This is a genomic window from Streptomyces sp. NPDC002276 (assembly GCF_053891435.1).
Genome location: NZ_JBSFCQ010000009.1, coordinates 56,539 through 114,209, shown reverse-complemented (window position 1 = coordinate 114,209; position 57,671 = coordinate 56,539). Strand labels below are relative to the sequence as shown.

The following is a 57,671-nucleotide window of genomic DNA, read 5'->3' as shown; positions in this document are numbered from 1 at the left end:
AGGCCACCGGCGGCCTGATGGCGTCGAGCGACCGCCTGCTGTCGCTCGACCAGTGGGGCGTGGCGACAACTCGCCGCCTGCTGACAGGAGTTGCACGATGACCATTGCCTACGGCGGCGACTACAACCCCGAGCAGTGGCCCGAGGAGGTCTGGGCCGAGGACATGCGCCTGATGCAAGAGGCCGGGGTGACCATGGTCAGCGTCGGCATCTTCTCGTGGGCGCTGCTGGAACCGGCCGAGGGCGTCTACGACTTCACCCTCCTGGACAAGGTCCTGGACCTGCTCCAACAGCACGGCATCCAGGCCGACTTGGCGACCCCGACGGCGGCACCCCCGGCCTGGTTCTTCCGCGCCCACCCGGAGGCACTGCCGGTGGACCGCGACGGCCGGAGACTGTCGTACGGCAGCCGCCAGACGTTCTGCCCATCGAGCCCCGCGTACCGCACGGCGGCCCTGCGCATCGCGGGCGAACTGGCGCGCCGCTACGCCGATCACCCCGCGGTCGCGATGTGGCACATCCACAACGAGTACGGCTGCCACAACCCGGCCTGCTACTGCGACGAGAGCGCCGAGGCGTTCCGGGTGTGGCTGCGCGCGAAGTACGGCGACAGCCTGCCGGCGCTCAACGACGCCTGGGGCACGGCCTTTTGGAGCCAGTGGTACTACGACTGGGCGGAGATCCTGCCGCCGCGCGCGACGGGCGCGGTCCCCAACCCCACCCACCAGCTGGACTGGCGCCGCTTCTGCAGCGACGCGCTGCTGGCCCTGTACAAGGCGGAGCGGGACGTACTGCGAGAGTCGGCCCCTTCGCTGCCCGCCACCACCAACTTCATGGTGATGTTCAACTTCGACGCGCTGGACTACTGGCGCTGGGCCCCGGAGTTGGACGTCGTCTCGAACGACCACTACCTCCGCTCCACGGACCCCGAGTCGGAGATCGACATCGCGATGAGCGGCGACCTGGTCCGCTCGCTCGCGGGCGGCCGCCCGTGGCTGCTGATGGAACACTCCACGGGCGCGGTGAACTGGCAGCCGGTCAACAGGGCGAAGTCGGCGGGGGAGTTGAGGCGCAACGCGCTCGCCCACGTCGCGCACGGCGCCGACGGCATCGCCTACTTCCAGTGGCGGGCGGCGAAGGCGGGCGCCGAACAGTGGCACTCGGCGATGCTGCCGCACGCGGGCACGGACAGCCAGATCTGGCAGGACGTGGTCCAACTGGGCGCGGACCTGCGGGCGTTGGCGGAGGTGCAGGGCAGCACGAGCACGGCGTCGGTCGCGGTAGTCTGGGACTGGAACGCCCGCTGGGCCCTGGAACTCCCGTCCCAGCCCAGCGAGAAGGTCCGCTACCTGGACCAAGTCCGCTCCTGGTACGAGCCGTTGTGGCGGTCGGGCATCGCGGTGGACTTCGTCCGCCCCGACGCGGACCTGTCGCCGTACCGCCTGGTCCTGGCCCCCAGCCTGTACCTGGTGGACGACACCGGCGCGGCCAACCTCTCCGACTTCGCGTCGTCCGGCGGCACGCTGGCGGTGGGCTTCCACAGCGGGGCGGTGGACGAGAACTGCCATGTACGGCTGGGGGGTTACCCCGGAGCGTTCCGCGAAGTGCTCGGCGTCCGCACGGACGAACTGTTCCCGTTGCTGCCCGGGGAGTCGCTCGCGCTGAGCAGCGGCGGCGGTACGGCGTCCCTGTGGTCGGAGCGGGTCGCCCTGGCGGGCGCCGAGGCGATCACGTCGTACGCGGAGGGCCCGCTGACCGGAATCCCGGCGGTGACGCGGAACGCCTACGGCGAGGGCACGGCCTGGTACGTGGCCACCCGCCCCGACCCGACGACCCTCGCGGGACTCCTGGACCTCATCCGCAGGGAGGCGGGCGTGCAGCCGGTACGGGTGACACCGGAGGGCGTGGAGGCGGTGTCGCGGCGCGGGCCGGACGCGGACTATCTGTTCCTCATCGATCACGCGGGGCAGGGAGCCGAGATCCCGGTCGCGACCGACGCGGTCGAACTCCTCTCCGGGGAGCGGGTGTTGGGAGGTTCGGTGAGTGTTCCGCCGGGTGGCGTGGTGGTGGTCCGGGAGTAGAATCGACGGTCGCTCGCCCGACCTGGAACCCGAGTGAGAGGTTCAGATGCTCTACCGGAGCCCTGCCGACTTTTGCGCCGAGTACGCCAAAGCGAACAACGCCGGGAAAACCGATGCGTTCGGCGCGGAGTCCACGCTGGAGGAGGTGACCGTCGTCAGCGAGACCCCGGACACGGCACGGGTGGAGGCGCTCTGGTTCACCTGCGGCCACGACCCGGATTCCGGGTACTACGACGCTTTTGAGCGCACGGCCTTCGCACTGGTCAAGCGGCCCGACGGGTGGCGCCTGCACGCCGAGGAAAATCTCGGCTACGAGTGACAACTGGTCAGAATCCCCCGGGCCCGGGCCCGGGCCCGCCAAAGCCGCCGAACATCCCTCCGCCCGGCCCGTGATGGTGGAAACCGTCGAAGAGCGCGTCCGCGAGCAGCATGCCGCCGACTCCCGCGGCGCCCGCGACAAGGGCGGTCTTCCACCATGGGGTGGTGTACCAACCCCCGGGCATGGAACGGCCGTTGACGACCCCGCCGGGGTAGTAGTACGGCGTATGGGCGCCGGGTTGGGGCGAGGCGGTGTACGTCTGCCCGCCGACCGTGACCTGACCGCCGGCACTCTGCGCGGGCAACTCGGGTCCCGGGTCGAGTCCCAGCGCGCTACGGGCGGTGCGGATGTGGTGCAGCCCCTCGATGGCGGTCTGGGTCACCAGCCCGTACTGCATCGGTGAGTAGGCGACGGCGAGTTGCCCCTCGGCGGCACGGTGCCGCTCGGCCGCGTCGGCGAGGGCCTGCCGGGCGGTGCTGTTCCCACCCGCGTCCAGCGTGGACAGACTCCCGCCCAGCCGCTCCACCCAGCGGGTGGCCTCGGCGCCGGCATCAGCGTCGTAGACCTGCTGCGAACTCCCGGCCCCGTAGCCCGAACTCCCGCCGCCCGCCTGCCGTTTGCCGTAGGCGACCGCGCCGCCGACGATCAGGGCCAGCAGCACCAACACGATGAAAAACATGACATCCTCCCGTCCGCGCCGGGATCGAATCACCCCGTATGGACTGATCAGACGCCTCGGGGCTGAGAGGTCGCTGCGGGGGGTCTGAGGGGTGGCTGTGAATGAGGTGGGTTGGCGGGCGACGTGATTCCTACTCCTTTGATAATCTAGCCGCATGAGTGAGACTCCGTACGGCGTCGGCGAAGGGCCCGCCACCAGGGTCAGCCTGTCCCTCCCGGAAGGGACGGCCGAGGCGATCCGGCAGCGCGTCGGTAAGCGGGAGTTCTCCGCGTTCATCACCGAGGCGGTGGAACGCGAGTTGCGTGGTCGGATCCTGGATGAATACCTGGCCGACTACGAGCAGCGCCACGGGCCGGTCTCAGAGCAGGAGCAGGAGCAGGCACGCCGTGTCTTCGACGAGGTGTTCGCCGAGGAGGGGCAGTGGCCCCCAGCAGGCTGAGCCACGAGGGAACCCTGGTCCTGGACTGCGAAGGGCTGTCCAAGTTCGTCGGTGATCACGAACCCGTCGTCGCTCTTGTCGCCGAGGCGCGCAAGCGGGGCATGGAAGTCGCCATCAGTGCCCTCACCATCGTCGAGTCGGTTCACCGGCGGACGGACCGGGCGCGGCTTGCCTGGGTGTTGTCGGGCATGCGTATCGTGCCGGTCGGTGACGAGGGGGCAAAGGCCGCGTCAGCCCTGCTGGTCGATGCCGGTCTGCACGGTCACAAGTACGCGATCGACGCCGTGGTGGCCGAGATGGCGCTTCGACAGCACCGCCCGGTGGTCATACTCACCTCGGACATCGACGACATGGCGAAGCTGTGCGGGGATCGGGTGCGGCTCGTCGCGGTGTAGTTGGTGCCGGGCACCTGCTTACGGGCGCCGTGACCCATATCCGGCCTCAGCGGTGCAGCGCCCCCACCACACCCTCGACCACCCGCAACGCCTCCCCGTTCCGCACGAGTTCGGCGATGTGCTCGATGTCGGTGTGGAAGACCCGGTCCTCGTCGACGGTGGGTACGGCCTCCCGGATCTTCGCCCGCAGGGCCTCCGCAGCGGGGGAGGGGGTGAGTGGTGCGAGGAGGTCGAGGGCCTGGGTCGCGCACATCAGCTCGATGGCGATGACGTAGGCGAGTTTGTGGGCCGCGCGGTAGGCCTTCAGGGTTGCCAAGTAGGCGTTGCTGACGGCGTCTTCCTGGTTGGCGGAGGTGGTGATGGTGTCGGCCGATGCCGGGACCGCCATGCCGCGCAGTTCCATGGTCAGGGCGGCGGCCGTGTACTGGGCGATCATGTAGCCGCTGTTGAGGCCGGGTTGAGGGGCCAGGAAGGCGGGCAGTTCGCTGAAGTTGCTGTTGACCATGCGGTCGGTGCGGCGTTCGGAGACCTTGGCGAGGACTGTCATCGCGTTGACCATGGTGTCGGCCTGGATGCCGACGTAGGTGCTGTCGCAGTTCGCGCCGCTCAACGCCACCCCGTCCTCGCCCTCGGGGTGGATGACCGGGTTGTCGCCCACGGAGTGCAGTTCCTCGACGATGACTTCCCGCGCCTGTGCGAGTGCCCGCTTCGCGCCGCCGTGGATCTGCGGGACGGCGCGTAGGGAGAGGCTGTCCTGGAGGCGGTGGTCGAGGAACTCGGTGCTTATCGCGCTGGATGCGGTGAGCCGCCGTAGGTTCTCCGCGACCGCGGCCTGCTCGGGGTGGCGTTTGCGCTGCTGCAACCGGGCGTCGTAGGCGCGGACCGTGCCCTTGAGCGCCTGTACCGACAGGCTCGCGGCGATGTCGGCGGTGGTTGCCGCGAGGGCGGCGTCGTGGGCGGCCAGCACGGCTATCGCGGTGACCGAGTGTGTGCCGTTCGTCAGTGAGAGGCCCTCCTTGCAGGCGAGCCGGGTGGGTTCGGCGCCGATACGGGCCAACGCCTCTGCGCCGGGGAGGAGTTGGCCGTCGTACGTCGCCCTGCCCTCGCCCAGGAGTACGAGGGCCATGTGGGCCTCGGGGGCGAGGTAACCGACCGAGCCCTCGCCGGGGACGTGCGGGGTGACGCCGGCGTTGAGCATGCGGCGGATCAGTTCGAGGGTCTCGAAGCGGATGCCGGAGTAGCCCTCGCCGAGGCCGATCAGTTCCATGAGGGCGATGGCTCGGACTATCTCGGTGGGCAGGGGTTCGCCCACGGAGACGGCGTGCGAGCGGACTATGTTGCGCTGCAACTGCTCGGCGTCGGCCGGGTCGATGACCTCGGTGACGTTGTCGCCGAAGCCGGTGGTGACGCCGTAGACGAGGCGGTTCTCGGCGAGGAAGCGTTCGACCAGGGCGCGGGACTTGCGCACGCGGTCGACGTAGGTCGCGTCGAACTCGACTCGCGCGCCGTGGCGGGCGACCGCGACGAACTGTTCGACGGTGATCGGTTCCTCGCCCAAGGTGACAGCGGTCACGGACATCTCCCCGCGCTTGATGTGCATCCATTCACTTGCGTGGCTAATGAATCACTTCATGTAGGACCTGGCAAGGGAGGTGATGGTTCCGGGTTCCCGAGTTGGCCTTGAGATGAACGAACGGATGCTTTGCCCAAGTGCGGGTGGCACATTGCCCGAACTTGGAAGATTCCTTGTACATCGATCGGAACCGCCCTGCCAGGCTTCTCGATCGCCAAGTGTTTGTGATGGATGTGTCAAAACCACGGGGGTGGGTTGTGAGGGAGTCCGGGGACAGACGTGTGCGGACGGCACGCACGGCGTGGCTGGCCGCAGTTGTTCTATTGATTCAACCGGTTGTGGCGGCTGCCATGAATCCGGCGATGGCCGACGCGCGGGCCGCGGGTTCCAGCGCCACGAAGCCGCTTTCGGCTCTCTCCGCCGAGGCGGCTGCCTCGCAGAAGGCCGCGGCGGCCGGTGCTCCGGTGGAGGTCACCGACGACCGCACCGAGTACGAGACGACGTACGCCAATCCGGACGGCACGACGTTCACCAAGGACCAGTCGACCGTGCCCGTGCGGGCGCGGCGGAGCGACGGGTCGTGGACGGCTCCCGACCCGACGCTCGTGGTACGGGCCGACGGGACGGTCGGTCCGAAGGCCGCGGTGGTCGGTCTGGCGTTCTCCGGTGGCGGTGACGGCTCGGGGCTGGTGGACATCACCCGGAGCGGCAAGTCGTTGCGGCTGGGGTGGCCGGGCACGCTGCCCGAGCCCACGCTGGACGGTGCGAGCGCGGTCTACGCCGACGTACTCCCGGGTGTCGACCTGCGGATGACGGCGACGACCGAGGGCTTCCGCGAACTGCTGATCGTGAAGACCCCCGCGGCGGCCGCCGACCCCGCGCTGAAGAAGGTCGCCTTCTCCCTGCGGTCGGACGGGCTGACGGTCGCGCCGACGAGCGGCGGCGGGTTGACCGCCGTGGACGGCGACGCGCGCCCGGTGTTCACGGCTCCGCCCGCGCTGATGTGGGACTCGCGGGGTGCGGACGCCACCGAGGGCACGGGCACCCAGCTGGAGCGGACGGCCGCGGTCACGACGGCCGCCACCTCGTCCTCGTCGGACATCACTTCGGACTCGGCTTCGTCGGGCACCAGCCCGTCTTCGTCGGCCGCCACCTCGTCTTCGTCGGACACCACCGACCCGACCCCGTCTCCGTCGGACACCACCGACCCATCCACCGGCACGCAGGACGACGGCGGCACGGCAGGACCCGGCGACGGTGACGCCTCGGCCGTACTCCCGGTGCAGGTCGGGTCCGACTCGCTGGCCGTGGTGCCGGACGCGAGCCTGCTCGGCAACACCGACAGCGGCGCGTTCCCGGTCTACATCGACCCCAGCGTCGGCCTGGACCAGGCGAGCCACACCTACCTCCGCTCGGACGGTGTCTCCGACTACAACTGGAGCAACGGCAGCGACAACGAGGGCAAGGGCACCGGCCACTGCGGCTCCTGGGACGGCTACTACTGCGGTCCCGGCTACACCGAGCGGCTGTACTTCCAGTTCTCGCCGAGCGGTCTGGCGGGCAAGAGGGTGCTGTCCGCGACGTTCCGGGCCACCGAGAGCTGGTCGTTCACCTGCGACGCGCGCTGGGTCGAGCTGGAGCGCACCACCAACATCTCCTCGGCCACCACCTGGGCCACCCGCCCCAACAACCTGGGGACGATGGCGACCCGCAACATCACGGCGGGCCGGGGCTCCCTGTGCGACCCCTCGCAGCCGGCGGCTCCGATCGAGTTCACCGGTTCGAAGCTGACGGCGGCTGCCACGGCCTTCGCGGCGGGCGGGTTCTCCAAGCTGACGCTGTTGGTGAAGGCCCAGGACGAGACGGACACCAGCGCCTGGAAGAGGTTCCGGGACGACGCGGTGCTGTCGGTGACCTATGTGGGGCTGCCCGCCGTGCCGACCAAGACCGGCATCGTGCAGAAGAACGTCGTCACCTGCGGGAGCAGTACAGACCCGGATGTGATCGGCCTGGTCAAGCCCTACCTGAGCGCGACGGTGCGGACGGCTGCGGGCGGTGCCAGCGGCGCGAGCCTGCGGGCGCACTTCTTCGTGCAGCAGCAGAACAGCGACGGCACCTGGACCCTGGTGACCGAGCCGATCCGGCCCACCAGCGGCTATGCCGGCAACGGCAGTGTGCTCACCTACGAGTCACCGATATCGCTGTCCCAGGGGCCGTTGTACCGGATGGCGGCGTCCACCCGTTCCTTCTACGACAGCGGCGACAGCTATCTGGACTCGCACAGCACGGTGACCACCCAGGACTGGTGCTACTTCACGGTGGACACCAGCGGACCGCTGCCACCCACGGTCACCGTCGCGAGCCCCTACGTCGACTGCACGGACACCGACGTGTGCGATCCCGTCGGCGGACCGGGCACGGCGGCCAAGTTCACCTTCGCGCCGGCCGCCGGTGACACCGACACCGCCTACCGGTACAAGCTCGCGAGCAGCAACGTCTGGACGACGACCACCACCGGCAACACCGTCACCGTCTCCGTCACACCCCGGCTGGCGGGCACCCAGTACCTGGAGGTCGAGGGGATCGACGGCGCCGGACGGCCGGGCCGGTCGGCGTTCCTGAAGTTCAACGTCGCGGAGGGCAACCCGGAGGTCGGCCGCTGGCGCTTCGACGACTCGGCCCCGGGCTCCGGCGCGACCACCGCCGCGGACACGGCGACGGCGGGAACACGGCACCCGGCCACGCTGTACAACACCGGCTCCGGCTGGTCCTCGCTGGCCCGCAGAGGCGACGGCGACCGCTCCCTGTTCCTGAACGACACGTCCGACACCACCCGCCAGTCCGGATACGCGGCCACCGCCGCTCCGGTGATCAACACCCAGTCGTCGTTCACCGTCTCGGCCTGGGCCTACCTGTCGGACACCTCCGACTACCGTACGGTCCTGTCGGAAACCGGCAGCGACGGCTCCGGGTTCGCGCTGTACTACTCGCCGGGCGTCCAGCGCTGGGTGTTCCTGTGGAACTGGTACGAGGGCACCGTGCGCAAGTTCGCGGGCGCCAACGCCGACGCGTCGGGCGTGCCGCTGAGGACGTGGACGCACCTGACCGGCGTCTACGACTCCGACCTGCGCACCATCTCCCTGTACGTCAACGGCCGTGCCCAGGGCCTGCCGGTACAACTGCCCGCCACCTCGAACGCCACCGCCGCCGACGGCACCCTGCAGTTCGGCCGGGCCAACTTCAGTGCGGTCACGCCCAGCTATGTGAACTACTGGCACGGCCGGATCGATGAAGTAGCCGTCTGGCAGCGGGACTTGACGGACGACGAGATCGCCACCGAGGACGGTCTGCTCAACTCCGACGGCACGACGGACGTCGAGTTGATGGGTGCGTGGGACCCGGACGGTGCCACCGGCACCACACTGGCTGACTCCACCTCCGGCTACGGCCGCACCCTCACCCTGTCCGGCGGGGCCTCCCTCGACGGCGAGGGCATCGTCCTGAACGGAACGGACGGCGCGGCCACCGCGCCCGGGCCGGTGCTGGACGACACCGCCTCCTTCACCGCCACCACCTTGGTGGACGTGGACAGCGCCGCCCTGCTGACCAAGCCTGTCGGCTACACGGCCCAGGTCGCCGGTCAACGCGGTCCGGACGGCTCCGCCTGGGGCTTCTGGTACCAGTTGACCAGGTTCGGCACCGATCCGGACACCGGAGCGGCGGTCCCGGTCGGCAAGTGGTACTTCGGCCGACAGAACGCCGACCAGAGTTTCACCGGCGTGGTCTCGGACGAGAACGCCGAACTCGGCAGCCCGGTACGGATGACCGGCACGTACGACGCCCCGTCCGGCACGATCCACTTCTATCTCGGCCCCGACGAGAACGACGCCGACACCACCCATCCCTACACCGCCGTAGCCGGATCCGACGTCTTCGCGGCTGGTAAGGGATACGTCGGCGGGGCCTGGGCCCACTACCTGCCAGGGAAGATCACCGACATCCGGCTCTGGGCCGGTGCCATGGCGGGCCAGCAGCAGATCATCGACACCGTCGGGGACTGACCTCTCTCAAGTCCCTTTGTTCTCAAGTGATTTGGCGTCCATGGGTGACCCGCACGGCGGTCCCGGGACGCGTACCCGGCATGTGTCGTCCCATTCGGCTTGCTCGCATGGAGGTCCCGTCATGAGTTCCGGCATGAAAGCCCGCTGGATCCGCAGCACCCTGCTCCGTGGTGTGTTGACGCCACGGCGTGCGCAGGCACGGCGTGCCCAGGCACCGGGGCGGGACGGCCGTCTCGGCCGGACCCCGGTGGTCGCCGCGCTGTCGATGACCCTGGTCGCCTCGCTGGGCCTGGGAGTTCCGGCGGCCGAGGCCGCAACCGGCGGTCTGGGCAAGCCTGTTGTGCCCGCGCAGCGGGTCGACAAGGTACGGACGCGCACCGACCTGGGTGCGAAGCAGGCCCGCGCCCAGGTCGCGAGAGCCAAGGCGGTCAACGCGGCCCAGGCGAAGCGGGCACGCACTCCACAGCACATCGCCTGGCCCACCGCCGCCACCACGACCGGACAGATCCCCGCGCGGGGCACGACGACGAAGCTGACGGCTGGCGGACTCCCGGTCACGGTCGCCCCGGCCAAGGGGACCGGCACCGCGACCGGCCAGGTCCAGGTGCGGGTCCTCGGGCAGCGGCAGGCGAAGGACGCCGGCGTCAAGGGCGTGCTGCTGACCGCTTCGGCCACCGACCCCGGTTCCGCCCAACTGACCGTCGACTACTCGGAGTTCGCGGCGGCCTACGGCGGTGACTGGGCGGGCCGGCTGCGCCTGGTCCGACTCCCCGCGTGCGCGCTGACCACTCCGCGGAAGGCCGCCTGCCGGATCCAGACCCCGCTCGACTCGCGCAACGACACCGGCGGACAGACCCTGACGGCAAAGGTCGGTCTGGGAGAGGCCGGTGACACGGGCCGGACCTCGCAGGCCTCCCTGTCGGCCGCCGCCACGACTGCCTCGGCGACCGTGCTGGCTGCGACCGCCGCCACTGGGGAATCGGCCTCGGGCTCCGGCAATTACGCGGCCAGCAAGCTTTCGGCGTCGTCCAGTTGGGAGGCGGGCAGCGCGTCGGGCGCGTTCTCCTGGTCGTATCCCATGACCACTCCGCCGTCCGCCGCGGGCCCGGCCCCCGACCTCTCGCTGTCGTACGACTCGGGGAGCGTGGACGGCAGGACGGCGTCGACGAACAATCAGGGGACGCAGGTCGGTGAGGGCTTTGAGGACGTGGGGTCCTCCTATGTCGAGCGGTCCTACGGCTCGTGCGACGACGACGGCCAGGACGGCAAGTACGACGCGTGCTGGAAGTACGACAACGCCTCGCTGGTGCTGAACGGCAAGTCGACCGAGCTGGTCAAGGACGACACCAAGGGCGTCTGGCATCTCAAGGACGACGACGCCTCCACGGTCACCCACAGCGTCGGTGCCGACAACGGCGACGAGGGCGACGCCGGTGTCGACGGCGCGGGCGAGTACTGGACGGTCACCACGGGCGACGGCACGCAGTACGTCTTCGGCAAGAACAAGCTGGACGGCGCGGGCACCCAGCGCACCAACTCGGTATGGACGGTACCGGTGTTCGGGGACGACTCCGGTGAGCCGGGATATGCCGACGGAACCTCGTTCTCCGGTCGCGCGCTGAACCAGGCCTGGCGCTGGAACCTGGACTACGTCTTCGACCCGCACGGCAACGCGATGACGTTCTGGTACACGCCCGAGACCAACTACTACGCCAAGAACGGCGCGACCACCGGCACCGCCCAGTACACGCGGGGCGGTTACCTCAGCAAGATCCTCTACGGCCAGAACAAGGACACACTGTTCACCGGCACCGCCTCGGACGAGGTCACCTTCGACTACGACGAGCGGTGCACCGCGTCCGACTGCTCCTCGCTGACGTCCTCGACGGCGTCCAGCTGGCCCGACGTACCCTTCGACGCCATCTGCGCGTCCGGAGCGGACTGCGACGCGAGCGGCCCGTCGTTCTTCACCCGCAAGCGGCTGACCAGTGTCGAGACCGACGCCTGGTCGGCAACTGACAGTCGTTACACGCCAGTTGACTCCTGGGCGCTCGCCCAGACCTTCCTGGATCCCGGTGACATCGGGAAGGGCGCCGACAAGACCCTCACCCTGTCGAGCGTCCGGCACACCGGGAGGAACGGCACCGCGATCGTCCTGGACCCGGTGACCTTCCAGTACCAGATGCGGCCCAACCGGGTCGACGCGCAGGACGACGACGTCCTGCCGCTGAACCGGCCCCGTATCACGATGATCACGTCCGAGACCGGCGCGATCACCAACGTGACGCTCTCCGACCCGGAGTGCGTGGCGGGCTCGAACATGCCGTCGTCCGAGGACAACGACACGATGAGCTGTTACCCGATCTACTGGCACAAGAACGGCGCCACCGAAGCCACCCTGGACTGGTTCAACAAGTACCGCGTGCTGGACGTCATCACCTCCGACCCCACCGGGCACGGCCTGACCACGGAGAACCACTACAGCTACGCGGGCCCGGCCTGGCACCACTCCGACGACCCGTTCACTCCGGCCGACGAGCGCACCTGGTCCGACTGGCGCGGCTACCGCACGGTCACCTCCATCAAGGGCGCGGCCGGCGGCACCCAGTCCAAGACCGTGTCCGTCTACCTCCAGGGCATGGACGGCGACAAACAGAAGAACGGCACGACCCGCTCGGTCTCCGTCCCGGGCGTCGGCTTCACCGGCCTGACCGTCCCCGACCAGACCGACAGCGACCGCTTCTCGGGCTTCACCCGCGAACAGATCACCTACAACGGCTCGACCCCCGTGGCCGTCACGGTCAACGACCCCGGGTCCCAACTGACCGCCAGCCAGCAGAAGTCGTACGCCCATATCGAGGCCTACTTCATCCGCACCTACCGGACCCAGACCTCGACCTACCTGACGGCCGCAGCCGCTTGGCGGACCCGCTCCACGACGACCTCGTACGACGACTACGGCATGCCCAGCGCGGTCTACGACGCGGGCGACACGGCCGTCACGGGCGACGAGACCTGCACCCGGACCTGGTACGCCCGCAACGACACCCTCGGCATCAATGCCCTGGTCTCCCGCACCCGGGTGGTCGGCCGCGCCTGCACCACCGCCGAGGCCGATCTGAGCCTGCCCACCTCGTCCGCCAGCCGCGGGGACGTGCTCTCCGACACGGCCATGGTCTACGACACCACCGCCGCGACGGCCTGGACGGCCTCGCAGACACCGACCCTGGGCGACATCACCTGGACCGGCCGCGCTTCCGCCTACCCGGCGACGGTCACCAGTGGCGAGCGGTACCCGACCTCCTGGCAGACGGTCACCAAGGGCACGTACGACACCCTGGGCCGCCCGCTGACCGCGACGGACGCGCTGGGCGACGTGACGACCACCGCCTACACCCCGACGACGACGGGCCCGCTCACCAAGACCACGACCACCAACGCCAAGAGCCAGAAGAGCATCAGCTACCTGGACTACGCGACCGGTGCGACGCTCCAGTCCTACGACGTCAACCTCAAACTGACCGAGTCGACCTATGACGCCCTGGGCCGGGTGACGGCCGTCTGGCTGCCCAACCGCTCCCGCGCCGACGAGTACGGCCCCAACTACACGTACGCCTACTCCGTCACCAACAGCGCCGCACCATGGGCCTCCACCTCGTCCATCCGCGGCGACGGCGTCTACAACACCAGCTACACGATCTACGACTCGCTGCTGCGACCGCTCCAGACCCAGACCCCGTCCGCGAACGGCGGCCGGTTGCTGACGGACACCCGCTACGACACCCGAGGCCTGGCCTACGAGACCTACGCCGACCTCTTCGACTCCGGAGCCACCCCCAACGGCGGGTACGCGCAGGCCGTGTCCGGCGGCGCGCCCAAGCAGAGCGACACCGTCTTCGACGGAGCCGAGCGCGCGACCACCAGAACGCTGTATGTCTACGGTGCCAAGAAGTGGTCCACGACCACCAGTTACACCGGTGACTCCACCGCCACCACCGCCGCGGCGGGCGGTTCCGCCGCGCGCACCGTCACCGACGTCTTCGGCCGCACCACCGAGCGCCGTGACTACGCGGGCACCGACCCGGCCGACACCGACTACGGCGCGGGCGTCGGCGCCGCCTCCACCAAGACGAAGTACGGCTACACCCGCGACGGCAAGCCCGACACCGTCACTGGCCCGGACAGCGCCAAGTGGACATACACCTATGACCTGTTCGGCCGCCAGCTCACGGCGACGGACCCGGACGAGGGGAAGACCACCACCTCGTACACGGACCTGGACCAGGTCGCGACCACCACCGACGCGCGCAACTCGACGCTCCTGTACGGCTATGACGTACTGGGCCGCAAGACCGACGAGTGGCAGACGTCGAAGACCGACGCGAACAAGCTCGCCCACTGGGCCTACGACACCCTGCTCAAGGGCCAGTTGGACTCGGCGACCAGCTATGTGGGCGGGCTGTCCGGGACGGCCTACACCAAGAAGGTCACCGCTTACGACACCCTGGACCGGCCCACGACCACGCAACTCGTCCTGCCGTCCAACGACCCGATGGTCAGTGCGGGAGCGATCGCGGCCACGACGAGTGTCTCGACGCACTACAACCTCAGCGGAACCCAGCAGTACATCTCAGAACCCGCCGCCGGCGGCCTGGCCGCGGAGACCGTCAGCACCGACTACGACGAGGTCGGCCTGCCCACCGCGGTCAGCGGCACCAGCAGCTACCTCCTCGGGGCCGGTTACTCCGCCATCGGCCAGATCGACCAGTTCACCCTGGGCACCTCCGCGGCGGCCGGCACGAAGAAGGCCTACATCACCAACATCTGGGAGGAGGGCACCGACCGCCTCAAGCAGTCGGCCGTCACCGACCAGACCCACAACTACGAACTCCAGGAACTGAATTACGCCTACGACGACGCGGGCGACGTCACCTCCGTCACCGACCCCACCACCCTCGGCGGCACCACCGCGGCCGACTACGAGTGCTTCACCTACGACGGCCACCAACGCCTGACCGAGGCCTGGACCCCCGCCACGGCCGACTGCTCGGCCACCGGCCGCACCACTGCGAACCTCGGCGGCGCATCCCCCTACTGGACCTCGTACAGCTACACGGACAACGGCCTGCGCTCGACGGAGAAGACCCACACGTCAACCGGCGACAGCACCAAGAACTACTGCTACGGCAACGCCACCCATCCCCACGCGCTGACCGCCACCACGCTGTCCGCCTGCGCGGGTGTCACCGCCACCTACGTCTACGACGCCACCGGCGACACCACGACCCGCCCCAACGGCACCGACACCCAGGGCCTCACCTGGACCCCCGAGGGCCAACTCGACACCCTCACCGAGAAGTCCAGCACCGGCACCACCAAGAGCACCACCAGCCAGATCTACGACGCCGACGGCACCCTGCTGATCCGCCGCAACGCGAGCGGCGAGAGCGTCCTCTACCTGGACGACGGCACCGAGGTCCACCTCGACACGTCCACGTCGACGGCCAAGTACTGGGCGCAGCGGTACTACAGCGCCGACGGCCAGACCGTCGCCCTGCGCACCAACAAGTCCGGTACCCAGACCCTGAGTTGGCTCGTCGGCGACCAGCACGGCACCAGCAGCCTGACCGTCGACGCGACGACCCAGGCGGTCACCAAGCGCTACCTGACCCCGTTCGGCGCCCCGCGCTCGGGCGGCACGGGCACCTGGCCGGACGACAAGGCGTTCCTGGGCGCCACCACCGACGCCACGACGGGCCTGACCCAGATCGGCGCCCGAGAGTACGACCCGACCACCGGCCGCTTCCTCAGCGTCGACCCGGTCCTGTCGACGTCGGACGCCCAGTCCCTCAACGGCTACACCTACGCCGACAACAACCCGGTCTCCAACAGCGATCCCACCGGCCTCATGCTTGAGGGGGACGGTGGCGGGAGCGCGTCGAGCAGCGACGGCGGGAACAAGCAGTGCCCGCCCTTCTGTAGCGCCGACGGCCAGCCGCACGGCCCCAGCACTTCCACCGGGGGCAGCAACAGGAACCCCGACGGCAGCCGCGCGGGCGGCACGACGAGCAAGGACCCCGCCCTTCCGTCGAAGAAACTCCTGAAGGAATTCAACACCGCCCACCCGTACCCGTCGGTCAACCAGATGGTCAACTGGGGGTCGTACCGCTCGGACCTGTCCTACGAGATGAACGTCGAGGTGTTTCTCCGGGACCGGTGCGGCGATGATCTGCAATGGACGAGCGCGTGCCAGGGCTTCCGGGACCACTACGACAACTGGTCAGCCGTCAAGGACATCTCCATCAATCCCTGCGAGGCGTCCAGCCTGTGCCAATCCCTCGGCGACCTGGCCACCGGAGCACTGGCCGGCGAAGGGCTGACCCGAGAAGGAGAAGGGGGAGGAGAAGGGGGAGAAGAACAAGTCAGGGACGAACCCTGCAGCTTTGCTCCGGAAACGCCGGTCCTCATGGAGGACGGCAAAACCAAACCCATCGGCAAGATCAAGGCCGGCGACAAGGTCGAGGCGGCCGACCCCAAGACCGGCAAGCATCAAGGCGCGCGCACGGTCCAACACGTGTGGATCAACCACGACCACGACCTGGTGGACGTCACCATCCGCACCGAGGACGGCCACACCGCCACCCTCCACACCACCGCCAACCACCCCTTCTGGGACGACAGCACCCACAGGTGGGTGCCCGCGGGCAAACTCCGCAAGGGCGACGCTCTCAACACGGCCACGGACAACCATGCGTTCGTCCTTGCCGCCCGGCCCACACCAGGCACCGCCGACCGATGGAACCTCACCGTTCAGCAACTGCATACGTACTATGTGCTGGCGGGTCAGACTCCGGTCCTGGTTCACAACACTTCGTGTGACTTTATGTCCGGAGCAGTTCCTGAGGCGGAGGCCATCGATCGCGGCTCGTTGGTCAAGATCAGGGAGAAGCAGCTTGAGAAGGCCCTCAAGAGTGTCGATGAGGACCCGCACGGGTTCAAGGCCGACTGGGTTGGAAAGAACAATGTGTCGAGATTCGATGCGATGCGCGATGGCGACAGCAGGATCATCCTCGTAAGCAAGGATGGAAAAATCTTGGTTCCGACGAATTACAGGTACGTGCCATGAGCGCATTTCGCATGTATCTCAGGGTGGTCAGCGAGTCTTTGCAGCCGGAGGAAATCTCCAAGAGACTTGGAGCGGAGCCCGACGAGTCGGCATCGATTGGAAGTCGCAAGCACCCGCAGTCGCCTCCTCGGTCGCACGCGACCTGGATCCGACGCGTCGGGGCGGCGGAAGGCTGCGCGAGGCCAGAGGATCTGGAGCCGGTGGTCGTCGGGTGGGGGCGGGATCTTGCCGGTGCCCTCGGGCGACTCGCCGACTCCGGGGAGGCCGTTGTCTCTCTGGAGATCGTTCAGGAGATCAGAGATCTCGACGACCCACAGCAGAAAGGCATCTTCCTGGGGACCGACCTGCTGGCCTGGATGAGTACGGCCAGGGCATCGCTCGACATCGATCAGTACGTCTATCACGAATGCGGCGATGAATCGGACAGTGCTGTTCCGTAGAGTCAGTCCTCGGCAGCAGGAAGCGCCGAAACCATTTCAGCGGACACGGCCTGATCGGTCAGTTCGGCGTCGGGTTCCGAAGGCGGCGATTTCCCGGCGCAGCTAGGTGGTGAAGCGGGCCCACAGCGCGGAGGCGTGGGCGTTGAACAACACCGCCCTCGCGTAGTCGTACGTTGCCGGATTCAGTGGTGTACCCGGCAGCGGGTCAGCGGGGTCGTGGAGTTTGCGGCATTGACAGGGACGGATGCCGCCGATGCCGATTTCGGTGGGGCGGTTGTGGAGGGGGGCGGTGAGAGCGGCGAAGACGCTGGGGTGGGTGGACGGTGTCGGGGACGTTCTTGCCGCCGGACAGGCACGCACGGATGAGGCGGTGGGTGTCGCCGGCGTAGCGGCGAGAGCAGGCCGGGCGGCGGGAGGCGCGGCGGTCGTCGCACGCGGTGAGCAGGCTGCCCGTGGGCTCGCCGGAGGTGGAGTAGGAGCGCAGCGCCTCACCGGTTGTGGTGCCGATGGTGAAGGTGTGGCCGGTCAGACGTACGGGTTCGGTGCAGCCGGCGTGCGAGCGCACGATTTTGCGCTGAAACTGCTCGGCGTCGGCTGGATCGATCACCGTCGTGACGTTGTCGTCCAAGCCGGTGGTGACGCTGTAGACGAGGCGGTTCTCGTTGAGGAAGCGCTCCATCACCGCGCGTGCCGGGTGACCGTGACGAACTGCTCGACGGTGATCGGCTCCTGGTCCAAGGTGACCGTCACGGACTTGGCAAGGCAGGGAGGGACTTCACCGCGTGCAGGAGGGCGGCGAGGGTGTGGGGCGGGAGCGTGGCGATGTGGTGGGGCCGGTCGCTCTCGCGGAGGTGGATGTGGGGGCCGGTCTCCTCTGCCGCCAGCTCCACGCACTCGCCCTCGCCGCCGGTGCTGAACGACGACTTCTGCCAGACGAGGTGGGGCATGGCGGGTCCTCTCACAGGGCGTACATGACGTGCTGGATCAGGCTCAGCGAGTCGCGTGACTCGTGCGACTCCGGCGCCGATTCCGGGTCGACCGGCGCCAGCGCCAGCTCCGAGAGTCGCTCGAACATCTTGGCGTACTCGTCGAGTTGCTCTCCATCCCGCAGGAAGAGGGAGGTGGTCGGATGCTCCAGGTAGACCGTGTCGAGTTCGAGGGCCCCGCCGCCGAAGAGGACGAAGGAGCGGGTGTGCGCGGAGTAGACGCCGGCTTCGAACGGATAGACCTGAACGGTCACGTGGGGCAGCCGGGAGACCTCCATCAGCCGGACCAGTTGCCTGCGCATGACGGCAGGGCCGCCCACCCGTGTGTGGAGTGCGGACTCGTGGATGACGGCGCGGTACGTGACGGGTGCGGGGCCGGTCAGTACGCGCTGACGGGCCAGGCGGAACTCGGCGTAACGGTCGGCGTGTTGAGGGGCTGACTCGGTGGCGGCCAGTACGGCTCGGGCGTACTCGTCGGTCTGCAACATCCCAGGGATTACGAGGGGGTTGTGGGTGCGCAGCACTGTCGACCGGGATTCCAGCTCGGCCAGGTTCCGGGCCGCAGGGCCGATGGTGTCGTTGAACTCGTCCCACCACCCCTTGCCGCTCTCCTGGGCCATCGCCATGATCCCGTCGAACAGAGGGCCGGGCGGGCAGCCGTATTCGCGCAGCAGCTTGTAGAGCCGGTTGCGGGATACGTCGATGCGACCCGCCTCGATGTTGCTGATCCGGGTGCGGTCGGCGTCGAGCAGTTCGCCGGCCCGGTCACCGGACAGTCCGGCACGGTTGCGCAGCTTGCGGAGTTCCAGCCCGAGCCGCCGCTGACGCTCGCTGGGGTTGTTCCTGGGTGGCATGAGTGACCTCCTCCGGGCAGTCTGCACAGCTGAACTCCCGTGGGTCACAAGGTAGTTCGGTAGTCACTCGCGAGGGTGAAGCGAAAGGGAAACGGTTGCAACTCTGAGAACGGGTTCCCTACCGTCGAAGGCAACGGCGCCACCCGGAAGTACCCCCGCCCTCAAGCCACTTGGCAATGAGGATCCGGACCTGGTCACCGCGTGAGCGGCACCCCACGCTGAAGGAGCACCCCCGATGGTCGACGCCCCCTCACCCCCCACCAACGTCTCCCTCGTCTTCCCGCCCCACCCCGCCTGGGTCCGCACCGCCCGCGAAACGGTCCGCACCCTCCTCGCCACATCCGACCACCCCGAACTCACGGACCCGGCCCTGCTGTTGACCTCGGAAGCAGTCACCAACGCCGTCAACGCCTGCAAGCTGGAGGGCAACCTAACCCCCGTAACTCTCTACGCAGGTTGGTCCAACCCCCACAGCTTCCGCGTCCTCGTCCACGACGAAGCCCCGGGCCTCCCTGCCTGCCGTACCGCCACCCCCACCGACGAGGACGGCCGCGGCATGCAGCTCATCGCCTACGGCGCCGACGCCTGGGGCGTGTGCGCGCACGGGCCCGGCCGGGGGAAGGCGACCTGGTTCGAGCTGGGGAACCGATGACATGGGCGAGGAACCCCAGGCCCCGAAAACCCGGCCGGGGCGCGGCACGTCCCCTAGGCGTGCCGCGCCCCGTCCCCCGGTGTCCCCCGTCGGTCAGGCGCCCCCCACTGTCGGTAGTACGCCCGTCCGCGCCGCCTCCCCGTACCACCTCGCACTCGACTTCGGCGTGCGGGCCAGCGTCGCGTAGTCCACGTACACCGCCCCGAACCGCTTCCCGTAGCCGTACGCCCACTCGAAGTTGTCCATCAGGGACCACAGGTAATAACCCCGCACATCCGCGCCGTCCGCGATCGCGCGCCGTACCGCCGACAAGTGGCCGTGGAGGTACGCGATCCGTTCCGGGTCGTGCACGCGGCCCTCGGGGTCCGGCTTGTCGTCGTAGGCCGCGCCGTTTTCCGTGATGTAGAGCGGGAGGCCCGGGGCCTCCCTCGTGTAGCGCGTGATCAGGTCGTAGAGGCCCGTCGGGTCGATCGTCCAGCCCATCTCCGTGCGCTCGCCCGGAGTTTGGAGGAACGCCACGTCGTCCGCGCCCGGCCAGGGGGAGTGCGCGCTGACGCCGTGGCCGTCCGCCCGTGGGCCCGCCGAAGTCGAGGCGGCGGCCTCCACCAGCGTCGGCGTGTAGTAGTTCAACCCCAGTGCGTCCAGCGGCTGGTGGATCAGCGTCAGGTCGTTGTCCTGGATGTATGACCAGTCCGTGATCGACCTCGTCGCCTCGAACAACGACTGCGGATACGCACCGTGCAGCATCGGTCCGTGGAACACCCCGTTGGCCAGGTCGTCGATTTTGCGGGCCGCCGCCAGGTCCGCCGGGGACTGTGAAGCGGGCCTGACCACCGACGAGTTGAGGCTCACCGCGATCGAGTTGCGGGTCGGGATCGCGGAGCGTAGGGCCGAAGTGGCCAGCCCGTGCGCCAAGTTGAGGTGGTGGGCCGCTCGTAGCGACGCCGCCGCGTCCGTGCGGCCCGGCGCGTGCACCCCCGAGCCGTAGCCCAGGAACGCGCTGCACCACGGCTCGTTGAGCGTGATCCACTGCTCCACCCGGTCGCCCAGCGCCTCGCCCACGATCTGCGCGTACTCGGCGAAGCGGTACGCCGTGTCGCGCTCCGGCCAGCCGCCCGCGTCCTCCAACTCCTGCGGCAGGTCCCAGTGGTAGAGCGTGAGGGCGGGCTTGATGCCGACCGCCAGCAGCTCGTCCACCAGGCGGCGGTAGAAGTCCAGGCCCACCTGGACCGCCGGGCCCCGGCCGGTCGGCTGGACCCGTGACCAGGAGACCGAGAAGCGGTACGCCGTCAGGCCCAGGTCCGCCATCAGCGCCACGTCGTCGCGGTAGCGGTGGTAGTGGTCGACAGCGATGTCACCGTGCTCACCACCGGCCGTACGGCCCGGCGTATGGCTGAAGGTGTCCCAGATCGAGGGCGTACGGCCGTCCTCCCGCACCGCCCCCTCGATCTGGTACGCGGAGGTCGCGGCGCCCCAGAGGAAGGCGGGAGGAAAGGTCACCGGGGTGACGGCGGTAACGGGTTCAGACATGGAAGCGCTCCCATAGGGGGTCGTGGAGGCCGACGAGTAGGAGGAGAGGGGGAGGAGAAGGGGCCGAGTCGGCGCTGCCCGGCCCCGGATCGGTACGTCAGCCCTTGACCGCGCCCTGCATGATTCCCCCCACGATCTGCTTGCCGAAGAGCAGGAACGCGATCAGCAGCGGCAGCGTGCCCAGCAGGGCGCCCGCCATGATCACCGACTGGTCGGGGATGTAGCCGGTGCCGAGGGAGTTCAGGGCGACCTGGACGGTGGGGTTCTGCTGGGTGAGGGCGATGATCGGCCACAGGAAGTCGTTCCAGGCCATCACGAAGGTCAGGAGGCCCAGCACCGCCATCGCGGGGCGCGCCGCCGGGAAGACCACGTGCCAGACGACCCGCAGGCTGCTCGCGCCGTCCACCCTCGCCGCCTCGATCAGTTCGGTCGGCAGCGCCTGCACGAGGTACTGGCGCATGAAGAACGTACCGAACGCGCTGACCAGCGTCGGCAGGATGACCGTCTGGAGGTGGTTCGACCAGTGCAGGTCCGCCATCCACAAGTACAGCGGTACGACGGCCAGTTGGGGCGGGATCATCATCGTGCCGATGGTCAGCAGGAGCAGCGTGCTGGAGAACTTGAACTTCAGCTTGGCGAAGGCGAAGCCCGCGAGCGTGGAGAACAGCACCGTACCGATGGTGATGGAGCCCGCGACGACCGTGGAGTTGAACATCGCGGTCCCCATGCCGGCCTGGTCCCAGGCCGTCTGGAGGTTCTTGAACAGGTTCGCCCCGAACCACACCGGCGGCGGGGTCTCCGCGAGCCGCGTGTTGGTCCGCGAGGCCGCGATCGCCGTCCACACCAGCGGGGCCAGCGAGACCAGCGCGAAGACCACCAGGACGACGTAGGTCAGCGGGCCCGCGTGCATCTGCTTGCCCGCGCCCATCACCCGGCGGCGCGGGGTGCGTGCCGCCGGTACGGGCACCTTGTCCTGAGGGATCGTCAACTCACTTGTGGTCATTGGGACTTCCTCAGCCGTCGGGTGAACAGCAGGTTGATCGCGGCGACGATCAGCAGGATCAGGAACATCGTCCAGGCGATCGCGGACGCCTTGCCGAGGTTGCCGATGATCCAGCCCTGGTCGTACATGTACAGACCGAGCGTCTGGTACTGGTGCTCGGAGCCGCCCTTCGAACCGCTCACCCCGCCGAACAGCAGGGGCTCGCCGAAGAGTTGGGTCGCGCCGATGGTGGAGACGACCACCGTGAAGAGGATGGTGGGGCGGAGTTGGGGGATCGTCACGTGGCGGAACTGCTGCCAGCGGTTGGCGCCGTCGATCGCCGCCGACTCGTAGAGGTCGCCGGGGATCGCCTGCATGGCCGCCAGGTAGATCAGCGCGTTGTAGCCCGTCCAGCGCCAGATCACGATCGACGACACCGCGAACTGCGAACCCCACGTGGATTCACGCCAGTTGACGGGATCGACACCGACGAAGTGCAGCAGCCAGTTGACCATCCCGCCGTCCCACGAGTACAGCAGCGTGAAGACGAGGGTCGCCGCGGCCACCGAGGTGGCGTACGGAGTGAGCATCACGACCCGCCACACGGTCGAGCCGCGCAGCCGGTAGTTGAGCAGATGCGCGATCCCGATCGCCATCAACAGCTGCGGCACGGTGGAGATCAGCCCGATGGTGAACGTGTTCTTCAGGGCGTTCCAGAAGAAGTCCGAGGACAGCAGGTTCCGGTAATTGTCCAGCCCCGCCCACGTCTTGTGGTCCAGCGACGACAACTGCACGTTGTGCAGCGAGTACCAGGCCGTGTAGAGCAGCGGGATGAGGCCGAAGGCCCCGAAGATGATGAAGAACGGGGAGATGAACGCGTACGGCGCCGCCTTCATGTCCCAGCGGTACAGCCGGCTCCGCCACGAACTCGGGCCGGGCGCCGGCGTACCGCGACCGCCGGCGCCGCGGGCCGCGCCCGGCTGGTTGCCGGGCGCGGCGCCGGAGCCCGGCGCGGGGTGTGCGAGGGCCTGCTTGGAGCTGCTCACTGCCCGAGCACGTCCTTGATCTCCTTGGTGGCGGCGCTCCATCCCTGGGCCGGGGTCTTGCCCTTCTGCTCCACCTGGAGGATGCCGATGTCAGTGATCGCGGTGCCGATCGGCTGGTCCTTGATGCCGAAGGTCTGCACCGGGATCGTCTTCGCCGAGTCGGAGAAGATCTGGGTGATCGGCGCGTCCGAGAAGTACGTCGTCGTGGCCGCGGCCGGCTTCAGGTTCGGGTACGCCGCCGGGGTGGACGGGAAGCTGGCCTGCTTGGCGAAGACCTTCTCCTGCTGCTCCGGCGCGGTCAGCCACTTCGCCAGCGCCACGGCGTCGGCCTGGTGCTTGGTCGCCGTCGGAACACCGAGGAAGGAACCGCCCCAGTTGGCCGCGGTCGGCGCCGCCGCCACGTCCCAGTTGCCGCTGCCGGAGGCGCCGGCCTTCTCCTGGATGTAGCCCATCATCCAGGCGGGGCAGGCCACCGTGGCGAAGCTGGCGTTGGCGAAGCCCTGGTCCCAGGTCGGGTCGAACTGCTTCAGCTTCGCCGACATGTTGCTGGTCGCCACCTCCATCGCCGCGTTCCAAGCCGCCTTCACACCGGTCGACTTGTCCCAGATGACGTTGCCGTCCTTGTCGTAGTACCGCTGGCTCTCGCCACCGATGGCCGCGTTGTAGACGGACGACGCGGAGTCCACGAACTTGGTGCCCTTGGGCGCCTTCTTCATGTAGTCCTTGCCGACGTTGACGTACTTCGTCCAGTCGCCCTTCCACAGGGCGGCGAGCTGGGTGCGGTCGGTGGGCAGACCGGCCTTCTTGAAGAGGTCCTTGCGGTAGCAGATCGCCATCGGGCCGGTGTCGGTGCCGAGCCCGATCTGCTTGCCGTCCTTGGTGGTGGCCTGGGCGTTCTTCCAGGGCAGCCACTGGGACTTGTCGACGTCCTTGCCGAGGTCGACGAACTTGTCGGCCTGCGTCTGGACGGCCTCGGTGATGTTGCCGACCTCGATGGCCTGGATGTCGTCGGTGCCCGAACCGGCCTGGAGCCGGGTGAGGACCTTCGGCCAGTACACGTCGGTACGGGTGGTGACGTCCTCCTTGATGGTGATGTTCGGGTGGAGCTTCATGTACTCGTCGTACAGACCGGCCTGCTTGTAGCCGAAGACGCCGAAGGTGCCGACGGTCAGCGTGGTCTTGCCCTTGGCGTCGCCGCCGCTCGTCGAGTTCGACGAGGTGTCGTTCGAGTCACTGGAGCAGCCGGCCAGCACTCCCGTGGTCAGGGCGGCGACGGCCGCGAGGGCCATCAGCCGATGGGACCGTCGGGTACTCGTGCGCATTGCGTCCTCCTGTTGCCTGACGTGCCGACCCCCCGGCCAACTGCATTGTTGGGCCCGTTAGTTCACGCTGCGGCTCGGGCGGGGAACGTGCGGGATGTGTATGTGTCAGGTACCGTGGGAGCGCTCCCACCGGTGATGTGTTGAAGAGTCGTCGGTTCGCGCGGGGGTGTCAAGGGAGCGGACGCGGAGAGATGCGTTCAGTTATTCGTCTGTTAGCTAACCGAGCGGGAGGCGGGGATTCGGCCGGAGGCGGGGCTCCGCACGCCCCTCTTCCCTGATCAGGACTGTTACATTCCAGGCCAACGGGTGGGTCTACAGGAGGCGGAGCCAATGGCAAGCCACGGAGCGCGGGGCCGGAGCGGCGGCCGGCCGACCTTGGAGGAGGTCGCGGCGCGCGCCGGAGTGGGCCGCGGCACGGTCTCCCGGGTCATCAACGGTTCGCCAAGAGTCAGCGACGCGACCCGCGCGGCCGTCGAGGCGGCGGTGGCGGAGCTGGGCTACGTCCCCAACACGGCCGCCCGCGCCCTCGCCGCGAACCGCACCGACGCCATCGCCCTCGTCGTCCCCGAGCCGGAGACCCGCTTCTTCGCGGAGCCGTACTTCTCGGACATGCTCAAGGGCGTAGGAGCCGAACTCTCGGAAACCGAGATGCAGTTGCTCCTGATCTTCGCGGGCAGCGACCGCGAACGGCAGCGCCTCGCCCAGTACTTGGCCGCACACCGGGTGGACGGCGTCCTGCTGGTCTCGGTCCACGCGGACGACCCACTCCCGGACCTGCTCGCGCAGTTGGAGATCCCGGCGGTGATCAGCGGCCCGCGCTCGGCCGCGGAAACCCTCACCTCCGTCGACTCGGACAACTACGGCGGCGCCCGCTCGGCGGTGGAACACCTGCTCGCCCGGGGCCGCACCCGCATCGCCCACATCACCGGGCGCCTCGACGTCTACGGCGCCCAGCGCCGCGTCGACGGCTACCGCGAGGCGCTGCTCGACGCGGGCCACGAACTGGACGAACACCTCATCCAGCCGGGCGACTTCACGGAGGAGGGTGGCCGCCGCGCGATGAAGGAACTGCTCGCTCGCCGCCCCGACGTCGACGCGGTCTTCGCCGGCTCGGACGTCATGGCGGCGGGCGCCCGCCAGGTCCTCCGTGAGGAGGGCCGCGTGATCCCCGACGACGTGGCCCTCGTCGGCTACGACGACTCGGCCATCGCCCGCCACATGGACCCGCCCCTCACCAGCGTCCGCCAGCCGATAGAGGAAATGGGCCGAGCGATGATCGACCTCCTGCTGGCAGAGATCGCGGACCGGCGACCTGCCACGTCCCGGGAACTTGAGCGCCGACAGGCGGTACTGGCAACGGAGTTGGTGACGCGAGCGTCTTCATGAGGGAACGGCCGCTCGGCGAAGCTGTTGCCCGCCCGTGACTTCGCGTCCCCGCCGTCGAGTCGTACCTCCGCACGGTGGGCGCCGGTTCGTGAAGGAGGCCAACTGCCGCCGCCCAGGCCTCACTTGACCGCGCCTGGACCTTCCGTCAGACGGTACGGCACCCGACGATCGTCCCGCAGCGCACCGGAACGCGGTGATGGAGGTGTGGCGGGCTGCCGCGTGATGTGGCCGTTTTCTCCGTGTGCGCCGTGCTGAGGGGGACGAGATCCGGCCGGGCGGGTCTTTCGACGCCGGAAAACGAATCAGCCGGTGACTCCGTTTCCGGAGTCACCGGCTGATTACTCAGGGTGAGTGACGGGACTTGAACCCGCGACTTCCTGGACCACAACCAGGTGCTCTACCAGCTGAGCTACACCCACCATGCCCGGTCGTTCACTCTGGGAGTTTCCGACCGGCCGAGAAAAAGTGTACAGGGTCCGAAGGGGTGCTCGCGCCCGCCTTTATCGCGTGGGCTGGACGTGCTTCGCGGCGATCGTGCGGGCGGTGTCGGAGTCGGGGCCGGGCTGCGGGACGAAGATCGCCTCGCGGTAGTAGCGCAGCTCGGCGATGGACTCGCGGATGTCGGCGAGGGCGCGGTGGTTGCCCTTCTTCTCGGGGCTGTTGAAGTACGCCCGCGGGTACCAGCGGCGGGCCAGCTCCTTCACCGAGGACACGTCCACGATGCGGTAGTGCAGGTACTCCTCCAGGGTCGGCATGTCACGGAGGATGAAACCGCGGTCGGTGCCGACCGAGTTGCCGCACAGCGGGGCCTTGCCCGGCTCCTTGACGTGCTCCCGGATGTAGGCCAGGACCAGTTCCTCCGCGTCGGCCAGTGTCGTACCGCCGGCCAGCTCGTCGAGCAGGCCGGACGCGGTGTGCATCTGGCGTACTACGTCCGGCATCGTCTCCAGCGCCTGGTCCGGCGGGCGGATGACGATGTCCACCCCTTCGCCGAGCACGTTCAGCTCGGAGTCGGTGACGAGGGCGGCCACCTCGATGAGAGCGTCATCCGACAGCGAGAGGCCGGTCATCTCGCAGTCGATCCACACCATGCGATCGTTCATGTGTCTAACCTTAAGGTGCGCGTCGCTCAGCTGAGCCAACCGTGCGGTGACCTTGTGGTGCGGGGGCGCGCGAAAGCCCCCGGAGATCTCCTGACGGAGACCCCCGAGGGCGTGCTCTGGTGCTAGGTCGCGCTGCGCTGGCCGGGCAGGCTCGCCGCCGTACGACTCGTGGCGTACGCCTCACGGCCGTTCTCCGCCGCCGAGGCGGAGGAGGCCGCCGCGGACAGCGCGCTCGCCGCCGTACGACGGGTCTGCATCGGGACCGGGCCCTCCGGGTGGAGCGAGGGCGGCAGGCCCGCCGGGCCCAGGGACGACGGGCCGCCGGGCTGGCCCGGGGCGCCGTCGCCGTCCAGCTGCTTGTCGCCCTGGGGCCTGCGGGCGCGGTACGCGGCCCGGTAGGCGGCGGGCGACGAGCCCAGCTGGCGGCGGAAATGACCGCGCAGCGCCACCGGTGAGCGGAAGCCGCAGCGACCCGCGACCTCGTCCACCGAGTAGTCCGACGTCTCCAGCAGACGCTGTGCCTGGAGCACCCGCTGCGTGATCAGCCATTGCAGGGGAGCGCTCCCGGTGAGCGAGCGGAAGCGGCGGTCGAACGTACGCCTGCTCATGTACGCGCGTGCCGCCAGCGTCTCCACGTCGAACTGTTCGTGGAGGTGTTCCAGCGCCCAGGCGACGACCTCCGCGAGCGGGTCGGCGCCGATCTCCTCTGGTAAAGACCGATCGAGGTAGCGCTCCTGACCGCCGCTTCGGCGCGGTGGGACCACCAGGCGCCGGGCGAGCGCGCCGGCCGCCTCGTTGCCGTGGTCCGTCCGCACGATGTGGAGACAGAGATCGATTCCGGCCGCCGTACCGGCGGACGTCAGTACGTCTCCGTCGTCGACGAACAGTTCCCTCGGATCCACGTGCACCGACGGATAGCGCTTGGCCAGCGTCGGCGCGTACATCCAGTGGGTGGTCGCGGGACGGCCGTCCAGCAGGCCCGCCGCCGCCAGCACGAACGCGCCGGTGCACAGGCCGACTATGCGGGCCCCCTCTTCGTGCGCCCGGCGCAGTGCGTCGAGCGCCTCCTCCGGCGGTGGCGCGGTGATCGACCGCCAGGCCGGTACGACGACGGTGCCCGCCCGCGAGATCGCCTCCAGGCCGTGCGGTGTGGTGAGTTCCAGTCCGCCGGTGGTCCGCAGCGGGCCGTCTTCTCCACCGCACACCAGCAGGCGGTAGCGCGGAACTCCGGCGTCCTGCCGGTCGATTCCGAACACCGACAGCGGTATGGAACTCTCGAAGATGGGGCCGCCGCTGAACAGCAGCACCGCGACGATCTCCTTGCGGCGTCGCCCGGAAAGCTTCCGGGCCGCGGCTTCCGGCGCGGCAGTGGAGTCGTGGCTCATACTGCTAAGCCCCCCTCGGTGGTCGCGGCGCCCCTATCTTGTCGGGCTTGTCGCTCCAGCACGTTTCCCCTCGGTCCTGCACGAGTCCCCCGCCGTAAGACGTCAAGATCGAATCTACTGTGTCCAGTGGTGCCGGGGTGACCAGTTCTGCAACCGGCACATTGTCGACATGGCAACTTGGCGTAAAGCATTCGATCACGAAGCGTTGCACTCGTGGGCCGTGCAGGGAAGTGCGCCTCGTCGTAGTGGCCAATCCCCGTAGGGTGCGCAGGGCCTCCAGGACCCTTTCGGCGCAGGTGGAACCGGGGTTGGGGGGTGGTTCGGGCAACAGATGCACGGTGACCGGAAGTTGGCTGAAAAGCGTCGGGCGCGTGCGCGGAAACCGGTCAGTCGACCGGTGTGCTTCCTCCGGCGTGCCGACCGCCCCGGTGCGCCCCCGCCACGGCCCGGTGACGGTGGCCGCGGTGCGGGGACTCCTCCTCGTCCAGCAGCCGCGCCGTACCCCGCTCGGAGCGGCGCAGCAGCACCCGGCAGGCGGCGGTGACGGCCGCGAGACCGAGGGCCGTACCGGCGGCGCCGGCGAGCGAGGTGCCGTACCAGAGGAGGACCAGGGGGACGAGGACACAGCTGAAGACCGCCCAGCGGACCACATCGGTGGCGGTGTCCGGGCCGGGGTGTGCCTCGGAGGTCGTACGGTGTCCGGACATGGCGTGCTCCCTGGGGCGGCGGTTCGCCGGGTTCAACGCTTGTTCGATGCGTCGGTCACTGTAGGGCAGCCCACGGGTGGACACGGGGATAAGTGAATCCTGTGCAAACCGCCTGTACGGGGCAGCAACCATTGCGTTACGGGCGCCCCCTCGTGCATGCTCCGGGGAACTCCGCCGGAGCGTGTGCGGGATATGGGCTAAGGAGGACTGGCGCCGTACCCTTGGGGGTATGGGGTTGGGAAGATGATTCCCGGACACAGCTCCGGACACAGCTCCGCCGCACACTGTTGTCCCCTCCCAAGAGGATCAAAAAGCCGAGACATCCATGGCCGGTCACGAATCTTTCGAACCCGCGGACCGCAAGCGGCCCGTCGCCGATCCCACGGCGGCCGAGCCCCTGGCGGCGGAACAGCCACGTCATTCCTGCGATCCCGCCTTCAAGCACGGCGTCGTCGTCGGTTTCGACGGCTCCACGTCCAGTGAGCGCGCCCTCGCGTACGCCATCGGCATGGCCCATCGCTCGGGCTCGGGCCTGGTCATCGTGCATGTCGCCAACCGGCTGCCCACCACGGTGTGGGCGGGCTGCGAGCCGCCGGTCTTCGTCGATGTGCCGGATCACCGCACCGAGGTGCTGGGGCTTGAGCTGGCGTGCGCCGAGTACCTCGCCGAAGTGCCCTGGATCCTCGTCGAGCGCGGTGGCGACATCTGCCACGAACTCGAAGAGGTGGGGCGGGAGTACGAGGCGGACGCGATCGTCGTGGGCTCGACCCACGGCATCGTCGGACGCATCTTCGGCTCCGTCGCGGGGCGGCTCGCGAAGCGGGCGCAGCGGCCGGTCGTCGTCATCCCGTAACTCGTAGGTCCAACTCGCCGGTCGGCTCCGAATTCACTGCTGTGCAGAGGTGTTTGTGTCCTTGTGAAGGGCATATATCGGTCACACCGCACAACCGCACATGCATGAAGGGAGCCCGCCGTGGACAATGACGTCTCCGCGGGAAGCACGGGAAGCACGACCTCGATCGTCGGCCGACTCGCCCTGGGAATCACCCTGTTGGCCTTCGGCCTCGGATACACGGATGTCATCAACGGAGTGTCGGCGGCTGACGCCGTGTCACTCGCTCACTACGTAGGCGGAGTTGCGCTCTTCGTCGCCGGGCTGTTCGCGTTCCGCGACGGTGACTCGGCCACGGGGACCGCGTTCGCGGCTTTCGGCGCGCTCTGGTTCACCTGGGCCGTCAGTGCGGGCAACTCCGTGTCGGACAACGCGGCGGGGTTGTTCCTGGTCCTGTTCGCCCTGGTCGCTCTCTCGGTGACCCTCGCGGGTGGGGATCAACTCACCCAGGGGACATACGGGTTGTTCTTCGTCTCCCTTGTGCTGCTTGCCATCGCGCAGTTCGCCGGTAACGACGGGCTGGGCAAGGTCGGGGGGTGGTTCGGTGTCGCCGCGGGGGCTGTTGCCTGGTATTCGGCTACGGCGGCTCTCGCGCACTGGCCGACCGTGCTTCCGCGGCGGGCTGCTGGTCGGGGCGTGACGGCCACCAGTTGACCGGCAGTTGGGAAGGCCCCCCGCGTGTATGAGGCACACGTGGGGGGCCTTTCCGGTTCGTCGGCCACTGCGGGCCGGTGGGGGTTGCTCGCGCAGTTCCCCGCGCCCCTAAAAGCAAAGACCTCTACTCGACCGTGACTGACTTCGCCAGGTTCCTCGGCTTGTCGATGTCCCGGCCCAACACCAACGCCGTGTGGTACGCGAGGAGTTGGAGCGGGATGCCCATCAGGATGGGGTCCAACTCGTTCTCGTTCTTCGGGACCACGATCGTCCGGTCGGCCTTTTCCTGGTGTCGGTGGGCCACCGCGAGGATGCGGCCGCTGCGGGCCTTGATCTCCTCCAGGGCGGCGCGGTTCTTCTCCAGGAGGTCGTCGTCGGGGACGATCGCCACCGTGGGGAGGGCGGGCTCGATCAGGGCGAGGGGGCCGTGCTTCAACTCCGAGGCGGGGTAGGCCTCGGCGTGGATGTACGAGATCTCCTTGAGCTTCAGCGAGGCCTCGCGGGCTACCGGGTAGCCGCGGACTCGGCCGATGAAGAGCATCGAGCGCGCGTCCGCGTACTCGGTGGCCAGCTTCTTGATCTCGTCCTCGCGGTCGAGGATCTCGGAGATCTGGGCCGGCAGCTTGCGCAGGCCCTCGATGATGCGCTTGCCGTCGCGGACCGAGAGGTCCCGGGTGCGGCCGAGGTGGAGCGCCAACAGGGCGAACGCCACTGTGGTGTTGGTGAAGCACTTGGTCGAGACGACACAGACCTCGGGGCCCGCGTGCACGTACATGCCGCCGTCGGCCTCGCGCGCGATCGCCGAGCCGACGACGTTCACCACGCCCAGGACCCGGGCGCCCTTGCGCTTCAACTCCTGTACCGCGGCGAGGACATCGTAGGTCTCGCCGGACTGGGAGACCGCGATGTACAGGGTGTCGGGATCCACGACCGCGTTGCGGTAGCGGAACTCCGAAGCCGGTTCGGCGTCCGCGGGGATGCGGGCCAGCTCCTCGATCAACTGGGCGCCGATCATGCCCGCGTGGTACGAGGTGCCGCAGCCGAGGATCTTGACGCGGCGGATCTGCCGGGCCTCGCGGGCGTCCAGGTTCAGGCCGCCGAGGTGCACGGTGGAGAAGCGGTCGTCGATGCGGCCGCGCAGTACGCGGTCGACGGCGTCGGCCTGCTCGAAGATCTCCTTGTGCATGTAGGTGTCGTGGCCGCCCATGTCGTAGGAGGCGGCCTCCCACTCGACGGTGGTCGGCTCGGACGTCGTACGCGTGCCCTCGGTGGTGTATGTCCGGAAGTCGTCGGCCTTGAGGGTCGCCATCTCGCCGTCGTCGAGGGTCACTATCTGGCGCGTGTGGGTGACGAGTGCGGCGATGTCCGAGGCTACGAACATCTCCTTCTCGCCGATCCCGAGGACCACCGGGGAGCCGTTTCGAGCCACCACGATGCGGTCGGGGAAGTCGGCGTGCAGGACGGCGATGCCGTACGTCCCCTCGATCACCCGGAGGGCCTGGCGGACCTTCTCCTCCAGGGTCTCCGCCTGGGAGCGGGCGATGAGGTGGGTGAGGACCTCGGTGTCGGTCTCGGAGAGGAACTCGACGCCGTCCGCTTCGAGCTTCTTCCGGAGGTCGGAGGCGTTGTCGATGATGCCGTTGTGGACGACGGCGACCTTGCTGTCGGCGGACAGGTGCGGGTGCGCGTTCACGTCGGAGGGGGCGCCGTGCGTGGCCCAGCGGGTGTGGGCGATGCCGGTGGTGCCCTTGAAGCGTGCCGGAACCTTGGACTCCAGGTCACGGACCCGGCCCTTGGCCTTGACCACCTTCAGGCCGGCCGTCTTGGGAGCCGTGATGGCGATGCCCGCGGAGTCGTAGCCGCGGTATTCCAGCCGCTGAAGGCCCTCCAGGAGAAGCGGAGCAACGTCACGCTTGCCGATGTATCCGACGATTCCGCACATATATAGGTATTCCTAGCCGTAGACGATGCGGCGCAGCTGCCTGAGCGTGAGCTCCGGCGGTGCGACCGCCCGGTATTTCAGGTCCGCCTCGATCCGGTCGAAGATCGTCGCGTTGACCAGGCCCTGGGCCTGGAGCTCGCGGTGGCGGCGACGGACGTAGTCCTCGGTCGTCTCGTCGAAGTACGCGAGCACGTCCTGGATCACCCGCAGCGCCTCGCCCCGGTTGAGGGTCGTGGAGCGCGTCAGATGATCAACGAGTTCGTCGTGCACCCGGTTGATCCTGGGGTACCGGGGGAAGGTTTGCAAGAATCCTGCCCGATATCGGGCAGCGGGCTGTTGAATGTCTTATGGGACTCTGTTCGCAAGCTGTCCATCCTGTGTCTTGTGTTACGTCGCTCATATGGACGAGTTTCAGACGCCATGGACATTCCTCGTATGGGAGTACCCGAAGAGCTCGCCGGCCGCATGAGCATGGCTGAGCAGCACGAGTACCTACGCTCGAAATTCTCCCGGCGCACGATGATCAGAGGCGGCGCCGTGACCCTCGGCGCCGTCGCCGGCGGCGTGTTCGTCCCGGGCGCGGTCGCCCAGGCGGCCGTCCCCAGCCAGGCCTCCGCCACCTACGCCGCCACCTCCTCCAGCGAGTCGATCGACGGGGCCCTCGTCTCCCCGTTCGGTCGCCACCTCGCGTTCGGCAACGACCCGAGCACCGAGGTCACGGTCTCCTGGCAGGTCCCGACCAACGTCAAGAAGCCGTTCGTCCGCATCGGCGCGCACCCCTGGGACCTCTCCCGCAAGATCGAGGCCGAGGTGCGCACGCTCTACACCCCGGCGGGCGTCGGCGCGAGCGGCGACCACACCCAGTACTACCTGCACGCCAAGCTGACGCACCTGCGTCCGGGCAAGACGTACTACTACGGCGTCGGCCACGCGGGCTTCGACCCGGCCGAGGCCCACCTGCTCGGCACGCTGGGCACGTTCAAGACCGCCCCCGACAGCGCCGTGCCGTTCACCTTCACGGCCTTCGGCGACGAGGGTGTCGGCTACCACGGCCTGGCCAACAACAGCCTGCTGCTGGGCCAGAACCCGGCCTTCCACCTGCACGCCGGCGACATCTGCTACGCCGACCCGGCCGGTGCGGGCCAGACCGCCGACGCCGGTTTCGACTCGCGCACCTGGGACCTGTTCCTCGCGCAGACCGAGTCGGTCGCCAAGTCCGTGCCGTGGATGCCCGCTTACGGCAACCACGACATGGAGGCCTGGTACTCGCCCAACGGCTACGGCGGCGAGGACGCCCGCTGGAACCTGCCGGACAACGGCCCCGACAAGACGAACCTGCCGGGCGTCTACTCCTTCGTCTACGGCAACACGGCGATCATCTCGCTCGACGCCAACGACGTGTCCTTCGAGATCCCGGCCAACCTCGGCATCTCCGGCGGCACCCAGACCAAGTGGCTGGAGGCGCAGCTCAAGAAGTTCCGCGCGTCCAGGGACATCGACTTCGTGGTGATCTTCTTCCACCACTGCGCGTACTGCACCTCCACCGCGCACTCCTCGGAGGGGGGAGTGCGCAACGAGTGGGTGCCGCTGTTCGAGAAGTACACGGTGGACCTGGTCATCAACGGCCACAACCACCAGTACGAGCGCACCGACGTCATCAAGAAGAACGCCGTCGTCAAGAAGCTGCCGATCGGCGGCACGGCGTACCCGGAGACCGAGGGTGTCGTCTACGTGACGGCGGGCGCGGCGGGCCGCAGCCTGTACGCGTTCTCCGCCCCGGACTCCTACGAGGGTCACGTCGCCGACGTCGACTCGGTCGCCGCCTTCGTCAACACGAAGGACGGCAAGGTCAACGAGACGGTCGCCTGGTCGCGCGTGCGCTACCTCAACTACTCGTTCCTGCGCGTGGACGTCCAGCCCGCCCACAAGGGCCGTACGACCACTCTGACGGTCCGCGGCATCGCCGAGACCGGCGCCGAGGTCGACCGCTTCACGGTCGCCCGCAAGGCCAAGTAGCCCTGAAGTAATCCGAGTTACGCCCGGAAGGCAGGGCGCGACTCATCCGGCAGGCGGTCCTCACATGCGTTTGAGGACCGCCTGTTTGGCCATCGCGAACTCCTCGTCCGTGAGCACCCCGTCCCGGTGCAGCTCGCCGAGTTCGCGCAGCCGCCGCAGCAGCGCGTCGTGGCCGTCCTCCGCCGCGGTCGTCAACTGCGGTGTGGGCGCGGTCAGTTCAGGTCGTACGTCCGTCGCGGCGGCCGGGTGCGGGAGCCGGGCCTGGACGGCCGCGGCGATCAGGGCCATCAGCGGGTCCTTCTTGAAGCCCCACAACTCCACTGAGTTGGGGTCGTACTTGGGCGGCGCCTTGGTCGGCGCGTGGCGCACCGCGAAGCGGATGTAGCCGTTCTCCAGACCGGCCGACGGCCGCCACTCCACGCCGACGAGGTCGGTGACGGCGAGGGTGCGGGCACCGGCCGCGGACTTGGCGTCCTCGGTCTTCCAGTTCCACTCCAGCCGTACGTGCTCGCCGTCGAAGCTCGCGGTGCCGTCCCCGGCGGAGACGGAGAGCGGCACGGCCGGGCCCGGCAGCAGGTACTCGGCGACCGGGTCGGCCGGGACCCCGTCGAGCAGCAGGGCGTTGCGCACCTCGTCCACGAAGTACTCGGCGACGCCGTACCGGTCCGACTCGACGGTCAGTTGATAGGGGTCGTCGCCCTCGGCGAGGCGGCCGCCGGTGGCGTGCAGCAGCGGGTCGGCGCCGTCGCGCAGCCGCAGTCTCAGCCGCCCCGACTTGCGGCCCTGCTCGAACGAGACGCCCGCCAACGCGCCCAGGGGAACGACGAGTTCGCCCAGTGTCCTGCGGAACAGGCCGACGTTCTTGTCCCGTCCGGGAGTCAGCCGCAGGGCGTCGCCGTCGAAGATCCAGGTGCCGTCCTTCTGGATGATTTCCGCCATAGGAGGGATTGTTCCACCGCCGTGGCGACAGAATGGTCTGTACCTGTCCGGCCGCTAGGAAGGGACCGCATGTGAGACACCTTGTGAGACAGCGCCACAGAACGACCCGCCTCCTCGGCTCGCTGCTGCTCGTCGCCGCCGCGAGCGTGTCCGTCGTCGGCGCCGCACCCTCCGCCCCGCCCGCCGCCGTCACCCCGCTGGGCCGGGTGGTCCCGGCGCCCGCGTCCGTCACCCCCGGCGGACAGCCGTACCGGATCACGAGCACCACCCGTATCCGCGTCGGCGAGTCACGCGAGTCGCGCCGGATCGGCGAGTACCTCGCGGGCATCCTGCGCCCCTCCACCGGCTACCGGCTGCCGGTCACCTCCCGGGGCAAGGGCGGCATCCAACTCCGGCTGGCCAAGGGCACGTTCGGCGCCGAGGGCTACCGGCTCGTCAGCGGGACCTCCGGTGTCACCATCACCGCGAGCAGGCCCGCCGGACTCTTCCACGGCGTCCAGACCCTGCGCCAACTCCTGCCCGCCGCCGTCGAGAAGAACTCCGCGCAGCGCGGCCCCTGGCGGATCGCGGGCGGCACCATCGAGGACTCCCCGCGCTACGCCTACCGCGGCGCGATGCTCGACGTCTCGCGGCACTTCTTCACCGTCGCCCAAGTCAAGCGCTACATCGACGAGTTGGCGCTCTACAAGATCAACGAACTGCATCTGCACCTCAGCGACGACCAGGGCTGGCGTATCGCGGTCAACTCCTGGCCCCGGCTGGCGACTTACGGCGGCTCGACCGAGGTCGGCGGTGGCGCGGGCGGCCACTACACGAAGGCCGACTACAAGGAGATCGTCCGGTACGCGTCCTCCCGCTATCTGGAGGTCGTGCCGGAGATCGACATGCCGGGTCACACCAACGCGGCCCTCGCCTCCTACGCCGACCTGAACTGCGACGGCGTGGCACCCCCGCTCTACACGGGCACGGACGTCGGCTTCAGCTCGCTGTGCGTCGGCAAGGACCTCACGTACAGCTTCGTGGACGACGTGATCCGGGAGCTGGCCGCGCTCACCCCGGGCCGCTATCTCCACATCGGCGGCGACGAGGCGCAGTCCACCAGCCACGAGGATTACGTCAAGTTCATGGACCGGGTGCAGCCGATCGTCGCCAAGTACGGCAAGACGGTGATCGCCTGGCACCAGATCACCGGGGCGCATCCGATCAAGGGCGCCCTCGCCCAGTACTGGGGACTCGACGACACCGACGCGGCCGAGAAGGCGCAGGTCGCCGAGGCCGCGAAGAACGGCACCGGGCTGATCCTCTCGCCCGCCGACCGGGTCTACCTCGACATGAAGTACACCGAGGACACCCCGCTGGGCCAGGACTGGGCGGGCCTGGTCGAAGTGAAGCGCTCCTACGACTGGGACCCGGGCAACTACCTTGCGGGAGTGCCGAGTTCGGCGATCCGGGGCGTCGAGGCGCCGCTGTGGTCGGAGACCATCGTGACCGACGCCAATATCCAGTACATGGCCTTCCCCCGGCTGCCGGGTGTGGCCGAGCTGGGCTGGTCGCCGGCCTCGACGCACGACTGGGACACCTACAAGGTGCGGCTCGCGGCACAGGCCCCGCGCTGGGACGCGCTCGGGATCGACTACTACCGGTCGCCCGAAGTTCCTTGGCCCGCAGGCTAGTTGAGGTCTGTTGGTGAATGGGGCGGGCACCCCGGGGGACCGTACCCCGGGGTGCCCGCCTGCTTGTGCGGTCAGAACCCGGCGATGGGGTTCTTCAGGGTGCCGACCAACTGGAGCGCGCCGGACGGGTCCGCCAGGTCCACCATCTGCTCGTTGTCGCGCAGTTGGAGCCGGTTGAGGCAGGACAGCGAGAACTCCGGGGCGAACATGTCGTACTGCCGGAACTTGTCGGCGAGTTCGGGCGCCGCGTCCTGGTACTCGCGGGTGACCTCCGCGACCGTGCGCCAGAAGTCGTCCTCCTCCAGGACGCCTTCGGCGGCCAGGTTGGAGGCGAGGAAGCGGAAGAAGCAGTCGAAGACGTCGGTGAAGATCGACAGCAGCTTCTTCTCCTCGGGGACCTCGACCCGCAGCCGCTCCACGGTCGGCGGCAGCACCGCGTCCGGGTCCATGACGGCGATCTCCTCGGCGATGTCCTTGTAGATCGCGCGCTGGACGACACCGTCCTTGAGGACGAGGATCACGTTCTCGCCGTGCGGCATGAACACCAGGTCGTAGGCATAGAAGCTGTGCAGCAGCGGGGTGAAGTACGCCCGCAGATACCGCCGCAGCCACTCCACCGGGGTCAGTCCCGACCGCTCGATCAGCGCGCCGGCGAAGGACGCGCCCTCGTGGTCGAGGTGCACCAGCGAGGCCATCGTCGCCAGGGACTCGCCCTCCCGGAGCGAGGAGACCGGGCTCTCGCGCCACAGCGCGGCGAGCATTTTGCGGTACGGCGAGTAGCGGTCGGTCGCCGCCTCGTACTCCAGGTGCCGGTAGCCGACGGCGGCCCGCTCGCGGATGATCGACAGGCCGGTGGACTTCAACACCGGGTCGTTGTCGATGAGTTGGGCGAGCCAGTCGTTGATCGCCGGGGTCGCCTCCATGTAGGCGGCCGAAAGTCCGCGCATGAAGCCCATGTTGATGACGGACAGGGCCGTCTTCACGTAGTGCTTCTCGGGGTCGGACCTGTTGAAGAAGGTCCGGATGGACTGCTGGGCGAGGTACTCGTCGTCGCCCTCGCCGAGGCAGACGAGATGGCCGCGGGCGACCTCGGCGGCGAAGGTGACGGCGAGCTTGTTCCACCACTGCCAGGGGTGGACGGGGATGAGGAGGTAGTCGTCGGGGTCGACACCCTTCTCAGAAAGTGTGTCGCGGAAACGGTTCAGTGTCACACTTCCCAGCTCGTCCCGCAGGAAGGACTCGTACTCGATGCCCACACCCGCCGTGAACGCCGCCCGTGAGCGGTGCGCGGCCAGCCAGACCAGGCGGACCGGGCTCGCGGTCTCGGGGGCGTACGAGAGGTACTCGTGCACACCGAAGCCGAGCCGCCCGTTGTTGGCGACGAAGCAGGGGTGGCCCTCGGTCATCCCCGTCTCGATGGCCTGGAAGTCGCTCGTCACCAGTTCGGCGACCGGGAGCTGCGGCTTGGTGAGCTTGTAGCAGGTGCCGGAGAGGGTGGAGGAGATCTCCTCCAGGTAAACCGGCAGGATCGCCTCGCTCAGCCCCAGCGACTTCTGTAGTTCGATGAAGAACTCCAGCGCGGCGAGGGGGAGTTCGGCCCCGTCGCGGTGCCTGCTGATGGAGTCGGCGTCGATCTGCCAGTGGTCGAGGGCGCGGCGGACGGCGGTGAACCGGTAGCGGGTCAGCCCGTCGTCGCTGCGGACGACGTACAAGTCCCCGTCTTTCTCGACTGGTTCAGGTGTGATCAGCCGCTCGTGCGCGAACTCCGCGAGGGCCTTGCGGATCAGCTGGCGGTTGGCCTTCTCCCAGCGCTCGGGGGAGAGATGGGCCACGGCGTCGGCGAGGCTCATACGGACACCGCCGTGGCAGCCAGGAACTGTTCGCGTGTGCAGAAGCTCAACAAGGCTTTCTTCTCCGGCTTTTGGATCTCACGCTCGGGCACGAACCCGACCGCCTCGTTCAGGGCGTGCACGGCGGTGTTGGACACGTCCGGCTCCACGACGACCCGCGCGACGGTCGGGTCCTCGAAGAGACGGGCCATCACGGCGGTGATCACCGCGCGGGTGAAGCCGTGCACGGGTGTCTCGGTGGCCGGCGTCAGGAAGTGCATGCCGACATCACCGGGCAACGGCTCGTACAGACCGACCAGTTCGCGAAACCGAGGGTCGTAGTACTCCATCAGGAAGACCGGCACCCCGTCCTGGAGCCCGAGCAACGCCTGCTGGTGCTCGTCGGCCGCGATCTCCATGTAGGCGCGCTCGACGTCCTCCAGTTTCGCGTCCTGCATCATCCAGTACGCGGCCTTGGGATGGGTGACCCACCGGTGCAGCAACTCGGCGTCCCGCAGCGGGTCCAGGGGGCGGAAGGTGAAGGTCATACGGCGAACTCCTGGAACGCGATGGTCTGTTCGACCGGGTAGTACTCGGTGCCGAGCAGCTCACGGATGATGTACGAGTTGCGGTACGCGCCCATGCCCAGGTCCGGGGACGTGACGCTGTGCGCGTGGACGCCGGCGTTCTGGAGGAAGACGCCCCGGCCCGTGGTGTCGATCGAGTAGTTGCGCGCGATGTCGAAGTTGCCCCGGGAGTCGTAACGCAGCCGCTCGTGCACGGGCTTGAGGAACTCCGGCTCGGCGTACTTGTAGCCGGTGGCGAGGATCAGGCCCTGCGAGCGCAGGGTGTAGTCCTTCTGCTGCTCCTCCTGGCGCAGGCCGAGTTCGTAGACGCCGTCGCGGTAAGTGGCGTCGTTCAGGGAGGAGTTGGTGAGCAGCCGGGTGGGGACGGGTCCGCCGACCTTCTTCTGGTAGAGCAGATCGAAGATGTCGTTGACGAGGTCGCCGTCGATGCCCTTGAACAGGCCCTTCTGCTCGGCCGTGAGGCGGTAGCGGGTCTGCTCGGGCAGCGCGTGGAAGTAGTCGATGTACTCCGGGGAGGTCATCTCCAGCGTGAGTTTCGTGTACTCCAGCGGGAAGAAGCGCGCCGAGCGCGTGACCCAGTTCAACTCGTAGCCGTGGACGTCGATTTCACTGAGCAGGTCGTAGTAGATCTCGGCGGCGGACTGCCCGCTGCCGACCAGCGTGATCGACTCCTTGGCCTGCAACTCCGCTTTGTTCTGCACATAGCGGGAGTTGTGGATGAAGTCGCCGCTCAGACCGGCGACGGCCTCCGGGAGGTAGGGCGGGGTGCCGGTACCGAGGACCAGATGCCGGGCGCGGTAGAGGTCACCGGCCTCGGTCCGCACGACGTAGACCTCGTCCTCGTACGACACCTCGGTGACCGTCGTACTGAAGCGCACGTTGGAGAGCTTGTTGGCCGCCCAGCGGCAGTAGTCGTCGTACTCGACGCGCAGCGGGTAGAAGTTCTCGCGGATGTAGAAGGGGTACAGACGCCCCTTCTCCTTCAGGTAGTTGAGGAAGGAGTACGGCGAGGTCGGGTCGGCGAGGGTGACGAGGTCCGACATGAACGGGGTCTGGAGGTGGGCGCCGTCGAGGAACATGCCGGCGTGCCACTCGAAGTCGGGCTTCGAGTCCAGGAAGATTCCGTCGAGTTCGGCGATGGGCTCGGTGAGACAGGCGAGGCCGAGGTTGAAGGGTCCGAGTCCGATGCCCACGAAGTCGTAGGTCTTGGTGGCGGGTTCAGGAAGCGCGGTCAAGGGACTCTCCCAGGTACTGCTCGGCATGGCCGGCGATCAGGTCGAGGACGGCGGCGATGTCGTCGGCCGTCGTCTCGGGGTTGAGCAGGGTGAACTTCAGGTAGTGGCGGCCCGCGACCTTGGTGCCCGCGACCACCGCGGCACCGGAGGCGAACAAGGCCTTGCGGGCATACAGGTTGGCGCGGTCGATCTCGGCCGGGTCGGTGACGGCGGCCGGGATGTAGCGGTAGACGAGGGTGGAGAGCGAGGGCGCCACGACCACGTCGAAACGCGGGTCGGCGGCGAGCAGCCGCCACCCCTCCTCCGCCAAGTCGCAGACCTCGTCGAAGAGTTGGCCGACGCCGTCGGCGCCCATCACCCGCAGCGTCATCCACAGCTTGAGCGCGTCGAAACGGCGGGTGGTCTGGAGGGACTTGTCGACCTGGTTGGGGATGCGCTCCTGCACCATGCGGCGCGGGTTGAGGTAGTCCGCGTGGTAGGTCGCGTGGCGCAGCGTGTCGGCGTCACGGACCAGCAGGGCGGACGAACTCACCGGCTGGAAGAAGGACTTGTGGTAGTCCACGGTGACCGAGTCGGCCCGCTCGATGCCGTCGATGCGGCCCCGGTACTTCAGCGATGCGAGCAGACCGCAGCCGTAGGCCGCGTCCACGTGCATCCACACCCCGAACTGCTCGCACAGGGCGGCGATTTCGGGCAGCGGGTCGATGGAGCCGAAGTCGGTGGTGCCGGCGGTGGCGACGACGGCCATGGGTACGAGCCCGGCGCTCTTGCAGCGCTCCAACTCCCGGGCGAGCGCGACCGTTTGCATGCGCTTGTCGGCGCCGACGGGTATCGAGACCACCGAGTCCTGCCCGAGTCCCAGCAGTTTCGCCGACTTCTTCACGCTGAAGTGGCTGACCTCGGAGGCGAAGATACGCAGTTTGGCGAGCGTGTCGGTCTTCGCCTCCTCGCGGGCCAGCAGCAGCGCCTGGAGGTTGGACTGGCTGCCGCCGGAGGTGAACACCCCGTCCGCGTGCGGCCCGAGACCGATCCGCTCGTTCGTCCAGTCGATCAGCTTGCGCTCGATGAGGGTGCCGCCGGCCGACTGGTCCCAGGTGTCCAGGGAGGAGTTGACGGCGGAGAGCACCGCCTCGCCGAGCACCGCGGGGATGACGACGGGGCAGTTGAGGTGGGCGAGGTAGCGGGGGTGGTGGAAGTAGATCGCGTCACGCAGGTAGACCTCGTCCAGTTCGTCGAGCACCGCGGCGGTGTCGTGGAGCGGGCGGTCGAGGTCGATGCGGTCGATGAGGGGGGAGAGGGCGTCGACCGTGACGCCGGTGAACGGCCGTTCGGTGGTGGCGAGTTTGGCCGCCACCCGCTCCACGCCTTGAGTCACGGAGCGGCGGTAGTGCTCCGCAGTCGTGTCATTGAGCAGGTGCGAGCGCATGTGGGGGTCCTCCGGTGGGGACGAGCTTGAACTTAGGTAAGGCTAACCTAACTTAGATCTTTCGAGACCCACCCCTCCCGTGACCGGTGTCACTCGTGCACTCCCGCCTCACCCGGCTTCGCGCAACTGCTCCTCGCTGAGCCCCTGCCGCCAGTACCCCACGAAGGTCACCCGCCGCCGGTCGACCCCGCGCTCACCCACGAAGTGCCGCCGCAGCGCCTTCACTTGACCGGACTCGCCCGCGATCCACACGTACGGCCGTTCGGCGGACGGGAGTTGGGCGGCACGCAGGGCGCCGAGGGCCATGGGGGACCCCTCGACGCCCTTGTCATCGCGCACCAGCCAGGTGACGTCGGCATCGGCGGCGGACACCAAGTCCTGGGCATCACCGGCATGTTGGACCTCAAGCCACACCCGGGCAGGCATGCCCGCGGGCAGCGCTTCGAGAATCGCGGACACGGCGGGGACGGCGGTCTCGTCGCCCCAGACGACCACGAGATCGGTGTCCTCCGGCGGCCGGAACCGAATGGCCCGGTTGTCCGCGACGGCCGGCCCGAGCAGCACGACCCGGTCCTCGGCGGAGGCGCGGGAGGCCCACCGGGAGGCGGGCCCGGCGGGCTCGTGCAGCACGAAGTCGATGTCGATCTCATCGGGACCACGACGCAGCGCCCGAAGCGTGTACGACCGCATCACCGCCCGTACGTCGTCGGGGAGTTCACGCCAGGCCGCCCACCACCCGTCACCGAGTTCGTAGGGCACGGCGGGCTCGGACTGGCCCGGGTGGGGAAGAAAGAGCGACAGGGACTGATCACACCCGTCGGAGAAGAAACACGCGAGGTCGTCCCCACCAAAGGAGACACGAACGAGAGACGACCCAAGCCGCTCCGTCCGCAAGACGTGCAGTGAGAAGAAGCGGAACGGGGAGGTCATGGGGTTCCTTCAAAGAAACGGCAGAAGAGGCGCCCCAAAGGGGCGCGGGGAACTGCGCGACCAGCCCCCACCGGCCCGCAGCTCCCCACGAAGCGCAACCACCCCAAATTCAGCTGACCTTCTTCGCGTTCTCGATGGCCTTGGCCAGATCCTCAAGCAGCGGCGCACACTTCGCGTACGACAGAATCGGCTCAGGGTTACGCGCGATGACCTGCCCAGCCTTCACAGCAGGGAGCTTCTTCCACGTGCCCTCGGTGATGTCGGCGGGCTGGATCGCCGACGTCCGGTTGTCCATCATGATGATGTCCGCCCCGTACTTGTCGACGTTCTCCCAGCTCAGGTTCTCGTACCAGCCACCGCTCGCCTTGAGCGCGGCAGCGGACGGCTCGACGAAGTTCACGCCGAGAGCCTTGTAGTACTCAAGGTCGACGGAGAGGTTCGACCCCGAGACGTAGAAGATGTCCTGGCTCGCGGAACCCGCGAGGACCTTGATGTCCGGCTTGGCCTTCGCCGCGGCGCGCAGCCGTGCGGCGGCGTCCTCGAAACGCTTCTTCGCCGCCGTGATCGTGGTCGAAGTGGTGTCCGCGCCAAGGGACTTGGCGAGTTCCAGCATGCGCGCGAGCGGCTGCGGCAGCTGGACGTCGTACACCGAGATGCCGACGGTCGGCGCGCCCACGGCGAGGATCTTCTTCTTCGACTCCTCGGGGACGTACCAGAGCGTGCCGGCCGCGTCGAACATCGTGGTGAGGAGGACGTCGGGTGAGAGGGCCGCGTACTTCTCGATGTTGAACTGGCCCCACTCGTTGCCGATGATCGTGACCTTGCTGATGTCCAGGTCGCCGGCCTGTACGTCGGCCTTGCCGTCCTTCAACTCGGTCGGCCCGAAGACACCCTTCGACTCGATGCCGTAGTCGTGCAGCGCGGCGGCGACACCGATGAAGGAGACGATGTTCGCCGGGGTCTTGGCAGTCTTCGCGGTCTGGCCGCGGTCGTCCTTGAAGCTCCAGGGACCGGACTTCGCGGCCGTCGTCTCCTTGACCGAGCCACCGCTTTTCGCGTCGTCGTCGCCGCAGGCCGCGAGCACGGCGCCGAGGCCGAGGGCGCCGCCCGCGGCAAGGATGCCGCGGCGGGAGAGGTGGGTGGCACGGGCGTTGGACATGTGTGGCTGCTTTCGAACAGGGCGGAGTGCCCGCCGGACAATTCGAAGGTAGGTTAGCCTAACCTCACTAGATGTCCAGCGGGCGGGTGCCCGCCCGATCGGGCCCGCGCCGGGCCCGCCTCGGGCCTGTGCCGGTGCTGTGCCGGGCCTGTGGGCGCGGAGCCCACGCACTTTGGCTTTCAACCTCCTTGTCCCGTCGGTCCGTTGTGATCACGCTCGTTCATAGCGAGCCCCGCGCACTGATGTTCGGCGATATTCGGAGGTGGAGTGGCTACCACGGTGGAAACCACGGATGTGGAAGCGGTGGTGCGAAGTGACGCGGCACTGCTGGAGGACGACCTCGCCGAGTTCCTCGGCTCACTGACCGCCCCGGCGCGGGCGGCGGCCTCCGTCCACGACACGGCACTGCGGCGTTCCCTGTACGAACCGGTCGCCGACGCCGTCGGCTCCAAGATCGGCCAGCAGGCACTGCCCCCCACCGCCGCGACACCCGGCGGCCGGGCCCCGCTGCGCCCCTCGATGGTCTACTGGGCCTACCGCAACTACCGTGGTTTTCCAGGAGAGTCGGCCGCCGGGGACGCTCCGGCCGCCGAGCTGGCCGTCATCCGCCGCACGGCAGTTGCCGTAAGGATTCTGCTGAAGGCCGCCGTCGCCCTCGACGACATCCAGGACGGCAGCGACGTCCGCTACGGCGAACCCGCCCTGCACACCACCCACGGCGTGCCCCTCGCCCTCAACACCGGGGCCTGGTTGATCATGTCCGCACTCCGCCACACGGCCGACCCGGCCGTCGTGGACAGCCTGGTGCGCTCGGTCGGCGACGGCTTCACCGGGCAGGCCGTCGACATGTCCTCGCGTACGGCGCTCACCCGCGCCGAACTGCTGGCCGCGCCGCGCGCCGTCCGGGTCGGCTTCTGGGAGGAGACGGCCGCCCTCAAGACCGGCACCCTGTTCCGGATGCCGCTCGACGCGGCGGTCGCGGGACTGCGGGTGGTCGAGGACGACCGGCTGGCCCTGGACGGCGCGATGCGCCAACTCGGCCTCGCCAGCCAGCTGTTCAACGACCTGACCGACTTCGTACCGGAACTCGGCGGCGCCAACACCCACGAGGACTTCGACGGCCTCGGCAACCGGGTTCTCCTGGAACTCCTGGACGACGTACCGCCCGAAGCGGAATTCAAACGGTACGTTCTCGGACACCCCAAGCTGGAGCGGACGCTGCTCGCGCTCGCCGAGGAGGCCGTGGCCCTGAAGCGTGCCGCGAAGGACGCCGTCCACGGGGTGTGCCGTTCGGAGCGCAGTGCCGCCTACTTCGACGTGACGATCGAACGCAAGGGCCACCTCATCGACCGTCTGCTCGCGACGGTCCGGCAGCGGAGCGGCGTATGACGGACACGGTGAGCCGACGCCTGCGGAACGGCACCCGCAGCTGGCACGAGGCCCTGGAGAGCACCGGATTCGCCACCGCGATGCTCGCCGGGACCCTCCCGCTCGACCGCTACGTCGGCCAACTCGCCGCCTATCGCCTGGTGTTGGAGGCGCTGGAAGCCGAACTCGCCCACGCCGTGTGCCCGTCGGTCGGCTCGGTGTGGTCGCCGGACCTGGTCAAACTCCCGCTCGTCGAGAGCGACCTGCGCCATTTCGCGGCCCTGGGCACCGCCCCTCGACCCTGCACGGCCGCCGAGGAGTTCGCGGTCGAGGTACGGCACACCGCCGCCACCGAACCCACCGAACTCCTCGGCTTCCTCTATGTGTTGGAGGGCTCCACCCTCGGTGCCCTCTTCCTGCTCCGGTACGTCACCGAGGCCTACCGGCTCACGGACGGGAACGGCGCGTCGTACTACGGCAGCGGAGACCGCGCCCGCTGGGCGGCCTTCGCCGAGCGCCTCGACCAGGCACTGGGCGAACCCGCCGTGCAGGACCGCGTCCTGGCCGCCGCCGAGCGGGCCTACCGTCATGTCGCCCTGATCTCGGGCGAGTTGTCGGCAGGCCTCAACAGCGCGGCCCGTGAGGTGGCTTAGGACATGTACGGCGGTGCGGTCAGCCCGTGAGGCCCAACTCACGGGCGATCAGCATCCGTTGGACCTCGCTGGTGCCCTCGCCGATCTCCAGGATCTTGGAGTCGCGCCACATCCGGGCCACCGGATACTCGTTCATGAAGCCGTAGCCGCCGTGCACCTGCGTGGCGTCACGGGCGTTGTCGACGGCGATCGTGGAGGAGTACAGCTTGGCGAGGGCCGCCTCCTTCTTGAAGGGCTCGCCGGCGACCAGACGGGAGGCCGCGTCGCGCCAGGCGAGGCGGGAGGTGTGGGCCTTCATCTCCATGTCGGCGATCTTGAACTGGATGGCCTGGTTGGCGCCGATCGGCCGCCCGAACGCGTGCCGTTCCTTGGCGTACTTCACCGACTCGTCGACACAGCCCTGCGCGAGGCCGGTGGCGAGGGCCGCGATGGCGATCCGGCCCTCGTCGAGGATGCGCAGGAACTGGGCGTAACCGCGGCCCTGTTGGCCCAGCAGGTTCGCCGCCGGGACCCGTACGTCCGCGAAGGACAGCTCACGGGTGTCCGAGGCGTTCCAGCCGACCTTCGAGTACGGCGCCGCGACCGTGAAGCCCGGCGTCCCGGACGGCACGATGATCGCCGAGATCAGCGGCTTGCCGTCGGGCTTGCGACCGGTGACCGCGGTGACCGTCACCAGACCCGTGATGTCCGTACCGGAGTTGGTGATGAAGCACTTCGAGCCGTTGATCACCCATTCGTCGGTGTCCGGGTCCAGGCGGGCGGTCGTCCGCGTCGCGCCCGCGTCCGAGCCGCCGTCCGGCTCGGTCAGCCCGAAGGCGCCGAGGATCTCGCCGGAGCACAGCCGGGGCAGCCACTCGGCCTTCTGGGCGTCGGTGCCGAAGAGATGGATCGGCATCGCGCCGAGGGACACCCCGGCCTCCAGGGTGATCGCGACCGACGAGTCGACCCGGGCCAGTTCCTCCAGGACCAGGCCGAGCGCCAGATAGTCGCCGCCCATCCCGCCGTACTCCTCGGGGAACGGCAGCCCGAACAGGCCCATACGGCCCATCTCGCGGACGATCTCGTACGGGAACTCGTGCCGCTCGTAGAAGTCGCCGATCTTCGGCGCCACCACGTCGTGCGCGAACTCCTCGACCGTACGGCGGAGTTCTTCCAGCTCGGGGGAAAGGCGGTGGTCCATGGCGGGTCACTGCTCCTTGTGGGGCTGTGTCGTTTTACCGAGTGCGCGGACGGTGCGGGACGGGCTGGGTCGGCCCAGCTGTCCGGCCATCCACACGCTGGTGGCGGTGAGACGGGCGAGGTCGACTCCGGAGTCGATGCCGAGGCCCTGGAGCATCCACACCAGGTCCTCGGTCGCGAGGTTGCCGGTGGCGGACTTGGCGAACGGACAGCCGCCGAGGCCGCCCGCGGAGGCGTCCACGGTGGTGACGCCGTGCTGGAGGGCGGCCAGGGTGTTGGCGAGGGCCTGGCCGTAGGTGTCGTGGAAGTGCACGCCCAACACATCGGTGGGGACGTGCTGTTCGTTGAGCGCGGCGAGAAGTTCCAGGACGTGCCCGGGAGTTGCCACGCCGATCGTGTCGCCGAGACTCAGCTCGTCGCAGCCCATGTCGACCAACGCCCGGCAGACACGCACCACTTGGGAGATGGGGACCTCGCCCTCCCAGGGGTCGCCGAAGCACATGGAGAGGTAGCCGCGCACATGGGCGCCCTCCTCCTTGGCGCGGGCCACGACCGGGGCGAACACGGCCAGCGACTCGTCCACCGTGCGGTTGAGGTTGGCCTTGGCGAAGGACTCGGTGGCGCTGGCGAACACGGCGACCCGGTCCGCGTCGAGGGCCAGGGCCCGGTCGAGTCCGCGGCCGTTCGGCACGAGGACGGGGAGACGCACCCCCGGCAGCTCCCGCACGAGCGGGAACAGCTGCTCGGCGTCGGCCAGTTGGGGCACCCACTTGGGGTGGACGAAGCTGGTGGCCTCGATCGTGGTCAGCCCCGCGTCGGCCAGCCGCCGGATGAACTCGGCCTTGACCTCCGTGGGCACGGTCGACTTCTCGTTCTGGAGTCCGTCACGGGCCCCCACCTCGTGGATGCGCACCCGGGCGGGCAGATCGGGGGCCGGTACGACCATCGGGAGTGTCACTGGTCCTCCTCCGCAGGTGTGACGACCGCCAGCACCTGGTCCATGGCGACCGTCGCGCCGGGCGTCACATCGAGTTCGGCGACGGTGCCGGCGTGCGGCGCGGAGACGACGTGCTCCATCTTCATCGCCTCGACCACCAACAGGCTCTGCCCGGCGGTCACTTGATCTCCTACGGCGACCTTCACCACGGTCACCGTCCCCGGCATCGGCGCGGTCAGCGAACCGGCACCGGACCGGTCGGCCCCACTGAGCGAGGCGGCCACCGGATCGTGGTCCCGCACCTGCCAGGCGTCCCCGTCCCGGCCCAGCCAGTCACCGGCCCGCCGGAAGGTGTGCCGCACCCCGTCGAGGGTGACCGCGACCTGGTCGGCGGTGACGGTGTGGCTGCCGCGCGGGACGTACTCCACGGGCTCGGTCACCTTCAGGTGGAAAGCGGCCGGCTTCGGAGTGCCGCCCAGCCGCCAGCCGCTCGGCACGGAGAAGGGATCGGTCCAGCCGTCGTTCGTGGGGCGGAGAGCGTCCAGCCGTACGGCGGCCGCCGCTTCGTACACCTCCTCGGGCACCTCGTCCGGGATCAGGGAGTCCGCCTCGCGCTCGACCAGCCCGGTGTCCAACTCGCCCGCCACGACCGCCGGGTGGGCCAGCAGCCGTCGTAGGAAACCGGCGTTCGTCGGCACGCCCAGGGTGACCGTGTCCGCGAGGGCGGCCCGGAGTTTCCGGAGCGCGGTCGCGCGGTCGGGGCCGTAGGCGATGACCTTGGAGAGCATCGGATCGTAGAGGCTGCCGACCTCGGTGCCCTCGGAGAGGCCGGAGTCGGTGCGGACGCCGTCGCCGGAGGGTTCGTTCAGCTTCAACACCGTGCCGCCGGAGGGCAGGAACCCGCGCGCGGGGTCCTCGGCGCAGATCCGGGCCTCGATCGCGTGCCCGGTGAGCGTGATGTCGTCCTGCGCGAAGGGCAGCCGCTCGCCCGCCGCCACCCGCAACTGCCACTCCACCAGGTCGAGTCCGGTCACCAACTCCGTTACCGGGTGCTCCACTTGGAGACGGGTGTTCATCTCCATGAAGTAGTACGACGACGGGTCGTTCCCGGGGACGATGAACTCCACCGTGCCCGCGCCCGCGTACCCGCACGAGCGGGCCGCCTGGACCGCCGCCTCGCCCATCGCCGCGCGCGTGGCCTCGTCGAGAAGCACGCTCGGGGCCTCTTCCACGACCTTCTGGTGGCGGCGTTGCAGGGAGCACTCGCGTTCGCCGAGGTGGACGACGTTGCCGTGGCCGTCGGCCAGGACCTGGATCTCGATGTGCCGGGGGCGGTCCACCCAGCGCTCGACCAGGAGGGTGTCGTCGCCGAAGGAGGCGCGGGCCTCGCGGCGCGCGGCGGCGATCTCCTCCTCCAGGAGGGTGAGGTCGCGGACCAGGCGCATGCCCTTGCCGCCACCGCCGGCGGACGGCTTGAGGAGGACGGGGGCGCCCAACTCGTGTGCCGCTTTGGCGAGTTCGGGGTCGCGGCCGCCGGGGACGACCGGGACACCGGCCGCCTCCACCGTCTCCTTGGCGCGGATCTTGTCGCCCATGAGGGCGATCGCGTCCGCCGGAGGACCGATGAAGACCAGCCCGGCGTCGGCGCACGCGCGCGCGAAGGCCGCGTTCTCCGCGAGGAAGCCGTACCCCGGGTGGACGGCCTGCGCGCCCGTGCGGGCCGCCGCCTCCAGGAGCCGTTCCACGGAGAGATAGCTTTCCGCCGCCGGTGCGGGACCGATCCGTACCGCCGTGTCGGCCTCCCGGACGTGCCGGGCGTCCGCGTCGGCGTCGGAGAAGACGGCCACCGAGCGCACACCGAGCGAGCGCAGGGTGCGGATCACGCGGACCGCGATCTCGCCCCGGTTGGCCACCAGGACCGTCTCGAACATGTCGACCATGTCGACTGTCTTGGGCATCTCGGGCACCCTCATCACATCCGGAAGACGCCGAACTGGGTGTCACCCAGCGGCGCGTTGGCACAGGCGGTCAGGGCGAGGCCGAGGACCTGACGGGTCTCCAGGGGGTCGATGACCCCGTCGTCCCAGAGGCGGGCGGTCGCGTAGTAGGCGTTGCCCTGGCGCTCGTACTGCTGCCGGATCGGGTCCTTGAAGCCCTCCTCGTCCGCGGCGGGCCAGGACTCCCCGCGCGACTCCAACTGGTCCCGCTTCACGGTCGCGAGGACCGACGCGGCCTGCTCGCCGCCCATGACGGAGATCTTGGCGCCGGGCCACATCCACAGGAAGCGGGGGGAGTACGCCCGGCCGCACATCGAGTAGTTGCCCGCGCCGTAGGAGCCGCCGACCACCACGGTCAGCTTGGGCACGCGCGCGCAGGCGACGGCGGTGACCATCTTGGCGCCGTGCTTGGCGATGCCGCCCGCCTCGTAGTCCTTGCCGACCATGAAGCCGGAGATGTTCTGGAGGAACACGAGCGGGATGCCGCGCTGGTCGCACAGTTCGATGAAGTGGGCGCCCTTCTGGGCGGATTCGGAGAACAGGATGCCGTTGTTGGCGACGATGCCGACCGGGTGACCATGGATGCGGGCGAAGCCGGTGACCAGGGTCTGCCCGAACTCGGCCTTGAACTCCGAGAAGCGGGAGCCGTCGACCACGCGCGCGATGATCTCCCGTACGTCGTAGGGGGTACGGGAGTCGACCGGGACGGCGCCGTAGATCCCGTAGGGGTCGACCTTGGGCTCGACCGCCTCCGTGACCTCCCAGGGGAGCGGCCCGCGCGCGGGGAGCGTGGCGGCGATGTTCCGGACGATCCGCAGCGCGTGCGCGTCGTCCTCCGCGAGGTGGTCGGTGACACCCGACACGCGCGCGTGGACGTCGCCGCCGCCCAGTTCCTCGGCGGTGACGACCTCTCCGGTGGCGGCTTTCACCAGGGGAGGCCCGCCGAGGAAGATGGTCCCCTGATTCCGGACGATGACGGCTTCGTCGCTCATCGCCGGGACGTAGGCGCCTCCGGCGGTGCACGACCCCAGCACGGCGGCGATCTGCGGAATCCCCGCCCCTGACATCCGGGCCTGGTTGTAGAAGATCCGCCCGAAGTGCTCGCGGTCCGGGAACACCTCGTCCTGCATGGGCAGGAACGCGCCCCCGGAGTCGACGAGGTAGATACAGGGGAGCCGGTTTTCGAGGGCGATCTCCTGGGCGCGCAGATGCTTCTTCACGGTCATCGGGTAGTAGGTCCCGCCCTTGACCGTGGCGTCGTTCGCGACGATCACGCACTCGCGTCCGCCGACCCGCCCGATCCCGGCGATGACGCCGGCGGCCGGGGCGGCACCGTCGTACATCCCGTCGGCGGCGAGCGGGGCGAGCTCCAGGAAGGGCGAGCCGGGGTCGAGCAGGGTGTCGACACGGTCACGGGGGAGCAGCTTGCCGCGCGCGGTGTGCCGCTCCCGGGCCCGCTCACCGCCGCCGAGCCGGGCCGCGGCCAGCTTGGTGCGCAGCTCCTCGCCCAACGCGCGGTGCGCCGCCTCGTTGGCCCGCCACGCCTCCGACGCGGGGTCCGCCGCGCTCGTCAGCTCCGGTGCCTCTTGCATTCCGTGGTCCCCTCGCACAGCGATCGGCCGCTCTCGGCTGTTAATGAGCGTTAACCATCTCCTTCAGGTTAACGACCGCTAACGTCCCTGTCTAGAATTGCTTTCATGACCACGAGAACCGACGCCCCCACCCGCCGCGAGCAGATCCTCAAGGAGGCCGCGCGGCTCTTCGCCGAGCGGGGATTCCACGGCGTCGGGGTCGACGAGATAGGCGCGGCGGTCGGCATCAGCGGCCCCGGCCTCTACCGGCACTTCCCCGGCAAGGACGCGATGCTCGCCGAACTGCTGGTCGGCATCAGCGGCCAGCTGCTGACGGGCGCGAAGCGCCGGCTGGCGGAGGCGGAGGGGGTGACCTCGGCGGAGGTCCTGCTCGACTCGCTCATCGAGGGCCACATCGACTTCGCCCTCGACGACCGGCCGCTCATCACCCTCCACGACCGAGAGCTGGACCGACTCCGGGACAGCGACCGCAAGCTTGTGCGGCAGTTGCAGCGGCAGTACGTGGAGTTGTGGGTGGAGGTCGTACGGGAGGTGTATCCCGAGCTGCCCGAACCCAGCGCGCGGTCGGCGGTCCACTCGGTGTTCGGACTGCTGAACTCGACTCCGCATCTGGGGCGGCCGGGGTCGTTGCCGGGGCGGGGGGCGACGGCGGAGCTGTTGCACCGGATGGCGCGGGGGGCGTTCGGAGCCGCTGCCGTCGCCGACTGACCGTCCGCCCGCCGGTCCGGTTCTTTGGCGCGAACCCACCTCCTCGAATCCGGATACGTCATGAACTCCCTGTGCCACCCTGCGAGTTGCAGTTGATCCACATCAGACGGGGATTCCGGGGGACACGGCCGTGGAACGCGATGCCTTCATCTCGTACAGCCACAGACAGGACGTACCGCTGGCGGAAGCCCTGGAGAAGGGGTTGCAGGACATCCTTCGCACGCCGTGGCTGCGCCGTTCGCGGGTGAAGGTCTTCCGGGACACCACCAGCCTCAGTGCCGGTCATGATCTCGACGGCTCCATCAAGGCCGCGCTGGCCGACTGCCGCTACTTCATCTATCTGGCCTCTCCCGAGGCCGCCAGGTCGCGGTGGGTGCGCGAGGAGATCAAGTACTGGCGCCAGAACCACGGCATGGAGCAGTTCCTGATCGCGCTCGGTGAGGGCAGCGTCGTCTGGGACCCGGCAGTGGGCGACTTCGACTGGGCGTGCACCGACGCGCTGCCACCCGAACTGCGAGGTGCCTTCGCCGCCGAACCCCTCTGGGTCGACCTCACGAGGTTCCGCGACGGTGCCGAACGCTCCATGAAGCCCGGTTCCGAGTTCCGGGACCGGGTCGCCGGCCTCGCCGCGCCGCTGCACGGCATGGCGAAGGACGCCCTGGACAGTACCGATCTGCACATCCAGCGCAAGGCGGTCCGCATCCTCCGGCTGTTCGTGCTCGGCCTCCTTCTGCTGTCGCTGCTCGCCGGCGGAGCCGGTCTCTTCGCCTGGCAGCAACGCGGAGAGGCTCTTGAGCGCGCCCGGACGTCGGCCTCGCAGGCGCTGGCGGCCCGGGCCCTCGACACCGTGTCCAAGGACCCGCGCAAGGCCGCCCAGTTCGCCCTCTACGCCCAGGCGGTCAAGCCCACGGGCGAGTCGGCGCAGGCGCTGGCCCAGGCGGTCGCGGCCAACGGCAGCGTGGCCCGGCATCTTCTGGGCGGCCACGAAGTTGTGGCCGACTACCACGGCGCGGGAAAAACCAACGCGATCAACGTGGCGATCAGCCGTGACGGGAGCAGGCTGGCGTACTACTCGGACTTCGACCCCGCCGCCGCGAACAGCGGTACGGGGCAGCTCATCCACCTGTACGACATCGCCGCGGGCCGGGAGCTGTCCCCCCTCGACGGGGCGGCCTGGCCGCTGAACGCCGGCGGCGGTATGGAGTTCAGCGCGGACGGACGGACCCTGGCCGTCGAGGCGCCGTACAACCGGATCGGTCTCTGGGACGTGGCCCGCGGGAAGCTGATCCGGACCATCACGGCCAGTGACGGCAGACAACTGGCCGAGGTGGTCAAGGGCCTTCAGGCGTTCGCCTTCTCCGGGGACGGGCGGCGCCTGGCCGCCACGTTCTACTCGCCCGGCGAGCCGGAGCCCGGATTTCACGTCGCCGTCTGGGACGCCGGGACCGGGCGCCTGCTGACCAAGGAGACCGCGGCCCCGGGGAGCCTCGCCCTGGGTTTCGACGACGCGAACCGGCTCCTCGCGCTCGACCAACGGGCCGCCCGGATCCGCGGCCTCGCCGAGGACTCCGGGTCCTGGAGCGCCTGGCGGACCATCCCCGGCTTCCCCCGCCAGGAGAGGCCGCGGGCGACCCTCTCGGACGACGGCACGAGAGCGTACGCCGGGGGCCAGGTCTGGGATCTGGCCAAGGGGCGGCGCCTGGCCCGCACGGACGGCGAGGGCATCGGAGTGGTCCGCATGCCCGACGACGCGGACGGTGCCGTGTACGCCGCGGAGGACCGGAGCGTGGCCGTGTACGACTCGGCGCTGGGCGGCCGACGTGTTCTCGGCTCCTTCACCTGGCCGGTGACAAGTGTCGCGGTCTCCGGAGACGGCCGGTGGGTGGCCGCCGGTTCCGGGGACGGAGCCGTCTCCCTGTTGTCCACCACCAGCTACCAGGCGGGTGTCCCGCTGCCGAACGAGCAGCACCTCAAGCCCGCCGACCTGGCCTCCGACAACCGCACCGCCTTCCGTGCCGACAGTTCGGGCACCGGCATATGGGCTGTCACCGACCAGGGGGTCCGGAAGGTGGGCCGCATACCGTCGCGCGTGGTCCGACTGGGGTCGGGCGTCAACAACCTGGTCGCCTCGACCGACGGCAGCCGGGTCGTCGTGGCCCAGCAGGGCGTGGTGTCGCTCTGGGACCCGCGCAGCGGCAGCCGGGTGGGGCGCACCAGCCGGGACGGATTCGTGCCGGTGGCCTTCCTGGCGGACGGCGTCCATGTGGTGGGGATGACCGCGAACGCGGTGCGGGTCCTGGACACGCGGTCCTGGAAGGTCCTGCGGTCCCTGCCCGGCGCGGGGTACGAGATCCCCCGCACGGCCGTCTCCGTCAGCGTCGACCGGACCACTGTGGCCGTGGTGACGGACGAGGACCTCATGGTGTGGAAGTGGGACGGGAACAAAGGAGTCCGCCAGGTGCGCAAGGTGTCCATCGCGTCCGTGGAGACCGTATTGGGGCAGGAGATCTCGGTCAGCGCGGACGGAGAACGGGTCGGCCTCTTCGACGGTGACAGGATCGTCTCCGTACTCGACGTGTCCACCGGGAAGTTCGTGCGGGGCACGTCGGCGGCGACGTTCGACACGGTGCCGGTCTTCAGCGGCGACGACACCCTGCTCGTCCAGGCCGGTACGTCGGGCGGGGAGCCGACGCTCCAGTTCTGGGACGCCGCCACGATCGAGTCCCGTGGCGCCTGGACCCTCCCGAGCGGTGGGACCGGCCAGAACGCCACACCCGCCCGTCTGCTTCCCGGCGGCGACGGCTCGGTCGTCGCTTTCGGCGCGGACGGCGGCCTCGTGCGCCAGACTGTCGGCGTGGCCGAATGGCAGAAGGCCCTGTGCGCCCTCACACCGCAGGAACTGCCTCAGGAGGAGTACGACCGCTATCTGGGAGGTCTGGACGTGAAGGCGCCCTGTTCCGGGTGATTGCCGTTCGGGACGGCCTCGCGTGACGAGGGTTACGGGATTCGGTCTGGACGGCTGTTCGTACTCGCCGGTACGGTTGATCTGAGCAAGCGCTTAGAAACGGAACCTTGAGCTAGCTGGAGGTGGCGGCGGTGCGCCGTACGGTGTTTGACGAGGACCACGAGGCGTTCCGGGAGACCATCCGGGCCTTCATCGAGGCCGAGGTCGTCCCGGTCTACGACGAGTGGTTCGCCGCCGGCCAGGCGCCGCGCGAGTTCTACCACAAGCTCGGCGAGCTGGGCGTCTTCGGCATCCGCGTGGACGAGGAGTACGGCGGCGCGGGCATCGACTCGTACAAGTTCGAGGCCGTCCTCTACGAGGAGACCGCGCGCGCGGGTGTCTCCTTCGGCGGCTCCGGTGTGCACGTGCTGCTCGGCCTGCCCTACATCAAGCTGCTCGCCAACGACGAGCAGAAGAAGAAGTACCTCCCGAAGTTCGTCACCGGCGAGGAGATGTGGGCCATCGCGATGACGGAGCCGGGCACCGGTTCCGACCTCGCGGGCATGAAGACCACCGCCAAGCTCTCCGAGGACGGCACGCACTACGTCCTCAACGGCGCCAAGACCTTCATCACCGGTGGCGTGCACGCCGACCGCATGATCGTCTGCGCCCGCACCTCCCCGTCCACCAAGGAGGACCGCCGCCACGGCATCTCCCTCTTCGTGGTGGACACCAAGGCCGAGGGCTACTCGGTCGGCCGCAAGCTCGACAAGCTCGGCCTGAAGACCTCCGACACCGCCGAGCTGGCGTTCGTCGACGTCAAGGTGCCCGTCGAGGACCTCCTCGGCGAGGAGAACAAGGGCTTCTACTACCTCGGCCACAACCTCGCCTCCGAGCGCTGGGGCATCGCCTTCGGCGCCTACGCGCAGGCCAAGGCGGCCGTCCGCTTCGCGAAGCAGTACGTGCAGGACCGGGTCGTATTCGGCCAGCCCGTCGCCGCGTTCCAGAACACCAAGTTCGAACTGGCCGCCTGCCAGGCCGAGGTGGACGCCGCCGAGGCCGTCGTGGACCGCGCGACCGAGGCCCTGGACGCCGGTGAGCTGACCCCCGCCGAGGCGGCCAGCGCCAAGCTGTTCACCACCGAGGTCGCCCACCGCGTGATCGACCGCTGCCTCCAGCTGCACGGCGGCTACGGCTTCATGAACGAGTACCCGATCGCCCGCCTGTACGCGGACAACCGCGTCAACCGCATCTACGGCGGCACCAGCGAGATCATGAAGACGATCATCGCGAAGGACATGGGCCTGTAAGGTCCCGGCAATTCCCGCCCGGTAAAACTGGACGCCATGAACCAGGCACTACAGGAACTCCTCGATCTGCTCGACCTTGAGCAGATCGAGGAGAACATCTTCCGGGGCCAGTCCCGCTCCGCCGTCGTCCCCCGCGTCTTCGGGGGTCAGGTGGCGGCGCAGGCACTGGTCGCCGCCGGGCGCACGGTCCCCGCGGACCGCCACGCCCACTCCCTGCACGCGTACTTCCTGCGCATGGGGGACCCGGGCGCGCCCATCGTCTACAACGTCGAGCGCATGCGCGACGGCCGCTCCTTCACCACCCGCCGCGCGGTCGCCGTCCAGCACGGCCGGCCGATCTTCGCGCTGTCGGCGTCCTTCCAGACGTACGAGGAAGGCCTCGACCACCAGACCCCCATGCCGCCCGCGCCCGACCCGGAGACGGTCCCCACCGGCCGCGAACGGCTGCTCGGCTACGACCACCTCGACAAGGGGATCGTTGAACGATTCCTGGAGGCCCGTCAGGCGATCGACCTCCGGTACGTCGACGACCCGCCGTACGGCAGATTCGGCGAGCCGCGCGAACCGCACTCCCAGGTCTGGTTCCGCACCAACGGCAAGCTCGCCGACGACCCCCTCCTCCACGTGGTCCTCGCG

The 57,671-nt window shown here is 69.0% G+C and carries 44 protein-coding genes, 1 tRNA gene and 1 pseudogene (2 of these 46 only partly in view); 20 read left to right on the top strand and 26 right to left on the bottom strand.

The genetic code is table 11. The features are described 5' to 3' along the window. The 3 genes in view from ACWIHT_RS23525 to ACWIHT_RS23515 are tightly spaced (at most 46 nt apart) and all read left to right on the top strand, a layout consistent with a single transcriptional unit that may run on beyond the window. Window positions 1-101 carry the final stretch of a glycoside hydrolase family 36 protein gene (locus ACWIHT_RS23525; protein WP_456170163.1) on the top strand. Its footprint begins 1,216 nt before the window's first position, so only the last 101 of its 1,317 coding nucleotides appear in the window; the start codon falls outside the window, past its left edge; its stop codon occupies window positions 99-101. Beyond that, entirely contained in the window at window positions 98-2,080 is a 1,983-nt protein-coding gene (locus ACWIHT_RS23520; protein WP_456170162.1) for a beta-galactosidase, read from the top strand. Before ACWIHT_RS23525 ends, ACWIHT_RS23520 begins: the two co-directional genes overlap by 4 nt. Before the next feature lie 46 nt (window positions 2,081-2,126). Then, the gene (locus ACWIHT_RS23515) at window positions 2,127-2,399 is read left to right on the top strand and encodes a hypothetical protein (RefSeq protein WP_456170160.1); all 273 of its coding nucleotides are present in this window, start codon (window positions 2,127-2,129) and stop codon (window positions 2,397-2,399) included. Between the two features lie 7 nt (window positions 2,400-2,406). On the opposite strand, the gene ACWIHT_RS23510 is transcribed toward ACWIHT_RS23515, so the two are convergent. Beyond that, entirely contained in the window at window positions 2,407-3,078 is a 672-nt protein-coding gene (locus tag ACWIHT_RS23510) for a hypothetical protein (protein WP_456170159.1), read from the bottom strand. 154 nt (window positions 3,079-3,232) lie between these two features. Between ACWIHT_RS23510 and ACWIHT_RS23505 the strand changes: the two genes are divergently transcribed. Both ACWIHT_RS23505 and ACWIHT_RS23500 read left to right on the top strand, forming a co-directional pair. Next, window positions 3,233-3,517, top strand: coding sequence for a hypothetical protein (locus ACWIHT_RS23505; RefSeq protein WP_456170158.1), 285 nt, complete (start codon window positions 3,233-3,235; stop codon window positions 3,515-3,517). Beyond that, window positions 3,499-3,912, top strand: a complete 414-nt coding sequence (locus tag ACWIHT_RS23500; protein ID WP_456170157.1) for a DNA-binding protein — start codon at window positions 3,499-3,501, stop codon at window positions 3,910-3,912. The genes ACWIHT_RS23505 and ACWIHT_RS23500 overlap by 19 nt, the downstream gene beginning before the upstream one ends. 46 nt (window positions 3,913-3,958) lie before the next feature. Here ACWIHT_RS23500 and ACWIHT_RS23495 read toward each other — a convergent pair whose 3' ends face one another. Next, window positions 3,959-5,491: an HAL/PAL/TAL family ammonia-lyase gene (locus ACWIHT_RS23495; RefSeq protein WP_456170156.1), complete on the bottom strand. Its 1,533-nt coding sequence runs from the start codon at window positions 5,489-5,491 to the stop codon at window positions 3,959-3,961. Window positions 5,492-5,847: 356 nt separating this feature from the next. Between ACWIHT_RS23495 and ACWIHT_RS23490 the strand changes: the two genes are divergently transcribed. The 3 genes from ACWIHT_RS23490 (at window position 5,848) to ACWIHT_RS23480 (ending at window position 17,112) form a co-directional block, all read left to right on the top strand. Further along, the gene (locus ACWIHT_RS23490; protein ID WP_456170155.1) at window positions 5,848-9,546 is read left to right on the top strand and encodes a LamG domain-containing protein; all 3,699 of its coding nucleotides are present in this window, start codon (window positions 5,848-5,850) and stop codon (window positions 9,544-9,546) included. A 121-nt stretch (window positions 9,547-9,667) separates the two neighbouring features. Continuing rightward, window positions 9,668-16,672 carry an RHS repeat-associated core domain-containing protein gene (locus tag ACWIHT_RS23485; RefSeq protein WP_456170153.1) on the top strand — a complete coding sequence of 2,335 codons (7,005 nt, stop codon included), beginning with the start codon at window positions 9,668-9,670 and terminating at the stop codon, window positions 16,670-16,672. Beyond that, window positions 16,669-17,112, top strand: coding sequence for a DUF4279 domain-containing protein (locus ACWIHT_RS23480; protein WP_456170152.1), 444 nt, complete (start codon window positions 16,669-16,671; stop codon window positions 17,110-17,112). The genes ACWIHT_RS23485 and ACWIHT_RS23480 overlap by 4 nt, the downstream gene beginning before the upstream one ends. A 102-nt stretch (window positions 17,113-17,214) precedes the next feature. Here ACWIHT_RS23480 and ACWIHT_RS23475 read toward each other — a convergent pair. The 3 genes and pseudogenes from ACWIHT_RS23475 to ACWIHT_RS23465 form a co-directional block, all read right to left on the bottom strand. Further along, window positions 17,215-17,791, bottom strand: a pseudogene (locus ACWIHT_RS23475) (replication initiator). A 67-nt stretch (window positions 17,792-17,858) separates the two neighbouring features. Beyond that, entirely contained in the window at window positions 17,859-18,059 is a 201-nt protein-coding gene (locus tag ACWIHT_RS23470; protein WP_456170151.1) for a DUF397 domain-containing protein, read from the bottom strand. Between the two features lie 11 nt (window positions 18,060-18,070). Then, window positions 18,071-18,952 (bottom strand): helix-turn-helix domain-containing protein, encoded by an 882-nt coding sequence (locus ACWIHT_RS23465; protein ID WP_456170149.1) that lies wholly within the window; start codon window positions 18,950-18,952, stop codon window positions 18,071-18,073. Window positions 18,953-19,187: 235 nt separating this feature from the next. Between ACWIHT_RS23465 and ACWIHT_RS23460 the strand changes: the two genes are divergently transcribed. Next, entirely contained in the window at window positions 19,188-19,604 is a 417-nt protein-coding gene (locus ACWIHT_RS23460; protein WP_456170148.1) for an ATP-binding protein, read from the top strand. A 93-nt stretch (window positions 19,605-19,697) separates the two neighbouring features. Here ACWIHT_RS23460 and ACWIHT_RS23455 read toward each other — a convergent pair whose 3' ends face one another. The 4 genes from ACWIHT_RS23455 to ACWIHT_RS23440 form a co-directional block, all read right to left on the bottom strand. Beyond that, complete coding sequence (locus tag ACWIHT_RS23455) at window positions 19,698-21,134, bottom strand: GH1 family beta-glucosidase (protein WP_456170146.1); 1,437 nt, start codon at window positions 21,132-21,134, stop codon at window positions 19,698-19,700. A 97-nt stretch (window positions 21,135-21,231) separates the two neighbouring features. After that, window positions 21,232-22,137 carry a carbohydrate ABC transporter permease gene (locus ACWIHT_RS23450; protein WP_456170145.1) on the bottom strand — a complete coding sequence of 302 codons (906 nt, stop codon included), beginning with the start codon at window positions 22,135-22,137 and terminating at the stop codon, window positions 21,232-21,234. Further along, on the bottom strand, window positions 22,134-23,162 hold the full coding sequence (locus tag ACWIHT_RS23445) for a carbohydrate ABC transporter permease (RefSeq protein WP_456170144.1): 1,029 nt from the start codon (window positions 23,160-23,162) through the stop codon (window positions 22,134-22,136). Before ACWIHT_RS23445 ends, ACWIHT_RS23450 begins: the two co-directional genes overlap by 4 nt. Further along, entirely contained in the window at window positions 23,159-24,484 is a 1,326-nt protein-coding gene (locus ACWIHT_RS23440; RefSeq protein ID WP_456170142.1) for an ABC transporter substrate-binding protein, read from the bottom strand. Before ACWIHT_RS23440 ends, ACWIHT_RS23445 begins: the two co-directional genes overlap by 4 nt. Window positions 24,485-24,814: 330 nt before the next feature. Between ACWIHT_RS23440 and ACWIHT_RS23435 the strand changes: the two genes are divergently transcribed. Then, the gene (locus ACWIHT_RS23435) at window positions 24,815-25,870 is read left to right on the top strand and encodes a LacI family DNA-binding transcriptional regulator (protein ID WP_456170140.1); all 1,056 of its coding nucleotides are present in this window, start codon (window positions 24,815-24,817) and stop codon (window positions 25,868-25,870) included. Between the two features lie 346 nt (window positions 25,871-26,216). Here ACWIHT_RS23435 and ACWIHT_RS23430 read toward each other — a convergent pair. The 4 genes from ACWIHT_RS23430 to ACWIHT_RS23415 all read right to left on the bottom strand — a co-directional run bounded on the left by ACWIHT_RS23430 (window position 26,217) and on the right by ACWIHT_RS23415 (window position 29,065). Beyond that, window positions 26,217-26,289, bottom strand: a tRNA-His gene (locus ACWIHT_RS23430). Window positions 26,290-26,370: 81 nt separating this feature from the next. Beyond that, the gene (gene orn, locus ACWIHT_RS23425; protein ID WP_456170139.1) at window positions 26,371-26,973 is read right to left on the bottom strand and encodes an oligoribonuclease; all 603 of its coding nucleotides are present in this window, start codon (window positions 26,971-26,973) and stop codon (window positions 26,371-26,373) included. A gap of 122 nt (window positions 26,974-27,095) precedes the next feature. Beyond that, entirely contained in the window at window positions 27,096-28,358 is a 1,263-nt protein-coding gene (locus tag ACWIHT_RS23420; RefSeq protein ID WP_456170137.1) for a helix-turn-helix domain-containing protein, read from the bottom strand. 386 nt (window positions 28,359-28,744) lie between these two features. Continuing rightward, the gene (locus ACWIHT_RS23415; protein WP_456170136.1) at window positions 28,745-29,065 is read right to left on the bottom strand and encodes a hypothetical protein; all 321 of its coding nucleotides are present in this window, start codon (window positions 29,063-29,065) and stop codon (window positions 28,745-28,747) included. Between the two features lie 325 nt (window positions 29,066-29,390). On the opposite strand from ACWIHT_RS23415, the gene ACWIHT_RS23410 reads away from it, so the two are divergent. Next, window positions 29,391-29,918 (top strand): universal stress protein, encoded by a 528-nt coding sequence (locus tag ACWIHT_RS23410; protein ID WP_019065779.1) that lies wholly within the window; start codon window positions 29,391-29,393, stop codon window positions 29,916-29,918. Window positions 29,919-30,038: 120 nt separating this feature from the next. Beyond that, window positions 30,039-30,611 carry a GPR1/FUN34/YaaH family transporter gene (locus ACWIHT_RS23405; RefSeq protein WP_019065778.1) on the top strand — a complete coding sequence of 191 codons (573 nt, stop codon included), beginning with the start codon at window positions 30,039-30,041 and terminating at the stop codon, window positions 30,609-30,611. Between the two features lie 124 nt (window positions 30,612-30,735). Here the strand turns inward: ACWIHT_RS23405 and glmS are convergent, their stop codons facing one another. Continuing rightward, the gene (gene glmS, locus ACWIHT_RS23400; RefSeq protein ID WP_456170134.1) at window positions 30,736-32,553 is read right to left on the bottom strand and encodes a glutamine--fructose-6-phosphate transaminase (isomerizing); all 1,818 of its coding nucleotides are present in this window, start codon (window positions 32,551-32,553) and stop codon (window positions 30,736-30,738) included. A 12-nt stretch (window positions 32,554-32,565) separates the two neighbouring features. Continuing rightward, window positions 32,566-32,823, bottom strand: coding sequence for a hypothetical protein (locus ACWIHT_RS23395; RefSeq protein WP_019065776.1), 258 nt, complete (start codon window positions 32,821-32,823; stop codon window positions 32,566-32,568). A gap of 165 nt (window positions 32,824-32,988) precedes the next feature. On the opposite strand from ACWIHT_RS23395, the gene ACWIHT_RS23390 reads away from it, so the two are divergent. Beyond that, on the top strand, window positions 32,989-34,569 hold the full coding sequence (locus ACWIHT_RS23390) for a purple acid phosphatase family protein (RefSeq protein ID WP_456170133.1): 1,581 nt from the start codon (window positions 32,989-32,991) through the stop codon (window positions 34,567-34,569). 60 nt (window positions 34,570-34,629) lie between these two features. Here ACWIHT_RS23390 and ACWIHT_RS23385 read toward each other — a convergent pair whose 3' ends face one another. Continuing rightward, window positions 34,630-35,508 carry a DUF4429 domain-containing protein gene (locus ACWIHT_RS23385; protein ID WP_456170132.1) on the bottom strand — a complete coding sequence of 293 codons (879 nt, stop codon included), beginning with the start codon at window positions 35,506-35,508 and terminating at the stop codon, window positions 34,630-34,632. An 83-nt stretch (window positions 35,509-35,591) separates the two neighbouring features. Here ACWIHT_RS23385 and ACWIHT_RS23380 point away from each other — a divergent pair, with 83 nt between their 5' ends. After that, entirely contained in the window at window positions 35,592-37,181 is a 1,590-nt protein-coding gene (locus ACWIHT_RS23380; RefSeq protein WP_456170131.1) for a beta-N-acetylhexosaminidase, read from the top strand. A 71-nt stretch (window positions 37,182-37,252) separates the two neighbouring features. Here ACWIHT_RS23380 and ACWIHT_RS23375 read toward each other — a convergent pair whose 3' ends face one another. The 6 genes from ACWIHT_RS23375 to ACWIHT_RS23350 all read right to left on the bottom strand — a co-directional run bounded on the left by ACWIHT_RS23375 (window position 37,253) and on the right by ACWIHT_RS23350 (window position 44,347). Beyond that, a complete protein-coding gene (locus ACWIHT_RS23375; RefSeq protein ID WP_456170130.1) occupies window positions 37,253-39,031 on the bottom strand; it encodes an IucA/IucC family protein in 1,779 nt (592 codons plus the stop codon). Next, window positions 39,028-39,558, bottom strand: a complete 531-nt coding sequence (locus ACWIHT_RS23370; RefSeq protein ID WP_456170129.1) for a GNAT family N-acetyltransferase — start codon at window positions 39,556-39,558, stop codon at window positions 39,028-39,030. Before ACWIHT_RS23370 ends, ACWIHT_RS23375 begins: the two co-directional genes overlap by 4 nt. Then, window positions 39,555-40,832: a lysine N(6)-hydroxylase/L-ornithine N(5)-oxygenase family protein gene (locus ACWIHT_RS23365; RefSeq protein ID WP_456170127.1), complete on the bottom strand. Its 1,278-nt coding sequence runs from the start codon at window positions 40,830-40,832 to the stop codon at window positions 39,555-39,557. The genes ACWIHT_RS23370 and ACWIHT_RS23365 overlap by 4 nt, the downstream gene beginning before the upstream one ends. Continuing rightward, window positions 40,816-42,258: a lysine decarboxylase DesA gene (gene desA / locus ACWIHT_RS23360; RefSeq protein ID WP_456170126.1), complete on the bottom strand. Its 1,443-nt coding sequence runs from the start codon at window positions 42,256-42,258 to the stop codon at window positions 40,816-40,818. Before desA ends, ACWIHT_RS23365 begins: the two co-directional genes overlap by 17 nt. 108 nt (window positions 42,259-42,366) lie before the next feature. Continuing rightward, window positions 42,367-43,188, bottom strand: coding sequence for a siderophore-interacting protein (locus ACWIHT_RS23355; RefSeq protein WP_456170125.1), 822 nt, complete (start codon window positions 43,186-43,188; stop codon window positions 42,367-42,369). 109 nt (window positions 43,189-43,297) lie between these two features. Beyond that, window positions 43,298-44,347 carry an ABC transporter substrate-binding protein gene (locus ACWIHT_RS23350; RefSeq protein ID WP_456170124.1) on the bottom strand — a complete coding sequence of 350 codons (1,050 nt, stop codon included), beginning with the start codon at window positions 44,345-44,347 and terminating at the stop codon, window positions 43,298-43,300. 279 nt (window positions 44,348-44,626) lie between these two features. Here ACWIHT_RS23350 and ACWIHT_RS23345 point away from each other — a divergent pair, with 279 nt between their 5' ends. Continuing rightward, the gene (locus tag ACWIHT_RS23345) at window positions 44,627-45,736 is read left to right on the top strand and encodes a polyprenyl synthetase family protein (protein ID WP_456170123.1); all 1,110 of its coding nucleotides are present in this window, start codon (window positions 44,627-44,629) and stop codon (window positions 45,734-45,736) included. After that, complete coding sequence (locus ACWIHT_RS23340) at window positions 45,733-46,368, top strand: biliverdin-producing heme oxygenase (protein ID WP_456170121.1); 636 nt, start codon at window positions 45,733-45,735, stop codon at window positions 46,366-46,368. Before ACWIHT_RS23345 ends, ACWIHT_RS23340 begins: the two co-directional genes overlap by 4 nt. 19 nt (window positions 46,369-46,387) lie before the next feature. On the opposite strand, the gene ACWIHT_RS23335 is transcribed toward ACWIHT_RS23340, so the two are convergent. From ACWIHT_RS23335 to ACWIHT_RS23320, 4 genes are read right to left on the bottom strand one after another with little or no spacing between them, the layout of a single operon-like run. Next, a complete protein-coding gene (locus ACWIHT_RS23335; RefSeq protein ID WP_456170120.1) occupies window positions 46,388-47,548 on the bottom strand; it encodes an acyl-CoA dehydrogenase family protein in 1,161 nt (386 codons plus the stop codon). Window positions 47,549-47,554: 6 nt separating this feature from the next. Continuing rightward, window positions 47,555-48,493: a hydroxymethylglutaryl-CoA lyase gene (locus ACWIHT_RS23330; RefSeq protein WP_456170381.1), complete on the bottom strand. Its 939-nt coding sequence runs from the start codon at window positions 48,491-48,493 to the stop codon at window positions 47,555-47,557. Between the two features lie 8 nt (window positions 48,494-48,501). Further along, window positions 48,502-50,415, bottom strand: coding sequence for an ATP-binding protein (locus tag ACWIHT_RS23325; RefSeq protein WP_456170380.1), 1,914 nt, complete (start codon window positions 50,413-50,415; stop codon window positions 48,502-48,504). 41 nt (window positions 50,416-50,456) lie between these two features. Then, window positions 50,457-52,073 carry a carboxyl transferase domain-containing protein gene (locus ACWIHT_RS23320; protein WP_456170119.1) on the bottom strand — a complete coding sequence of 539 codons (1,617 nt, stop codon included), beginning with the start codon at window positions 52,071-52,073 and terminating at the stop codon, window positions 50,457-50,459. Between the two features lie 105 nt (window positions 52,074-52,178). Between ACWIHT_RS23320 and ACWIHT_RS23315 the strand changes: the two genes are divergently transcribed. The 4 genes from ACWIHT_RS23315 to ACWIHT_RS23300 form a co-directional block, all read left to right on the top strand. Beyond that, window positions 52,179-52,781, top strand: coding sequence for an SACE_7040 family transcriptional regulator (locus ACWIHT_RS23315; RefSeq protein ID WP_456170118.1), 603 nt, complete (start codon window positions 52,179-52,181; stop codon window positions 52,779-52,781). 130 nt (window positions 52,782-52,911) lie between these two features. Beyond that, window positions 52,912-55,746 (top strand): TIR domain-containing protein, encoded by a 2,835-nt coding sequence (locus ACWIHT_RS23310; RefSeq protein WP_456170117.1) that lies wholly within the window; start codon window positions 52,912-52,914, stop codon window positions 55,744-55,746. 131 nt (window positions 55,747-55,877) lie between these two features. Further along, on the top strand, window positions 55,878-57,035 hold the full coding sequence (locus ACWIHT_RS23305) for an acyl-CoA dehydrogenase family protein (RefSeq protein WP_200717249.1): 1,158 nt from the start codon (window positions 55,878-55,880) through the stop codon (window positions 57,033-57,035). Between the two features lie 36 nt (window positions 57,036-57,071). Next, window positions 57,072-57,671 carry the 5' portion of an acyl-CoA thioesterase gene (locus ACWIHT_RS23300; protein WP_403968514.1) on the top strand. It continues 273 nt past the right edge of the window, so only the first 600 of its 873 coding nucleotides appear in the window; the start codon lies at window positions 57,072-57,074; its stop codon lies off the right edge, out of view.

Bases quoted from the DNA above. Each gene is read 5' to 3' on its own strand.
- ACWIHT_RS23450 (WP_456170145.1), bottom strand. From the start codon at position 22,137: ATGACCACAAGTGAGTTGACGATCCCTCAGGACAAGGTGCCCGTACCG.
- ACWIHT_RS23440 (WP_456170142.1), bottom strand. From the start codon at position 24,484: ATGCGCACGAGTACCCGACGGTCCCATCGGCTGATGGCCCTCGCGGCC.
- ACWIHT_RS23350 (WP_456170124.1), bottom strand. From the start codon at position 44,347: ATGTCCAACGCCCGTGCCACCCACCTCTCCCGCCGCGGCATCCTTGCC.
- ACWIHT_RS23480 (WP_456170152.1), top strand. From the start codon at position 16,669: ATGAGCGCATTTCGCATGTATCTCAGGGTGGTCAGCGAGTCTTTGCAG.
- ACWIHT_RS23370 (WP_456170129.1), bottom strand. From the start codon at position 39,558: ATGACCTTCACCTTCCGCCCCCTGGACCCGCTGCGGGACGCCGAGTTG.
- orn (WP_456170139.1), bottom strand. From the start codon at position 26,973: ATGAACGATCGCATGGTGTGGATCGACTGCGAGATGACCGGCCTCTCG.
- ACWIHT_RS23320 (WP_456170119.1), bottom strand. From the start codon at position 52,073: ATGCAAGAGGCACCGGAGCTGACGAGCGCGGCGGACCCCGCGTCGGAG.
- ACWIHT_RS23505 (WP_456170158.1), top strand. From the start codon at position 3,233: ATGAGTGAGACTCCGTACGGCGTCGGCGAAGGGCCCGCCACCAGGGTC.
- ACWIHT_RS23325 (WP_456170380.1), bottom strand. From the start codon at position 50,415: ATGTTCGAGACGGTCCTGGTGGCCAACCGGGGCGAGATCGCGGTCCGC.
- ACWIHT_RS23455 (WP_456170146.1), bottom strand. From the start codon at position 21,134: ATGTCTGAACCCGTTACCGCCGTCACCCCGGTGACCTTTCCTCCCGCC.
- ACWIHT_RS23340 (WP_456170121.1), top strand. From the start codon at position 45,733: ATGACGGACACGGTGAGCCGACGCCTGCGGAACGGCACCCGCAGCTGG.
- ACWIHT_RS23510 (WP_456170159.1), bottom strand. From the start codon at position 3,078: ATGTTTTTCATCGTGTTGGTGCTGCTGGCCCTGATCGTCGGCGGCGCG.
- ACWIHT_RS23315 (WP_456170118.1), top strand. From the start codon at position 52,179: ATGACCACGAGAACCGACGCCCCCACCCGCCGCGAGCAGATCCTCAAG.
- ACWIHT_RS23485 (WP_456170153.1), top strand. From the start codon at position 9,668: ATGAGTTCCGGCATGAAAGCCCGCTGGATCCGCAGCACCCTGCTCCGT.
- ACWIHT_RS23465 (WP_456170149.1), bottom strand. From the start codon at position 18,952: ATGCCACCCAGGAACAACCCCAGCGAGCGTCAGCGGCGGCTCGGGCTG.
- glmS (WP_456170134.1), bottom strand. From the start codon at position 32,553: ATGTGCGGAATCGTCGGATACATCGGCAAGCGTGACGTTGCTCCGCTT.
- ACWIHT_RS23410 (WP_019065779.1), top strand. From the start codon at position 29,391: ATGGCCGGTCACGAATCTTTCGAACCCGCGGACCGCAAGCGGCCCGTC.
- ACWIHT_RS23520 (WP_456170162.1), top strand. From the start codon at position 98: ATGACCATTGCCTACGGCGGCGACTACAACCCCGAGCAGTGGCCCGAG.
- ACWIHT_RS23435 (WP_456170140.1), top strand. From the start codon at position 24,815: ATGGCAAGCCACGGAGCGCGGGGCCGGAGCGGCGGCCGGCCGACCTTG.
- ACWIHT_RS23470 (WP_456170151.1), bottom strand. From the start codon at position 18,059: ATGCCCCACCTCGTCTGGCAGAAGTCGTCGTTCAGCACCGGCGGCGAG.
- ACWIHT_RS23515 (WP_456170160.1), top strand. From the start codon at position 2,127: ATGCTCTACCGGAGCCCTGCCGACTTTTGCGCCGAGTACGCCAAAGCG.
- ACWIHT_RS23420 (WP_456170137.1), bottom strand. From the start codon at position 28,358: ATGAGCCACGACTCCACTGCCGCGCCGGAAGCCGCGGCCCGGAAGCTT.
- ACWIHT_RS23495 (WP_456170156.1), bottom strand. From the start codon at position 5,491: ATGTCCGTGACCGCTGTCACCTTGGGCGAGGAACCGATCACCGTCGAA.
- ACWIHT_RS23355 (WP_456170125.1), bottom strand. From the start codon at position 43,188: ATGACCTCCCCGTTCCGCTTCTTCTCACTGCACGTCTTGCGGACGGAG.
- ACWIHT_RS23415 (WP_456170136.1), bottom strand. From the start codon at position 29,065: ATGTCCGGACACCGTACGACCTCCGAGGCACACCCCGGCCCGGACACC.
- ACWIHT_RS23330 (WP_456170381.1), bottom strand. From the start codon at position 48,493: ATGGTCGTACCGGCCCCCGATCTGCCCGCCCGGGTGCGCATCCACGAG.
- ACWIHT_RS23375 (WP_456170130.1), bottom strand. From the start codon at position 39,031: ATGAGCCTCGCCGACGCCGTGGCCCATCTCTCCCCCGAGCGCTGGGAG.
- ACWIHT_RS23460 (WP_456170148.1), top strand. From the start codon at position 19,188: ATGGTCGACGCCCCCTCACCCCCCACCAACGTCTCCCTCGTCTTCCCG.
- ACWIHT_RS23490 (WP_456170155.1), top strand. From the start codon at position 5,848: ATGGCCGACGCGCGGGCCGCGGGTTCCAGCGCCACGAAGCCGCTTTCG.
- desA (WP_456170126.1), bottom strand. From the start codon at position 42,258: ATGCGCTCGCACCTGCTCAATGACACGACTGCGGAGCACTACCGCCGC.
- ACWIHT_RS23385 (WP_456170132.1), bottom strand. From the start codon at position 35,508: ATGGCGGAAATCATCCAGAAGGACGGCACCTGGATCTTCGACGGCGAC.
- ACWIHT_RS23390 (WP_456170133.1), top strand. From the start codon at position 32,989: ATGGGAGTACCCGAAGAGCTCGCCGGCCGCATGAGCATGGCTGAGCAG.
- ACWIHT_RS23335 (WP_456170120.1), bottom strand. From the start codon at position 47,548: ATGGACCACCGCCTTTCCCCCGAGCTGGAAGAACTCCGCCGTACGGTC.